Origin of the sequence: Sneathiella sp. (assembly GCF_029233945.1) — a bacterium.
GTDB lineage: Bacteria > Pseudomonadota > Alphaproteobacteria > Sneathiellales > Sneathiellaceae > Sneathiella.
Genome location: NZ_JARGOQ010000027.1, coordinates 1 through 46,288, shown reverse-complemented (window position 1 = coordinate 46,288; position 46,288 = coordinate 1). Strand labels below are relative to the sequence as shown.

Annotated in this window: 38 protein-coding genes; 27 read left to right on the top strand and 11 right to left on the bottom strand. The window is 56.3% G+C overall.

What is annotated here, in order from left to right:
* Positions 1 to 241: 241 nt before the first annotated feature.
* Positions 242 to 607 carry a hypothetical protein gene (locus P1U71_RS10435; RefSeq protein ID WP_301105541.1) on the bottom strand — a complete coding sequence of 122 codons (366 nt, stop codon included), beginning with the start codon at positions 605 to 607 and terminating at the stop codon, positions 242 to 244.
* Positions 608 to 800: 193 nt separating this feature from the next.
* On the opposite strand from P1U71_RS10435, the gene P1U71_RS10430 reads away from it, so the two are divergent.
* The 8 genes from P1U71_RS10430 (at position 801) to phoB (ending at position 9,057) form a co-directional block, all read left to right on the top strand.
* Positions 801 to 1,547, top strand: coding sequence for a Sir2 family NAD-dependent protein deacetylase (locus P1U71_RS10430; protein ID WP_301105540.1), 747 nt, complete (start codon positions 801 to 803; stop codon positions 1,545 to 1,547).
* A 68-nt stretch (positions 1,548 to 1,615) separates the two neighbouring features.
* Positions 1,616 to 2,986 carry an ATP-binding protein gene (locus P1U71_RS10425; RefSeq protein ID WP_301105539.1) on the top strand — a complete coding sequence of 457 codons (1,371 nt, stop codon included), beginning with the start codon at positions 1,616 to 1,618 and terminating at the stop codon, positions 2,984 to 2,986.
* A gap of 138 nt (positions 2,987 to 3,124) precedes the next feature.
* The gene (locus P1U71_RS10420) at positions 3,125 to 4,165 is read left to right on the top strand and encodes a PstS family phosphate ABC transporter substrate-binding protein (RefSeq protein ID WP_301105538.1); all 1,041 of its coding nucleotides are present in this window, start codon (positions 3,125 to 3,127) and stop codon (positions 4,163 to 4,165) included.
* Between the two features lie 87 nt (positions 4,166 to 4,252).
* Positions 4,253 to 5,494 carry a phosphate ABC transporter permease subunit PstC gene (pstC, locus tag P1U71_RS10415; protein WP_301105537.1) on the top strand — a complete coding sequence of 414 codons (1,242 nt, stop codon included), beginning with the start codon at positions 4,253 to 4,255 and terminating at the stop codon, positions 5,492 to 5,494.
* The gene (pstA, locus tag P1U71_RS10410; protein ID WP_301105535.1) at positions 5,487 to 6,794 is read left to right on the top strand and encodes a phosphate ABC transporter permease PstA; all 1,308 of its coding nucleotides are present in this window, start codon (positions 5,487 to 5,489) and stop codon (positions 6,792 to 6,794) included. Before pstC ends, pstA begins: the two co-directional genes overlap by 8 nt.
* Before the next feature lie 6 nt (positions 6,795 to 6,800).
* On the top strand, positions 6,801 to 7,613 hold the full coding sequence (pstB, locus tag P1U71_RS10405) for a phosphate ABC transporter ATP-binding protein PstB (protein ID WP_301105534.1): 813 nt from the start codon (positions 6,801 to 6,803) through the stop codon (positions 7,611 to 7,613).
* 30 nt (positions 7,614 to 7,643) lie between these two features.
* On the top strand, positions 7,644 to 8,360 hold the full coding sequence (gene phoU / locus P1U71_RS10400; protein WP_301105533.1) for a phosphate signaling complex protein PhoU: 717 nt from the start codon (positions 7,644 to 7,646) through the stop codon (positions 8,358 to 8,360).
* A 16-nt stretch (positions 8,361 to 8,376) separates the two neighbouring features.
* Positions 8,377 to 9,057, top strand: a complete 681-nt coding sequence (phoB, locus tag P1U71_RS10395; protein WP_301105532.1) for a phosphate regulon transcriptional regulator PhoB — start codon at positions 8,377 to 8,379, stop codon at positions 9,055 to 9,057.
* 54 nt (positions 9,058 to 9,111) lie between these two features.
* Here phoB and P1U71_RS10390 read toward each other — a convergent pair whose 3' ends face one another.
* On the bottom strand, positions 9,112 to 9,735 hold the full coding sequence (locus tag P1U71_RS10390) for a phospholipid-binding protein MlaC (RefSeq protein WP_301105531.1): 624 nt from the start codon (positions 9,733 to 9,735) through the stop codon (positions 9,112 to 9,114).
* A gap of 68 nt (positions 9,736 to 9,803) precedes the next feature.
* Positions 9,804 to 10,601 (bottom strand): VacJ family lipoprotein, encoded by a 798-nt coding sequence (locus P1U71_RS10385; RefSeq protein WP_301105530.1) that lies wholly within the window; start codon positions 10,599 to 10,601, stop codon positions 9,804 to 9,806.
* A 316-nt stretch (positions 10,602 to 10,917) separates the two neighbouring features.
* On the opposite strand from P1U71_RS10385, the gene P1U71_RS10380 reads away from it, so the two are divergent.
* The 4 genes from P1U71_RS10380 (at position 10,918) to P1U71_RS10365 (ending at position 17,070) form a co-directional block, all read left to right on the top strand.
* Positions 10,918 to 11,877 carry a metalloregulator ArsR/SmtB family transcription factor gene (locus P1U71_RS10380; protein WP_301105529.1) on the top strand — a complete coding sequence of 320 codons (960 nt, stop codon included), beginning with the start codon at positions 10,918 to 10,920 and terminating at the stop codon, positions 11,875 to 11,877.
* Positions 11,874 to 12,803, top strand: coding sequence for a methylenetetrahydrofolate reductase [NAD(P)H] (metF, locus tag P1U71_RS10375; RefSeq protein ID WP_301105528.1), 930 nt, complete (start codon positions 11,874 to 11,876; stop codon positions 12,801 to 12,803). The genes P1U71_RS10380 and metF overlap by 4 nt, the downstream gene beginning before the upstream one ends.
* A 31-nt stretch (positions 12,804 to 12,834) precedes the next feature.
* The gene (gene metH, locus P1U71_RS10370; RefSeq protein ID WP_301105527.1) at positions 12,835 to 16,542 is read left to right on the top strand and encodes a methionine synthase; all 3,708 of its coding nucleotides are present in this window, start codon (positions 12,835 to 12,837) and stop codon (positions 16,540 to 16,542) included.
* Positions 16,543 to 16,614: 72 nt separating this feature from the next.
* Positions 16,615 to 17,070, top strand: coding sequence for a YHS domain-containing (seleno)protein (locus tag P1U71_RS10365; protein ID WP_301105526.1), 456 nt, complete (start codon positions 16,615 to 16,617; stop codon positions 17,068 to 17,070).
* On the opposite strand, the gene P1U71_RS10360 is transcribed toward P1U71_RS10365, so the two are convergent.
* Positions 17,071 to 20,682: a hydantoinase B/oxoprolinase family protein gene (locus tag P1U71_RS10360; protein WP_301105525.1), complete on the bottom strand. Its 3,612-nt coding sequence runs from the start codon at positions 20,680 to 20,682 to the stop codon at positions 17,071 to 17,073.
* 175 nt (positions 20,683 to 20,857) lie between these two features.
* On the opposite strand from P1U71_RS10360, the gene P1U71_RS10355 reads away from it, so the two are divergent.
* On the top strand, positions 20,858 to 22,465 hold the full coding sequence (locus tag P1U71_RS10355; protein ID WP_301105524.1) for an SAM-dependent methyltransferase: 1,608 nt from the start codon (positions 20,858 to 20,860) through the stop codon (positions 22,463 to 22,465).
* Positions 22,466 to 22,557: 92 nt separating this feature from the next.
* Complete coding sequence (rfbA, locus tag P1U71_RS10350) at positions 22,558 to 23,427, top strand: glucose-1-phosphate thymidylyltransferase RfbA (protein ID WP_301105523.1); 870 nt, start codon at positions 22,558 to 22,560, stop codon at positions 23,425 to 23,427.
* Positions 23,428 to 23,430: 3 nt separating this feature from the next.
* Here rfbA and cysN read toward each other — a convergent pair whose 3' ends face one another.
* Positions 23,431 to 25,329, bottom strand: coding sequence for a sulfate adenylyltransferase subunit CysN (gene cysN / locus P1U71_RS10345; RefSeq protein ID WP_301105522.1), 1,899 nt, complete (start codon positions 25,327 to 25,329; stop codon positions 23,431 to 23,433).
* Positions 25,329 to 26,276, bottom strand: a complete 948-nt coding sequence (gene cysD / locus P1U71_RS10340; protein ID WP_301105542.1) for a sulfate adenylyltransferase subunit CysD — start codon at positions 26,274 to 26,276, stop codon at positions 25,329 to 25,331. The genes cysN and cysD overlap by 1 nt, the downstream gene beginning before the upstream one ends.
* 272 nt (positions 26,277 to 26,548) lie before the next feature.
* On the opposite strand from cysD, the gene P1U71_RS10335 reads away from it, so the two are divergent.
* The 9 genes from P1U71_RS10335 (at position 26,549) to P1U71_RS10295 (ending at position 34,164) form a co-directional block, all read left to right on the top strand.
* Entirely contained in the window at positions 26,549 to 27,181 is a 633-nt protein-coding gene (locus P1U71_RS10335; protein WP_301105521.1) for a paraquat-inducible protein A, read from the top strand.
* Positions 27,178 to 27,807, top strand: a complete 630-nt coding sequence (locus P1U71_RS10330; RefSeq protein WP_301105520.1) for a paraquat-inducible protein A — start codon at positions 27,178 to 27,180, stop codon at positions 27,805 to 27,807. The genes P1U71_RS10335 and P1U71_RS10330 overlap by 4 nt, the downstream gene beginning before the upstream one ends.
* A complete protein-coding gene (locus tag P1U71_RS10325) occupies positions 27,804 to 29,513 on the top strand; it encodes an MlaD family protein (protein WP_301105519.1) in 1,710 nt (569 codons plus the stop codon). Before P1U71_RS10330 ends, P1U71_RS10325 begins: the two co-directional genes overlap by 4 nt.
* A gap of 3 nt (positions 29,514 to 29,516) precedes the next feature.
* Positions 29,517 to 30,152, top strand: a complete 636-nt coding sequence (locus tag P1U71_RS10320) for a membrane integrity-associated transporter subunit PqiC (RefSeq protein WP_301105518.1) — start codon at positions 29,517 to 29,519, stop codon at positions 30,150 to 30,152.
* A complete protein-coding gene (locus tag P1U71_RS10315) occupies positions 30,152 to 31,696 on the top strand; it encodes an alkaline phosphatase family protein (RefSeq protein WP_301105517.1) in 1,545 nt (514 codons plus the stop codon). Before P1U71_RS10320 ends, P1U71_RS10315 begins: the two co-directional genes overlap by 1 nt.
* A 14-nt stretch (positions 31,697 to 31,710) precedes the next feature.
* A complete protein-coding gene (locus P1U71_RS10310; protein ID WP_301105516.1) occupies positions 31,711 to 32,361 on the top strand; it encodes a class II aldolase/adducin family protein in 651 nt (216 codons plus the stop codon).
* 1 nt (position 32,362) lies between these two features.
* Positions 32,363 to 32,656: a putative quinol monooxygenase gene (locus P1U71_RS10305; RefSeq protein WP_301105515.1), complete on the top strand. Its 294-nt coding sequence runs from the start codon at positions 32,363 to 32,365 to the stop codon at positions 32,654 to 32,656.
* 92 nt (positions 32,657 to 32,748) lie between these two features.
* Entirely contained in the window at positions 32,749 to 33,210 is a 462-nt protein-coding gene (locus P1U71_RS10300) for a MaoC family dehydratase (RefSeq protein ID WP_367281169.1), read from the top strand.
* A gap of 36 nt (positions 33,211 to 33,246) precedes the next feature.
* On the top strand, positions 33,247 to 34,164 hold the full coding sequence (locus tag P1U71_RS10295; RefSeq protein ID WP_301105513.1) for an SDR family NAD(P)-dependent oxidoreductase: 918 nt from the start codon (positions 33,247 to 33,249) through the stop codon (positions 34,162 to 34,164).
* Here P1U71_RS10295 and hutU read toward each other — a convergent pair.
* From hutU to hutI, 4 genes are read right to left on the bottom strand one after another with little or no spacing between them, the layout of a single operon-like run.
* Positions 34,161 to 35,834 carry a urocanate hydratase gene (hutU, locus tag P1U71_RS10290; protein ID WP_301105512.1) on the bottom strand — a complete coding sequence of 558 codons (1,674 nt, stop codon included), beginning with the start codon at positions 35,832 to 35,834 and terminating at the stop codon, positions 34,161 to 34,163. The two genes, P1U71_RS10295 and hutU, sit on opposite strands and share 4 nt — an antisense overlap.
* Before the next feature lie 11 nt (positions 35,835 to 35,845).
* On the bottom strand, positions 35,846 to 36,655 hold the full coding sequence (gene hutG, locus P1U71_RS10285) for an N-formylglutamate deformylase (protein WP_301105511.1): 810 nt from the start codon (positions 36,653 to 36,655) through the stop codon (positions 35,846 to 35,848).
* 1 nt (position 36,656) lies between these two features.
* Positions 36,657 to 38,204: a histidine ammonia-lyase gene (gene hutH / locus P1U71_RS10280; RefSeq protein WP_301105510.1), complete on the bottom strand. Its 1,548-nt coding sequence runs from the start codon at positions 38,202 to 38,204 to the stop codon at positions 36,657 to 36,659.
* A complete protein-coding gene (hutI, locus tag P1U71_RS10275) occupies positions 38,201 to 39,415 on the bottom strand; it encodes an imidazolonepropionase (protein ID WP_301105509.1) in 1,215 nt (404 codons plus the stop codon). Before hutI ends, hutH begins: the two co-directional genes overlap by 4 nt.
* Positions 39,416 to 39,474: 59 nt before the next feature.
* Between hutI and P1U71_RS10270 the strand changes: the two genes are divergently transcribed.
* On the top strand, positions 39,475 to 40,845 hold the full coding sequence (locus P1U71_RS10270) for a formimidoylglutamate deiminase (RefSeq protein WP_301105508.1): 1,371 nt from the start codon (positions 39,475 to 39,477) through the stop codon (positions 40,843 to 40,845).
* A gap of 13 nt (positions 40,846 to 40,858) precedes the next feature.
* Positions 40,859 to 41,593: a histidine utilization repressor gene (gene hutC, locus P1U71_RS10265; RefSeq protein ID WP_301105507.1), complete on the top strand. Its 735-nt coding sequence runs from the start codon at positions 40,859 to 40,861 to the stop codon at positions 41,591 to 41,593.
* Here hutC and P1U71_RS10260 read toward each other — a convergent pair.
* Positions 41,590 to 43,128 carry a trimethylamine methyltransferase family protein gene (locus P1U71_RS10260; RefSeq protein WP_301105506.1) on the bottom strand — a complete coding sequence of 513 codons (1,539 nt, stop codon included), beginning with the start codon at positions 43,126 to 43,128 and terminating at the stop codon, positions 41,590 to 41,592. The genes hutC and P1U71_RS10260 overlap by 4 nt on opposite strands.
* A 276-nt stretch (positions 43,129 to 43,404) precedes the next feature.
* Between P1U71_RS10260 and P1U71_RS10255 the strand changes: the two genes are divergently transcribed.
* Both P1U71_RS10255 and P1U71_RS10250 read left to right on the top strand, forming a co-directional pair.
* Positions 43,405 to 45,843 carry an FAD-dependent oxidoreductase gene (locus P1U71_RS10255; protein WP_301105505.1) on the top strand — a complete coding sequence of 813 codons (2,439 nt, stop codon included), beginning with the start codon at positions 43,405 to 43,407 and terminating at the stop codon, positions 45,841 to 45,843.
* A 143-nt stretch (positions 45,844 to 45,986) separates the two neighbouring features.
* Positions 45,987 to 46,288, top strand: a 302-nt coding sequence (locus P1U71_RS10250) for a B12-binding domain-containing protein (protein WP_301105504.1), incomplete at its 3' end; no start/stop codon positions are given.

The following is a 46,288-nucleotide window of genomic DNA, read 5'->3' as shown; positions in this document are numbered from 1 at the left end:
GGTCGTGGCGAGAAGTACTGTCCGGAGACGGGCGGCAAGTCGTTTATTTTGCGGCACAGCTAGGCCTCTCTCATAAAAATGTAGAACGAATCTACGCTACAGCCTACGGCCATCTTCCTTAAAAACGGTTAATGGTTAGGGAAAATTGTTGTAAAATTTACGGAAATGCCGCGAAAGGCTGTTTTTCCTTCTTTTTCCGGGATTTCACTCAAATTCTTACCCCCTTGCCGCCTCTGCCCGGCTATAGCCGCCGCCGCTTGATGGGCGTCGCTTGAACTGTTGGGGCAGGGGACGCGCCGTGACGGTTGACATCGACTGGCTGCTGTTGGGTGACGCTGACCGGAGGTCGGTAGGCGGGAGCGGAATGGGCCGCCTGCGGTTGTGACGGATCGACGAAACGATCGAACATGCCGGAGCGGATCTGCTCTGGCAGCACCCCAAACAGGGAAACCGTGTTGGCGAGGCCTATTCCGTTGACGAAATTGGCGATGGCGATGGTGAGCAGGCCGGTGCGCACCGTGCTGGCGTCGATACCCTGCTGGTTACAGCGGGCCAAGGCGTCCGAAAATTCCTTTGCAACGATATTGTTCATGTTTTCCCTGTTCATGCTGAGCTCCTGATGGCAGGCAGCGCGAAAGCGGTGCCGTTTGACATGTACAGATAACGTCTCGCATTCCTGCTTGTGACGAATGATGGGCAAATTTTCTGGAAATTAGGGTGTTGCGCGCTTTATCCTTATAATAGGCGCAGATGCGCAACGCCGATTGAACGGGAGATGCGCGGCGCGCAAGGAGACTGGAATGCAAGCAGAGTTTGATGCCTTTACCGAGCTGATCGAGAATAGCCGGTCAATCGTCATTTTTACCGGGGCAGGGATCAGTACCGAATCCGGTATTCCCGATTTTCGCAGTCCCGGCGGTCTCTGGGAGAAGAACCGGCCGATCGACTTTTCCGAATTCCTGGGGTCGGAAGAGGCTCGGCGCGAGAGCTGGCGGCGTAAATTCGCGATGGAATCGGTCCTGTCGAAAGCCAAGCCAAATAAAGGGCATATGGCGATTTCCTCACTTTACGATAAAGGAAAAATCGGCGCGGTGATCACGCAGAATATAGATGGCCTGCATCAGGCTTCCGGCATTCGCGATGAAGATGTGATCGAAGTGCATGGCAATACAACTTACGCAAAATGCCTCGACTGCGGTTCCCGGATGGAACTCGTTGAAGTGCAGAAAATCTTCTCGGAAGATGAAACTCTGCCGATTTGCGGCAGATGCGGCGGAATTATCAAGACAGCGACTATTTCCTTTGGACAGGCCATGCCGGAGGAAGAAATGCGCCGGGCTTCCGCTGCGGCCCTGACCTGTGATCTGTTGCTGGCGATCGGCTCGTCTCTCGTTGTCTATCCTGCGGCGGATATCCCGCTGATGGCGAAGCAGGGCGGGGCGGGGCTGGTGATCCTCAATCGGGAGCCGACCCCTCTGGACGGTCACGCGGATCTGGTGCTCAACCGGGAAATCGGGGAAACGCTCGCCGCTGTCACAAAACTGTAAAACAACGCTCTCATAAGAAATACGGAACTATCCCCCTGACCCTGATGCGAACGCAATGAGAATAGAGAATGTATAATAGTAATAGCTACTTATGGAAAATGCTGGTGTTCGTTTTCGCCATGGCCGCGCCCGTTTCCATCGTCACATTCTTTTTATATTCGGGTGAAGAGTTCGTTCTTGATGAATATTTACTGATTATTGCCGCCGCAATATTACCCGCCCTGATTCTCTATACCAGACTGGTCCGCGAGATGCAGGCGGTGGCCTTCCGGATGGAGCGGGCGGCGATCATGTCGCCGCTGGAAGGAGATGATGCGACGGGCCTGCGGACTGGCTTGCTCCCCCTGGATAATTTATTGTTGACCATGCAGCAATATCGCCGCGTGCTGCAACATATGCTGCAAGAGGCGCAATCGCGTCAGGATGAGGCGTCGCTTCTGTTCGATATGCTGCCCGATCCGGTGCTGGTGCTCGGCAACCGGCGGCGCATCCGCCGTTCCAACGCGGCGGCGAACAAATTCTTCAATGTCACGGAAATGGAGGGGGATCTCACCCGGTTCTTGCGTCATCCGGCTCTGTTGAAGGCGGTCGATGCCGCCTATGCGGGCAAGGATCCGGACATGCGGATTGAATTCACCATCTCCGATGTGGTGCCGCGCCATGTCGCGGCCTATATTGTTAACCTGAAGGATGAGAGCAGCGAGGGTCTTCGCCTGATTGTGACGTTGCATGATTTGACCGAATCGCGCCGGATGCAGCAGATGCGGGTCGATTTTGTCGCCAATGCCAGCCATGAGCTCCGAACCCCGCTTGCGATCCTGATTGGCGCCCTTGAAACGCTTATCGGGCCGGCGCGGAATGATCTGGAGGCGCATCAGCGGTTTTTCTCCATGATGCAGGCGCAATCGCTGCGGATGTCGCAGCTGATTGACGATCTTCTATCCCTGTCGCAGATCGAGATAAATGAGCACAGCCGCCCCTCAGACCGGGTCGACCTTGGCAAGGTTCTGCAAGGGGTTCACAGCCTGCTCAAGGCAAAATCAACCGAGCTTGGCAAGTCAATCGCCGTACAGATGCCGGAACATGACGTGTTCGTCACCGGGGACTTCGATCAGTTGACCCAGATATTTACCAATCTCGTGGACAACGCCCTGAAATACAGTCGGGAGGAAAGCGAAATCCGCGTTGAGGTGATGGTTGCGGCGCGCGAGGCGCGGATCACTGTCATCGATGAAGGGGAGGGCATCCCCGAGGAGCATCTGTCCCGATTAACGGAGCGATTCTACAGGGTTGACAGCGATCGCAGCCGCAAACTTGGCGGGACAGGTCTGGGCCTTGCCATTGTGAAGCATATTGTGAGTCGCCATCGTGGGCATCTCGAGATTGAATCCATAGTCGGTGAAGGCTCGAAATTCTCCGTCAGATTGCCTCTGGCATAGCCTGTAAGCCGCAGAAATCAGCCGTTTATACGCTGTAACATTACTGTCATGAAACTGTAGTATTTCTGTCGCTGACGCAGCGCATTGTCCGTCCAACGACAGATAATGCTGTCGTATGCAATTAACGGAGAATGAAACGTGCTAAACAAAACTTTCGGTCTGGCGATCGCCGCAACGGTCGCTACTGTTGCCCTCTCGGGGCAGGCCATGGCTCGCGATCAGATCAGAATCGTCGGCTCTTCGACAGTTTTCCCCTTTTCAACGGCAGTTGCTGAAGCTTTCGGCAGCACCGGTAGCTTTAAGACACCGGTTGTTGAAAGCACCGGTTCTGGCGGTGGGTTGAAGCTTTTCTGTGCGGGCGCCGATTTGAATACACCTGATATCACAAACGCTTCGCGCCGCATCAAGAAGTCTGAAGTTGAAACTTGCGCGAAAAACGGCGTTACCGATATTACCGAAGTCAAAATCGGTTATGACGGCATCGTTCTAGCGAATTCCAAGGAAGTCGCGCCGATGAAACTGACCAAGAAGCAGATTTTTGCAGCGCTTGCCAAGCAGGTTCCGATCGACGGAAAACTGGTTGATAATCCATACAAAACCTGGAAAGACATTGATCCGTCCCTTCCGGATACGAAAATCGAAGTTCTCGGCCCGCCCCCGACCAGCGGAACGCGCGACGCGTTTGTTGAGCTGGCCATGGAAGGTGGCGCAAAAGGCTACGATATGCTGACAGCGCTGAGAAAATCAGACAAGAAGGCCTTCACCTCTGTTGCCCATTCCGTTCGTGAAGACGGCGCTTACATCGAAGCCGGTGAGAATGACAACCTGATCGTTCAGAAGCTTGAAGCAAACAAGGATGCTGTCGGTATCTTCGGTTTCAGCTTCCTCGACCAGAACTCCGACAAGTTGCAGGGTGCAACGGTTGGCGGTGTCGAGCCGACTTTCGATAACATCGCAGATGGTCAGTATGGTATTTCCCGCTCTCTCTTCTTCTATGTGAAAGACTCACATGTTGGTGAAGTTCCAGGCATCAAGGAATTCATTGCTGAATTCACCAGTGAAAAAGCCTTCGGCGAATTCGGTTATCTGACCGAAAAGGGTCTGATCCCGCTGACCGAAGCTGAGCGTGTAAAGGTTCGCAAAGAAGCCCTCGATCTGGCGCCTCTGAAGCTTATGTAATCCTGTTCGAAAGAGGCGGGGGATGTTTGTCGCTCGCCTCTTTCCACCCTTCTCCGCGTCCTTTTCACTAAACAAAAAGAAACCGATATGAGCTTTTACCCTCTTTTAATCGTTCTTTTGCTGATGTCTGCGGTTGGATATTGGTTCGGCTCGAAAAAGGCGCTCAGCACCGTTCGCAAATCCTCTAATTTTATTACGCCCCGCCCGCATCAGTTCGGACTATATGTGGTTATCTGGGCTCTGGTGCCGCCCGTTGTTCTTGGCGCGCTCTGGGCCATGCTCCAGGTGACGCCGATCCAGATGGACACAGGCGCCATGCGACAGATCGACCGGGTTGTTTTTCCGGTTATTCTTCTGTTGGCCGCCGGGGCAGGGCTCTATTTCTCGATTTTAAGAATTAATCCGGACCTTCGGGTCCGCAAGACGATTGAAGGCGTGATCTATATTGTTCTGATCCTGGCATCGATTATCTCTATTCTCACGACCCTTGGCATTGTTCTCTCGCTCCTGTTCGAGACGATCCAGTTTTTCGGCAAGGTCCCGATGAGCGAGTTCTTCTTCGGCCTCACCTGGAGCCCGCAGACGGCTCTTCGTGCCGATCAGGTCGGCTCCTCCGGGGCATTCGGATCGGTTCCGCTATTCACGGGCACCTTGCTCATTACCTTCATCGCCATGTGTGTGGCGGTTCCCCTCGGGCTGTTGAGCGCGGTTTACATGACGGAATATGCGTCCAGCAAGTTCCGCTCGGCGGTCAAGCCGATGCTGGAAGTTCTGGCGGGTATCCCGACGGTGGTTTATGGCTTCTTCGCCGCCTTGACGGTCGGCGTTTTCTTCCGCGACCTTGGCGATTCCCTCGGGATCGATGTTGTTTCCGAAAGCGCGCTTGCCGCCGGTGTTGTTATGGGCATGATGATCATCCCCTTCGTGTCTTCCTTGAGTGACGACATCATCATGGCGGTGCCGCAGTCTTTACGCGACGGATCCTACGGTCTTGGCGCGACTAAATCGGAGACTGTCCGTAAAGTGATCCTGCCTGCGGCCCTGCCGGGTATTGTCGGCGCGGTTCTGCTGGCCGTCAGCCGGGCAATCGGCGAAACCATGATTGTGGTGATGGCCGCCGGCTTTGCCGCCAACCTGACCGCCAACCCGCTGGAAGCCGTGACAACGGTGACCGTGCAGATTGTCGGCCTGCTGGTGGGGGATCAGGAATTCGACAGCGCCAAGACGCTTGCCGCCTTTGCCTTGGCCCTGGTGCTGTTTATTGTCACCTTATGCCTGAACGTGATCGCCTTGATCGTGGTTCGCAAATATCGGGAAAAATATGACTGATCAAGCTCAAAAAGAGGGCGGCAACGCCTGGCAATCAGAAGCATTCATCAAGAACCTGACAAAGCGCAAGCGAGCGGAGCGTCGGTTCCGTTTGACGGGCTTGCTGGCGATCATCACGGCGCTGACGCTGCTTGCGATCCTGTTGTTCAGTATTGTGAGCAAAGGGTACACTGCCTTTGTGCAGACCTTTGTTACGCTGGATATCACTTTCTCGGAAGAGGTTATCGATCCGAACGGAACACGGGATCCGATGGAGCTACGCTCGGCGAACTACAGCAAGCTGGTGCAGAATGCCCTGCGCGCGAAATTCCCTGAGGTGACGAGCCGGCGCGACCTCCGACGGTTATTCAGCCTTGTCAGTGGCGATGCGGATACCAAGCTGCGTGAAATGGTCGAAAATAATCCTGAACTGATCGGCAAGACGGAACCTGTTTCGCTCCTCGCTGGCGATGATGTCGACATGGTCAATAAAGGCTATATCGACCGAAACCTGATAGAGGATGATCGACGCGTAAAAGACATGGAACTCTCCTGGCTGGACGTGCTGGAGGCGGACGGCGATATCGAAATTCATTTCAATACGGGCTTCTTCACCAACGGCGACAGCCGGGAGCCGGAGAAGGCGGGTATTGCCGGTGCCATGGTGGGCTCCTTTTATACACTCGTGATTACCATGGTGATTGCCTTCCCCATCGGTGTGATGACGGCGATTTACCTGGAAGAATTTGCGGCCAAGAATAAGCTCACCGACCTGATCGAGGTGAATATCAACAATCTGGCGGCGGTTCCCTCGATCGTCTTCGGTCTTCTCGGGCTGGCGATCTTCCTCAACGTGGCGCATTTGCCAAGATCGGCGCCAATTGTTGGCGGGCTGACGCTGGCCCTGATGACGCTGCCGACGATTATTATTGCCGCCCGCGCGGCCATCCGCGCCGTGCCGGACAGCATCCGTCAGGCTGCCCTCGGCCTTGGGGCGTCAAATCAGCAGGCGGCGTTTCATCATATCCTGCCGTTGTCCATGCCGGGCATCCTGACGGGGACGATTATCGGCCTGTCGCAGGCGCTCGGTGAAACGGCGCCGCTCCTGATGATCGGGATGGTCGCCTTTATTGCAGATATCCCGAGCGGCTTTGGTGATCCGGCAACGGTGATGCCGGTGCAGATTTTCCTCTGGGCAGACAGCCCGGAGCGGGCCTTTGTCGAAAAAACATCCGGCGCGATCATGGTATTGCTCGGGTTTCTTATCTTAATGAACGCTTTTGCGATTTTCCTTCGCAAGAAGTTCGAACGTCGTTGGTAGAAGGAAATGAACGTGCAGATCCAGGCAGATGAAAATGTGGAAGCGCAGCGTAATGCGGACCACGGGGTTATTATCGCGACGCGGGATGTCAATGTGTATTACGGCGATAATCACGCACTTCACGGCGTGTCGCTGGATATCAACAAGCATCAGGTGACCTCTCTGATCGGTCCGTCCGGTTGCGGCAAGTCAACTTACCTGCGCTGCATCAACCGCATGAATGACACGGTGGATGGGTGCCGGGTCACCGGGGAAATTATGCTCGACGGGGTTGATATTTACGGCCCGGAAGTGGACGAGGTTCTCTTGCGGGCGCGTGTCGGCATGGTGTTTCAAAAGCCAAACCCGTTCCCCAAGTCGATCTACGATAACGTCGCCTATGGCCCCCGTATTCACGGTCTTGCCGACAATAAGGATGACCTTGATGAAATCGTGCTGACCAGCCTTGAAAAGGCGGGCCTGATCAAGGAAGTGCAGGATCGTCTGCATTCATCGGGCACCGGTCTTTCCGGCGGGCAGCAACAGCGGCTCTGTATTGCCCGGGCACTGGCCGTGCGGCCGGACATTATCCTGATGGATGAACCCTGTTCCGCGCTCGACCCGATTGCTACGGCAAAGGTGGAGGAACTGATCGATGAGCTTAAAGAAAACTACACCATCATCATCGTGACCCATTCGATGCAGCAGGCGGCGCGTATTTCCCAGCAGACAGCCTTCTTCCACCTTGGGGAGATTGTCGAGACGGGCGATACCGAAAAATTGTTTACCAGCCCGTCCGATGAGCGGACACAGGGCTATATCACCGGCCGGTTCGGTTGATAATGCAGTCAGGAACAGGAGAATTCCAAAATGAGTAGCGGTCATATCGTTAAGTCCTTTGACGAAGAGCTTGAAGATGTTCGCAATACCATCGTCGAGATGGGGGGGCTTGCCGAATCCCAGCTTGAAGCAGCCGTCCGTTCCCTGACCGAACGGAACACCGAACTCGCCCTCAAGACGATTGAGGCGGACAGGGCTGTCGATGATCTGGAACAAGAGGTCGATAACAAGGCGATCCGTCTGCTGGCGCTCAGGAATCCGGTTGCGGATGACCTGCGGCTGGTGATCTCGGCGCTTAAAATTGCGTCCGTTCTGGAGCGGGTTGCTGACTATGCGGCAAATATATCCAAACGCGTGATCGCGCTGAATACATCGCCATCGCTCGCGCCGGTTTCCTCTATCCCACGGATGGGTGATATGGTCCGCCGGATGATTGACGACACATTAAAAGCCTATGCCAATGGCGACCCTGATCTCGCGTATGATGTCTGGAAACGGGATCAGGAGGTGGACCAGCTTTACAACAGCATGTTCCGCGAGCTTCTGACCTTCATGATGGAGGATCCGCGCAGCATCACGAGCTGTACACATTTAATCTTCATGGCAAAGAATATTGAACGGATCGGCGATCACATGACAAATATTGCTGAAATTATAGTCTATCAGGTCACCGGTGAGATGCCGACGGAACCGCGTCCTAAAGGTGACAAAACCAGTGTTACAATGATAGAGAACGAGAATTCCTGAGGTGATTGATTATTAAATGAAGATACTTGTAGTTGAAGACGAGCCGGCCATGGTCGAGCTCTTGCGGTATAATCTTGAGAGCGAGGGATTTGATGTTGCTTCCGCTCATGACGGGGATGAAGCAATGCTTGCGATTGAAGAAGAACAGCCTGATATGCTGCTTCTCGATTGGATGCTGCCAAAGGTATCCGGGATCGAGATTTGCCGTCGCCTTCGCCGGGACCAGAAGCATGGCAACCTGCCGGTTATCATGATCACCGCGCGTGGTGAGGAAGCAGACCGGGTGAGGGGCCTTGATGTCGGCGCCGATGACTATGTCGCAAAACCCTTTTCACCGGCCGAGTTGATGGCCCGCATTCGTGCCGTTCTCCGCCGCCGCAATCCGGAAGTGGGCAACGAGCAACTAAGCGTTGCCGATGTCGTCGTCGATCTGGTTGCCTATAAGGTGAAGAGGGGCGTGCGGGAGCTGCGCCTTGGACCCACGGAATTCAAGCTGCTCCGCTACTTCATGGAGAGGGCAGGGCGTGTCCTCACCCGGGAGCAATTGCTGGACGGTGTCTGGGGCCAGAATGTCTATGTCGAGGATCGGACGGTGGATGTTCATATCCGGCGCCTGCGCAAGGCACTGAACGAAAAAGGTGAGCCTGACCTCATCCGGACCGTGCGCGCCGTGGGTTACTGTTTCGAGAAAGCATAAAAAATGCCGCCCGGCAGCCTGCGGGGCGGCATTGATTTCTTTATAAAAAGATTCTTATGAGCTTGAGGCGGTCTTGATCTGCTCTTCCAGCTTTTTGATCAGGCCGTCAACGCCAGACTGGCTGACCACCGAGGCAAACTCTGACCGGTGGGTTTGTGCCATGCTGATCCCCTCAATAATGACATCGACAATCTTCTCGCCGTCATTGGTTTTGCGAACCCGCCAGTCAAGCTTGATGGGCGGTCCGCTAGGGCGAACGATGACTGAATGAACCAATGATTCCTTGTCATTGAGCGATGTGGCATCCTTGATTTCCAGGTTTTCGCCGGAATAAGATCCGATTTTCTCGGCGTAGCTTGTCACCATGTAATCGCGGAAAACTTTCAGAAACTCGGTTTGCTCTGCACTCGTTGCATCGCGCCAGTACTGGCCGAGGACAAATCGTCCAATGCGCTTCATGTCAAAGCTGGAATCAAGAAATGTTTCGAAGCGATCCTGTTTCTGCTCTTCGCTTAAGGACTTGTCTGCAAGCGTTGCAACCGCCTCATCGCCGATTCCCTTGACCATCGTCAGGGCAGCCTGCTCCTTCGTTTCCGCCGCGAAGGCCGATGGTTGAAACAGGACGGCCATCGCCGTTGCGATGAGCGTTTTCTGGAAAAACTTTCGTCTTGTGAACATCAATACACTCCCGACGGAATCCGTTTCCAAATGGAAAATAAAATTTCGAATGAAAAAAGTAAGTTCAACTAATCTTTCTTAACGGGCTCGTCATCATCATCAAATGACATATTCGGCAATTGTGTCGAATTGCTGGCACCATTAAGAATCATATTGTTCCGATTTTGTCGATACAGGCTTCTGATGGCGGCATAGAAGTCGATCGCGTTCTTCTCGATTTCATCAAGGGCCTCGATCGAGCGGGACCTTTGGTCAATTCCCGTGGCCGCTGCGCGAATGATGCCGACATTATCGATATCGTTTTCCCTGGCGGCGTAATTGATCGGGTCGAGATAATAATCGGCAACACCGCCAACGGCGGCGCGTGTTGTCCTGGGCCCGAGGAGGGGAACAACAAGATACGGCCCTTCCTGGATACCCCATTTCGCAAAGGTCTGGCCCATATCCTCAACCGGCGTGTTCAGCTTGGCCACATCAAACAGCCCGCCCACACCGAGGAAGGTGTTGGTGAAAAATGCGCCCATATTGTCCCCGGCGCCATTCAAGTCGCCCTGAAGAACGTTATTGATCAGGTAGATCGGCTGAGAGAGGTTCGTCAGGAAATTGGTAACGCTGTCGCGCACAGGCTCCGGAACAACACCGCGATACATTTCCGCCACCGGCTTGAGGAACAGCGCATCAAGGGCGTAGTTCACATCAAAGAAATAACGGTTCATCGGCTCAAGCGGATCGTAAACCTCGTTATACATCACCGCGACGGCTTTGCCGTCCTTCTGCTGCGGTGTTGCGCAGCCGCTGACAGCGACGAGAAGGGCAATGGCCGTTAGACTGGCTTTTAGGGAGGATGATTTTGAACGCAAACCCATTTTTATCTTTTCCAACTCAGTACCTGTGGTCCGGAAGTGAGGCCTAAATCTATCCGGGAAGAGTTACCAAAGTCTTTAACCTTATTACTTAACCCTGTTTAACTGATTTTTACAATAAAACAACGGTCTTAGACACGGCAATCCCCGCTATCGTAACTATCATACGGCTAAATCCAAGGCGAGTCGCCGTTTTTTCAGGTTAACAGATTACTTTTATGGTGTGGCGAAAAAGTCGCGCATCGCACCGCAATTTCTCTGTACAAAGATATAAGGATATGTTTATATCATTTAAATTTTTGATTTTGTTGAGGTCGGTGTGGAAAATCTGCTTTTGGGACTACGCGCTGCCGGGGAGGAAACCCGGCTCAGATTGCTGGTCCTCTGCGGCCATTCGGAACTGACGGTCAGTGAACTGACGCAGATTCTCGGGCAAAGCCAGCCCCGTGTCTCGCGCCATCTGAAACTTCTATGCGATGCTGGCCTGCTGGATCGGTATCAGGAGGGGAGCTGGGTCTTTTACCGGCTGTCTGCGAAGCATAACGCCTCACTACTGGCGCGCACCCTTGTCGATCTGGTCCCGGAGGCGGACCCCATCGTGTCCCGCGATCTTGAGCGGCTGGAAACGGTCAAAAAGGCACGGATCATGGCGGCGGAGGAATATTTTCGGGAAAATGCTGCTCGCTGGAATGAGATTCGCTCCCTTCATGTGCCGGAAGAGGCCGTGGAAGATGCCCTGCTGACGCTGACCAAGGGGCACAAGATCACTGATTTTCTCGATATCGGGACGGGCACCGGCCGGATGCTGGAACTGTTCGGTCCCAAGGTCACCCATGCCATCGGCGTTGATACCAGCCGGGAGATGCTCTCCTTCGCCCGCACGGCGATTGAGGATGCGGGTTTGCGCAATTGCCAGGTGCGCCTCGCGGATATGTATAACCTGCCCTTCACGAACCAGTCCCAGGACGCCATCGTCATCCATCAGGTACTGCATTATGCGGAGGATCCGGGCATCGCCATCCGGGAATCAGCGCGGCTTTTGCGGGGCGGCGGCATTCTGGCGATTGTCGATTTTGCGCCGCATTCCCTCGACAGCCTGCGCACGGAGCATGCTCATTGGCATATGGGGTTCGATGAGGACAGCATCCGCACCTATTGCGCCGAGGCTGGGCTGGAGCCGAAGGATTTCACCGTCCTGAAGGGCGATCCGCTCACCGTTAATATCTGGACGGCCGTTCCGGCCGCCGCCATTCAATCCAAAGGAGCCGTTGCGTCATGATCATGTCAGGAATACCGGAACGGAATGATATTTCCGGCGGATTGACGGGGGCGCAGGCGCGAAACCGCGTCGACGTGTCGTTTGAATTCTTCCCGCCGACATCCGACGCCCTCGCCGAGAAGCATTGGCAGGCCCTGATGCGCCTTGCGCCGCTGGGTCCGAAATTTGTCTCCGTCACCTATGGGGCGGGCGGCTCAACGCGGGAGCGGACCCATGCGCTGGTCAGCCGAATCCGTCAGGAAACGACACTGGAGCCTGCCGCTCACCTGACCTGCGTCGGCGCGGAGCAGGGCGAGATCGAGGAAATCGCCGATCGCTACTGGCAGAGCGGCATCCGCCATCTTGTCGCTTTGCGTGGTGATCCGCCGGAAGGGTTTGAGAGCTTCAAGCCGCATCCGGGCGGGTTTGCGGGCTCGGTCGAGCTGATCGAGTTTTTGAAGAAAAAACATGATTTTGAAATTTCCGTCGGCTGCTATCCGGAAATTCATCCCGACGCGAAATCCAGCCTTGCAGATATTGATTATCTGAAGCGCAAGATGGACGCAGGTGCGACCCGGGCGATCACGCAGTTCTTCTTCGATCCGGAAGTCTATCTCCGCTTTGTTGACCGGGCGCGGGCCCATGGCATCACCATTCCGATCGTGCCGGGTATCCTGCCGGTCACCAGCTATTCCAAAATCCGGCAGTTCAGCACGCAATGCGGCACACAGGTGCCCGCGTGGTTGACCCATCTGTTCGAAGATCTGGACGAGGATCCGGCAACCCGCAATCTGGTTGCCGCGATGGTCGCGTCAGAGCAATGCCTTCAACTACAGCGCGCCGGGGTCACGGATTTTCATTTCTATACATTGAACCGGGCGGACTTGGTCTATTCTGTCTGCCATACACTTGGGCTGCGGCCTGAGATAGAGACTGTAACCGTTTAAATTATTTAATTTTTTTGTAAAAGGTCACCCCATGCAGAAGTCACCGGCATTTGCGGAACTTGAGGCTATTCTGGATAAGAGGATCATGGTTCTCGATGGCGCCATGGGCACCATGATCCAGGGGTTCAAGCTGACGGAGGAGGATTACCGGGGCACGGCCTATGCCAATGTCAGCAACGACCTGAAGGGGAATAACGATCTCCTGACCCTTACCAAGCCGGAAGTGATCGAGAAGATCCACGATGACTTCCTGGCGGCGGGGTCGGATATTCTGGAGACCAATACCTTTAACTCAACGTCGATTGCCCAGGCCGATTACAAGCTGGAACGCGCGGTTTATGAACTGAATAAACAAGGCGCGGCGATCGCCCGAAAGGCCGCGGATCGCTGGACGGAGAAGACACCCGAAAAGCCTCGTTTTGTCGCGGGCGTGCTGGGGCCGACCAACCGCACAGCCTCCATCTCGCCGGATGTGAACGATCCGGGCTATCGCAATGTTTCCTTTGATGAATTGGTTGAAGCCTATGACGAGGCATTGCGCGGCCTGATCGACGGCGGGGCACAGATCATCCTGATCGAGACGGTTTTCGACAGCCTGAACTGTAAGGCAGCCATCTATGCGGTGCTGCGCTATTTTGACGAAACGGGGGTTCGTCATCCGGTTATGGTCTCCGGCACGATAACTGATGCCTCGGGCCGGACACTCTCGGGCCAGACGGCGGAGGCTTTCTGGGCCTCCATGGCTCATGTGAGGCCGATCAGTATCGGATTTAATTGTGCGTTGGGCGCCAAGGACTTGCGACCACATGTTCAGTCGGTTTCGAATGTTGCGACGGCGCGGGTCAGTGTGCATCCGAACGCGGGCCTTCCCAATGAACTTGGCGAGTATGACGATACCCCCGCCTATATGGCCGAACAGCTTGGCGAGTTTGCGAAAAGCGGCCTTGTGAATATCGTTGGTGGCTGCTGCGGCACGCGCCCTGAGCATATCGCCGCGATCGCCGAGGCGGTGGCTGATATCGCCCCGCGTAAAATTCCGGCACTGGAACCTGTCTGCCGTCTGAGCGGGCTGGAGCCTCTTTATCTGGACGATGTGGCGGGCTTTATCAATGTGGGGGAACGGACGAATGTCGCCGGTTCCGCCAAGTTCAAGAAACTGGTGATGGACGGGGATTACGACACCGCCCTCGATATCGCGCGAGAGCAGGTGATTAACGGTGCGCAGATCGTCGATGTGAATATGGATGATGCCATGCTGGATGCGAAATCCGCCATGACCACCTTCCTCAACCTGATCGCCTCGGAGCCGGATATCAGCCGCGTGCCGATTATGGTCGACAGTTCAAAATGGGACGTCTTGCAGGCGGGCCTTAAAACCATTCAGGGCAAGGGTGTCGTCAACTCAATTTCATTGAAGGAAGGTGAGACGGAATTTATTGAACATGCGCGGGAAGTGCGCCGCTTTGGCGCGGCGGCTGTGGTCATGGCTTTCGATGAGGACGGTCAGGCGGACAGCAAAGAGCGGATGATCGAGATTTGTACACGCTGTTATAAGATTTTAACGGAAGTCGTTGATTTTCCTCCTGAAGATATCATTTTCGATCCGAATATTTTTCCCATTGCTACGGGCATTGACGAGCATCGTAACTTCTCCCGCGATTATATCGAGGCCACACGCGAGTTAAAGGCGACCCTCCCGCATATCCAGATCAGTGGCGGGGTGAGCAATATGTCTTTTTCCCTGCGTGGAAATAACGCGATGCGCGAAGCGATGCATTCCGTCTTCCTCTATCATGCGATCCAGGCCGGGATGGACATGGGCATTGTCAACGCGGGCCAGCTCGCCGTCTATTCCGATATCCCCGAAGACCTGCGCGACCGGATCGAGGATGTGGTCTTCAACAAGCGCGACGACGGGACGGAACGACTGCTCGAAGTGGCGGAGCAGGCCATCGGCCAGAAGCGAAGCAATGTGGTTGATCTCACCTGGCGTGAGGGGACAGTCGGAGAGCGGCTGACCCATGCGCTGGTGAAGGGCATCTCCGATTATATCATCGACGATACGGAAGAAGCGCGCCAGCAATTCCCGCGCCCCATTCAGGTGATCGAGGGGCCGTTGATGGACGGCATGAATGTGGTTGGCGATCTGTTCGGATCGGGGAAGATGTTCCTGCCGCAGGTGGTGAAAAGCGCGCGCGTGATGAAGCAGGCGGTGGCGCATTTGCTGCCCTTTATCGAGGCGGAGAAAGACAAGAGCGGCGAATCCCAGACCAAGGGCAAGGTGCTGATGGCGACGGTCAAGGGCGATGTGCATGACATCGGCAAGAATATCGTCGGCGTGGTCCTGCAATGCAATAATTTCGAGGTGATCGACCTCGGTGTGATGGTGCCTTATCCAAAAATTCTGGAAACGGCGATTGCAGAGAAGGTTGACATTATTGGTCTTTCCGGGTTGATCACACCGTCGCTTGAGGAAATGGCGACAGTTGCGGCTGAAATGCAGCGTCAGGGGTTTGAGCTGCCGCTGCTGATTGGCGGGGCGACCACCTCGAAGGTACATACGGCCCTGAAAATCGCGCCGCAGTATGATGGACCGACAATTTATGTGACGGACGCTTCGCGTGCGGTTGGTATCGCCACCAAGCTGACCAGCAATGAGAATAACAAAGAGTTAGTGGATAGTATTAAAGTAGAATATGAGCAAGTGCGGGAGAATTATCTCAAAAAATCCCGCCCCGATCAGCAGTTCACGCTTGCCGAGGCGCGCGCCAACGGTGTGCCGATCGACTGGACGGATTATCAGCCGCCTGTCCCGCCTTTTCCGGGCCTGAACGAGTTTCAGGGCATCAATCTGGCCAGCCTGCGCGATTATATCGACTGGTCTCCCTTCTTCCGCACATGGGAGCTTGCGGGGCATTTTCCGAAAATCCTGAAGGACGACGTGGTGGGGGAAACAGCGACCGAGCTTTATAACGATGCGACCGCCATGCTGGACAAGATCATCGCGGAGAAATGGCTGACGGCGAAGGCGATTGTCGGTCTGTTCCCGGCGGCGAGCGACGGGGATGACGTCATCGTCTATACGGATGAGAGCCGGACTGAGGAAAAACATCGGTTCCACTTCCTGCGCCAGCAGATGATGCGTAAAAACGGTCGCGCCAATCATAGTCTTGCGGATTATATCGCACCGGTGGAGAGCGGCTTGAAGGATTATATCGGCTCCTTTGCTGTGACGGCGGGCCTTGGGATTGAAACAAAACTTGAGGAATTCAAGCGAACCCACGATGATTACAGCAGTATTATGCTGAAGGCTTTGGCGGACCGGCTGGCGGAAGCGATGGCTGAGTATATTCATCAGCAAACGCGTAAGGAGCTTTGGGCCTATGCCCGGGACGAAGACCTCGGCAATGAGGAGCTTATCCGCGAGGGTTATCAGGGCATCCGCCCGGCACCGGGTTACCCAGCCTGTCCGGAGCATTCGGAAAAGCGCGGGTTGTTTGACCTGCTGGAGGCGGAAAAGCGGATCGGTATCGAGCTTACCGAGAGTTTCGCCATGATGCCGGCCTCGTCGGTCTCGGGGCTCTATTTCTCCCATCCGGAGGCGCGCTATTTCGGGATCGGCAACGTCGGACGCGATCAGGTGGAAGATTACGCCAAGCGAAAAGACATCTCGCCCGACGCGGCGGAACGGCTGCTTGCCTCCAACCTGGCCTATGAGCGGGTCCGCCGCGCGGGCTAATGACGAATTTTTGATTTCCAAAACGCTGGATAGTACGGCACTAATGGCGGTGTCATCTCTGGGAGACGTCATATGTATCGCCGTATCGCCCTTGTCCTTATTATCCTGCTTTTTATCGGGGCGGGAAAAGCCTTAGCCTTTGAGAATATCAACAAGAGCTTTATCGGCGGGCTTGCCGTCGATGGCTATGACAGCACAGCTTATTTCACGAAGGCCGCGCCCGAAGAAGGAAACGGCGATTTCAGTGTTGAATATAAGGGCGCGACCTGGCGCTTTATGGATGCAAAAAGCCGCGATCTCTTTGCCGCCAACCCTTCGGCTTACGCCCCGCAATATGGCGGCTATTGCTCTAACCAGATGAGCCTCGGCAATCTCGCCGATACGGACCCGGGCGTCTGGCTGATCTTCGATAACAAGCTTTATCTTTTCGGCCATGACGCGGGTCGTGTCCGCTGGGAGAAAACGGGCATCGCCGAACGGATCAAGGATGCCGACCTCAACTGGCAGAAATTCCTCGCAGGGAACTAACTACTTGCCGTAACCGCCGCCGGTCGGTGTCTGGATAACGAAGATATCATTTGCCGCCATTTCTGTTTTATCACGGCCTTCCAAAGGGTCGATGTCGCCGTTCTCCCGAATCACCCACTGGTTGCCGACCTCACCATTTTCTCCGCCGTTAAGACCGAAGGGCGGCACGACGCGGTGGCTGGAAAGCAGCGCCGCCGTCATCGGCTCGTGAAAGCGGATTTTCCGTAACGTTCCGTCGCCGCCCTTATGTTTGCCCTTACCGCCTGAATTTTTGCGGATCTCGAAACTTTCCAGCATCACCGGGAAGCGCCATTCGAGGACTTCCGGGTCGGTCAGGCGGGCGTTGGTCATATGGGTATGGACCGCATCGGTCCCGTCGAAATCCGGGCCCGCGCCGGAACCGCCGCAGATGGTCTCGTAATACTGGTAGGTTTCGTTGCCGAAGGTGAAATTATTCATCGTCCCTTGCGCCGCCGCCATCACGCCGAGCGCGCCAAACAGACAATCGGTGATGCATTGCGAGGTTTCGACATTGCCCGCGACCACGGCCGCCGGATATTCCGGCGCCAGCATGGATTTTTCCGGCACAATAATCTCGAGCGGTTTGAGGCAGCCGGCATTAAGCGGAATATCGCTCTCCACCAGGCAACGGAACACATAAAGCACCGCCGCCGTGGTGACGGCCCGTGGCGCGTTATAGTTGGTCGGATGTTCCCCGCTGGTGCCGGTAAAATCGATGCGGGCCGTGCGGTCCTGCTTGTTGATCGAGATTTGTACCTTGATTTCAAAGCCGTCATCCATGGGATAGGTGAAGCTGCCGTCTTTCAGGACATCGAGCACGCGGCGCACGGATTCCTCCGCATTGTCCTGCACATGGCCCATATAGGCATGGACCACTTCAAGGCTGAAATGATCGACCATCTTGCGCAGTTCCTGAATACCCTTTTCGCAAGCCGCGATCTGCGCCTTTAAATCCGCCATATTCTGGTCTGTGTTGCGGGACGGGTAGGGGCCGGATTTCAGGATCTTGGTAATTTCGTCCTCCAGAAGCCGACCGCCATCGACGAGCAGGATGTTATCGAGGAGAACGCCTTCCTCTTCCACCCGGCGGCTGTCGGGTGGCATGGAACCGGGTGTAAGCCCGCCAATATCCGCATGATGGCCCCGGCTCGCGACGTAGAAGAGGATGTCATCCCCCTCAAGATCGAAAACCGGCGTGATTACCGTAACATCGGGAAGATGGGTGCCACCGTTATAGGGGGCGTTCAGAACGAAGACATCGCCCGCTTTCATGGTTGTGCCATGCTTGGTGATCACCGCCTTGATACTCTCCGACATGGAGCCCAGATGCACCGGCATATGCGGCGCGTTGGCGATCAGGTCACCGTTCAAGTCAAAGACCGCGCAGGAGAAATCGAGCCGCTCCTTGATATTCACCGAATAGGCGGTTTTCTCCAGCACCGTGCCCATCTGCTCGGCGACATTCATAAAGAGATTGTTGAAAATCTCCAGCATGACCGGATCAACTTCCGTGCCGATCGCACGCGCTCGTTTGAGTTCTTCCACGCGGGTGAGGACGAGATAGCCTTTATCGCTCATTTCCGCCTGCCAGCCCGGCTCGATTACATTTGTCCCGGTTTTCTCAACAATGACAGCCGGACCGTCGATCCTTGCCCCAGAGGGCAGGGCATCGCGATCATAGAAAGGGCAGTCCTGCCAGCTATTCCCGATAAAGATTGCCTCAAAGGCGAGAGGGGACGCCGCGCCATCGCCGCTCAATCGGACCGGATCAGCGATCTTGTCGCCGATGCCCACCACCTCAACGGCGGCGGCCTCGACGATCATCGCTTTTTCCGGTGTTGTGAAGCCGAAGCGCTGACGATGCGCGACCTCAAATGCCTTGATCACCTTTTCAAGCGGGCCGTCATCCACGATCATCGTGGTATCGGAGCCCTGATATTTCACATGCAGCTTGCGCTCGACTTCGATGCGGGATTCGCTGACGCCTTGCGCGCGCATGTCCGTTTGTCCCTCCACGGCGAGGGCATCGAGTGTTTTGGCAATTCCGGGCAGCGCCGCGTCTTCCAGCGTGACTTCCATCGCCTTTTCTTTCATCACCCGCAGGTCGGCAAGCCCCATCCCGAAGGCGGAGAGAACCCCGGCGTAAGGGTGCAGCATGATCTTCTTCATGCCAAGGCTGTCGGCCACGAGGCAGGCATGCTGCCCCCCTGCACCACCGAAAGAGGTGAGAACATATTCGGAGACGTCATAGCCGCGCTGGACGGAAATTTTCTTGATCGCATTGGCCATATTCTCGACCGCGATAAAGAGAAAGCCCCGCGCGACTTCCTCCGGGCTGCGATTATCGCCCGTGGCGGCATTGATTTTCGCGGCCAAGGCCTCGAATTTCTCGCGTACTGTCTCCACATCCAATGCCTTGTCCGCATCAGGGCCGAAGACCTTGGGGAAGAAATCCGGGGAAAGCTTGCCGAGCATCACATTGCAGTCGGTGACGGTCAGCGGTCCGCCCTTGCGATAACAGGCTGGGCCGGGATTGGCACCGGCGCTATCGGGGCCGACCTTGTACCGCGCACCATCGAAATGCAGGATCGAGCCGCCACCCGCCGCAACGGTGTGGATCAGCATCATCGGCGCGCGCATGCGCACGCCCGCAACCTCAGTCTCGAAGGTGCGTTCATATTCGCCGCCATAATGGGAGACATCGGTCGAGGTGCCGCCCATGTCGAAGCCGATAACCTTCTCGAACCCGGCCATGGCGCTGGTCTGGACCATGCCGACCACGCCGCCCGCCGGACCGGAGAGAATGGCGTCTTTCCCTTGAAAAAATCTCGCGTCCGTCAGCCCGCCGTTCGATTGCATGAACATCAGGCGCGTATCCCCAAGCTCGGACGCGACCCGGTCGACATAACGCCGCAGGATGGGCGACAGATAGGCATCGACCACCGTGGTGTCCCCCCGGCTGACCAGCTTCATCAGCGGGCTGGTCTCATGGCTGGTGGAGATTTGCGTGAACCCGATCTCTTTCGCGATTTTCGCAACCTGCTGTTCGTGGTCGGGATAGCGATAGCCATGCATGAAGACAATGGCGCAGGCGCGCAGGCCTGTATCATAGGCTTCTTGCAGGCGGCTCCGCGCTTCCTCGATATCCAGCGGGTGGATTATCTCGCCGGTGGCGCCGACACGTTCCTTCACCTCAATCACCTTTTGATAAAGCATTTCCGGCAGCTCGATATTGAGCGCGAAAAGCTTTGGACGGGTCTGATATCCGATCCGGAGGGCGTCACGGAAGCCTTCCGTCGTCACCAGCAGTAGCGGCTCGCCCTTACGTTCCAACAGCGCATTGGTGGCGACCGTCGTGCCCATCTTGACCGCATCGATCTGCGATGCGGGGATATCATCGGTCTTCTCAAGGCCCAGCAGGTCGCGGATGCCCTGCAGCGCCGCATCCTCATATTGCTCCGGGTTTTCGCTCAGCAGCTTGTGGGTGACAATCCCGCCATCGGGCCGCCGCGCGACAAGGTCGGTAAAGGTGCCGCCGCGATCAACCCAGATCTGCCATTCCGTCGTCGCCTCATCCATTTTTTCTGTCATGCTTTCTCTCTGCCGATGCCGTAATGGTGTCTGACCGCGCCGCCGGTTCCTTGAAATCATTATCATCAGCTAAGGTCGCAGGTAAAGCCGTATCGCTGAATGTTTTTTGCCGTTTTCACGAAACGTCCCCGCGACGCGTTTGTGAGATGTGAGAATAACAGGAAAGTGGCTCAAGATGACGGCGAATGAACCTCTCGAAAATTATGTTCCCCTGTCCCGCTCTCCCATTTGGGATCTGGTGCGGAGTTATTACGGCACGCTCGGCGTTGACGCCTGGGGGCCGGGAAGGGTGCCGAATTATGTAACGACAAACCCGTTTATCGGGCGGGCCTATGCCAATGTCATCAGAGGCTTTCTCGATGATTTCGGCCAGAGCGGTGGAGGCCGCGCCCGGCGGGAGCCGCATTACATAATGGAGCTTGGCGCCGGATCAGGCCGCTTTGCCTATGGATTCTTGCGGCATTTTTTCTCCCCGGAAGAGCTGGCCATCGCGAAAAAACGGCATGTCGTCTATGTGATGACGGAGGTGAGCGAGGCCGCCATCGACTTCTGGCGGACGCATCCGCAGTTGAAGCCCTTTGTTGACCAAGGGGTGCTGGATTTCGCCTATCTTGACGTGCTGAAAGATGATCCGGTCCGGCTGTTGATTTCGGGGCGGGAAATCACGCCGGGCAGTCTTTCCCATCCGCTTTCTGTCATCGCGAATTATGTTATCGACAGCCTGCCGCATGATTTCTACAGCGTGAAGGAGAAAAGGCTGTTCGAGAGGCGGGTCTGCCACCGTATCGAAACGGAGAGCGAAAAAATCGAGGATATCATCCGCGAGACGGATTTTGATTACAGGGAACAGCCCGTCAAGGCGGAGCCCTATGAGAATGAAATCTGGAACCGTATTCTTGAAAAATACCGGAGAATGACGGGGGAGATGAATTTTTCCCTGCCTGTCGGCGGCTTTCGGATGATCGACCGCCTCAGTGCACTGACGTCAGGGTCGATGTTCCTGATGACCGGTGATTTCGGGGTGTCGGCACTCTCCGATCTCGCGGATCTTCCGCCGCGTCGGGTGGCCCGTAATGGCACCTTCAGCATGCATGTCAATTATCATGCACTTGGCGAATATGTGAGGAGAGGGAAGGGCCGGTTCCTCTCCCCCGGTCATTCGAAATCATCGCTGGAGATGGCGGGCATCCTGATGAACCCGGGGCGCCGGAAGATCAGGCATCTAAAGTATCAGTTCAACAACCATATCCGCAACTTCGGGCCGGACGAATTTTTCATGATGAAAAAAATCGCCGAGGAAAATTTCGACAACCACAGCCTGTCCCAGATTCTTGCGCTGATACGTGTCAGCTATGGCGATATCAAGATTTTCCGGGGCTGTGCTACTGCGCTCAAAAAAAACCTGCCGAAGGTAAGTGAGTATGAGAGACGATCGGTTGTCGAGGCCCTTAAATCAGTCGATGAAGCTTTTTTCAGATGCGATTCAACCGTTGATCCCGCCATCCCGATTATCCAGCTCATGTTGGAGGCGGGTGCGCCGACGGAGGCAATGGAAATTCTGGAGCGGAACCGGCCATTTCTTGACGCCTCCGCAGACGGCACGATGCTCGTTGCGACGATCCTTTATAAGGCCGACCGTGCGGAGGAGGCCCTTGAACCATTGAAAGACCTGTTGAGGCGCGAGCCGGACCATCGCGGGGCCCAACTTCTCTATGGCCGGATCGCAGATGAGATGGAGGCGCGCAGTACGCCATGCCGCAGGGTCACGTCGGTCGTCGATTGATCGGGAGGGGGGGTAAGAAAATTTAAACTCTATGGCGTTAATGATATGCTATTCCTAGCGTATTCATTTTAACTGACATTGAGACAGGATCCATGGCGCATAAAGGCATTATTCTCGCGGGCGGCACAGGCAGCCGGTTGCATCCCCTGACATTGGGCGTCAGCAAGCAGCTGATGCCAATCTACGACAAGCCGATGATCTATTACCCGCTGGCGACCCTGATGCTGGCGAATATCCGGGATATCCTGATCATCACCACACCGGAAGAACAGGATGTGTTCATACGCGTGCTGGGCGATGGCGCGCGTTGGGGGCTTAATATTTCCTATGCCGCGCAGCCGTCACCGGATGGGCTGGCTCAGGCGTTTATTATCGGCGCGGATCATATTGGCGACGATCACTCGGCGCTTATCCTTGGTGATAATATTTTCTATGCCAACCGTTTCAGCCAGCTCTTGCAGAATGCCAAGGCGCGGGAAACGGGCGCGACCATCTTCGGCTATCATGTTTCGGACCCGACGGCCTATGGCGTTGCTGAATTCGATGACACCGGTAAAGTCATCGGGGTGGAGGAAAAGCCCAAGAAACCAAAATCCAACTTTGCCATCACCGGGCTCTATTTCTATGACAACCAGGTGATTGATTTTGCCAGGCACTTAAAGCCAAGCGCGCGCGGGGAGCTGGAAATCACCGATCTCAACCGTCTTTATCTCGACCAAGAAGAACTCAGTATGGAATTGCTGGGACGCGGGAGTGCCTGGCTCGATACCGGAACCCATGACAATCTGCTGGAAGCTTCCCATTTCGTGCAGACAATCGAAAAGCGGCAAGGGCTTAAAATTGCCTGCCCGGAAGAAATCGCCTATCAGAAGAAATTCATCACGGCGGATGAACTCGCCGCCCTCGCCGAACCGCTCAGGAAGAGCGGCTATGGCGAGTATCTGCTCGATCTCATAAAATAATGCCTAGATAAAGCCGCGCTCCTTAAGCGTGGCAACGATCTGGTCGGCGGAGTCTTCAGGGCTCTGCCTACTACCATCGATGACAATTTCCGCATTCTCCGGCCGTTCATAATCCGAAGAGATGCCGGTGAAATTCTTGATTTCGCCTGCTCGCGCCTTCTTATAGAGGCCTTTTATGTCGCGCGCTTCGCAAATCTCAAGCGGGGTATCGACGAAGACTTCCAGAAATTCGCCGTCTTCCAGCAGGCCGCGCGCCATCTGCCGCTCGCTTCGGAAGGGGGAGATAAAGGAGACCAGCGTGATCAAGCCCGCATCCACCATCAGCTTTGACGTCTCGCCGACGCGGCGAATATTCTCCACCCGGTCCGCATCGGTAAAGCCGAGATCCTTGTTGAGGCCATGACGCACATTATCGCCATCCAGCAGATAGGTATGCTTGTTGAGGGCATGGAGCTTTTTCTCAACGAGGTTGGCGATTGTTGACTTGCCGGAGCCCGAAAGCCCGGTAAACCAGAGGACAGAGGCTTTCTGCCCTTTCTGTTGGGCGCGGGCCTCTTTATGGATATCCACCGACTGCCAATGAATATTCTCCGCCCGGCGCAGCGCGAAATCGATCATCCCGGCGGCCACCGTCGCATTGGTAAAGCGGTCAATCAGGATGAAAGAGCCGGTTGCCGGGCTGTCCGTATAGGGATCGAAGGAAATGGACTTGTCCAAGGACAGGTTACAGACACCAATTTCATTCAATTTCAGTGTATTGGAGGCCATTTGCTCCATGGTGTTAACATTGACCGTGTATTTGAGGCTGCTGATTCGCGCCGCGGTCGTGCCCGTGCCGAGCTTCAGAAGATAGGTCCGGCTTGGCAGCATCGGATCGCTGGTCATCCAGACGATCTTCGCCTCAAACTGGTCAGCGGTTGTGGGGCGATCCTTTGTCGCACAGAGAATATCGCCGCGGCTGACATCAATTTCATCCTCAAGGGTCAGGGTGACGGCCTGACCGGCGATGGCCTCTTCAAGATCGCCATCGAAAGTCACAATACGCGCAACCTTGCTGCTCTGGCCCGATGCGGGCTCGACGATGACATCGCCGACGCGGATTGTACCGCTCGCGATGGTGCCGGAAAAGCCCCGGAAATCAAGGTTCGGGCGGTTAACCCATTGCACCGGCATCCGGAAGGGACGCGATAAATCCTCTGCGCCGATCTCGACGCTTTCCAAATGCGCTAACACACTGGGGCCGCTGTACCAGGGCATAGCCTCGCTCGCGCCGATCATGTTATCGCCCTTCAGGGCCGAGACGGGGATCGGGATAATCTCCTCAAAATCGAGTTGCTCCGCGAATTTGGTGTAATCGCTGCAGATTTTCTCGAAGACCTCCTCGCTATAGTTCACCAGATCCATCTTGTTGACGGCCAGCACAACTTTCTTGATGCCAAGGAGGGAGACAAGATAGCTGTGCCGCATGGTCTGGATCAGGACGCCTTTTCGCGCGTCGATCAGGATGACGGCCAGATCGGCAGTAGAGGCGCCGGTCACCATATTGCGGGTATATTGCTCATGACCCGGGGTATCGGCGACGATGAATTTGCGCTTGTCGGTGGCGAAGAAGCGATAGGCGACATCGATGGTGATGCCCTGTTCACGCTCCGCCTGCAACCCATCCAGCAGGAGGGCGTAGTCGATCTCACCATTTTGCGTGCCGACCCGCTTGCTTTCGGCGGTGAGCGCGGCGAGTTGATCCTCAAAGAGCAGTTTCGAATCCCAGAGCAGTCGGCCGATAAAGGTGCTCTTGCCGTCGTCCACACTGCCGCAGGTGATGAAGCGGAGGAGGTTTTTCTGTTCCTGTGTCTTGAGATAGGCGTCGATTTCCGCCGTGACCGTATCGGTTCTCTGGTCCATCAGAAATACCCTTCCTGCTTTTTCTTCTCCATCGATCCGGCCTGGTCCTTGTCGATCAGCCGACCCTGCCGCTCCGAGGTGCGGGCGACGAGCATTTCCTGAATGATCTCGGGCAGGGTGGCGGCAGTTGATTCAATCGCGCCAGTCAGCGGATAACAACCAAGGGTGCGAAAGCGGACCGATTTCATCATCGGCGTTTCGCCCTCGTTCAAGGGCATGCGGTCATCATCGACCATGATCAGCATCCCCTCGCGCTCGACCACCGGGCGCTCCGCCGCGAAATAGAGCGGCACGATGGGAATATCCTCCATATAGATATATTGCCAGATATCCAGCTCCGTCCAGTTGGAGAGGGGGAAGGCGCGGATGCTCTCGCCTTTTCGGACCCGGCCGTTATAGAGGTTCCAGAGCTCCGGCCGCTGGTTTTTCGGGTCCCAGTGGTGCGCCTCGTTGCGAAAAGAGAAAACCCGTTCCTTTGCGCGGCTTGCTTCCTCATCCCGCCGCGCACCGCCAAAGGCCGCATCGAATTTATAGTGATCGAGCGCCTGTTTCAGCGCCTCCGTCTTCATGATATCGGTATGAAGCGCCGAGCCATGGGAAAAAGGGCCAACGCCCTGCTTGACCCCGTCGGGATTGATATGCACCAGCAGTTCAAGCTCGTAATCCTTCACGATGGTATCGCGAAAATGGATCATCTCGCGGAATTTCCAGGTGGTATCCACATGCAGAAGCGGAAAGGGAATGGGTGAGGGATGGAAGGCTTTGCGCGCGAGATGGAGCAGGACCGCCGAATCCTTGCCGATGGAATAGAGCATGACCGGCCTCTCGAATTCCGCGACGACCTCCCGGAAGATATGAATGCTTTCCGCTTCCAGCTGACGTAGATGGGTCAAACGCGATGTGCTCATAATGTCTGTCTCTGTTTCCTGTCTCGGGTGCCGATGCACCGCTTTGCGCACGGGCTTACATAATATCGAGAGTTGCCACAAGAAGAAACAACCCAATTTAACGGTAAAAATATGTGAAATATTTCATTTTGCATAAAAGTTCCGTGTAAATGCGAACATAAGAACTCTTCTGCACTGTTGCAATAGGGTAAAACATGGTCGCTGCCTTGTCACCACGATTGGCGGAGCAGGAAATACGCAAAGGAAATCAATTGAATGCAGCGCCTTTGCCCTTTATTGTCGGGGGCGCAATTGACTGATGAAAGTTCCGTATGGAGATTGACAAGGATTTCAGCTACACCGAGGCCCTGGTTGCCTGCCCGGAATGCGATCTCATTCATTCGGTCCCAAAGATCAGGGAGGGGGAGCAGGGCCGCTGCATCCGCTGCGGTGCGTTGCTGTTCGTTCGTCATAAAAACAGCCTCAACCGCTCGCTTGCTTTTGCCCTGACCGGGCTGATGTTTTTTATCCTCGCGAATATGTTCCCGCTGCTCACTTTCCAGTTGGAGGGACAGTCGGAATCGAACCGGCTGATCGATGGCGCAATTGCCTTTTGGAACGCCGGTTATTGGGAGCTTGGCATTGTCGTCTTTATCTCCAGCGTGGTTGCGCCGCTTGCGGTCTTGCTCGTGCTGATCACGCTGCTGCTGCCGATGCAGTTGAACCGCTTCCCCTTCAGCCCGCAATTCCAGATCCGGCTGCTGACCCATCTGAAACCCTGGGCAATGTCGGAGATATTCATTCTTGGCATCATCGTCGCCTTCGTGAAGCTGCAGGATTTTGCCGATGTCAGTGTCGGGCTGTCACTTATTGCCTTCGTCCTGATGGTGGTGGCAACGGTCATGGCCTATCTCACGCTCGATGAAAGCGCGCTCTGGTCCCGGTTGAAGGAGATCCGCACATGACTGCGCCGGTAACTGCAAAATCGACCGGCGCCGTTTCCTGCCATGTCTGCGGGCTGCTGGTGTCCGGTCGCTATATCGCGGAACATTCCGCCGACTGCCCGCGCTGTGACGCGGTGCTCCATAGCCGCAAGATCAACAGCCTGAGCCGTACCTGGGCCCTGCTGATCGCGGCGGCGGTCCTGTATATCCCGGCCAATGTCTATCCCGTGCTGACGCTTGTCTCGTTCGGTCAGTCGACAACCAACACGATTATGGGCGGGGTGATCGAACTGGCGCAATCTGGGCAGTTGGTGATTGCGGTAATTGTCTTTGTCGCCAGCGTTTTCGTGCCGATCTTCAAAATTGTTGCTTTACTTTTTCTGGTAGTTTCGGTGCAATTGCGGCTGAAAATACAACGACGCAAGCGGGCGCTGCTCTATCGCTTCACTGAATTTATCGGCCGCTGGTCGATGATTGACATCTTTATGATTTCAATCCTGATCGGGCTGGTGAAGCTGCAGGCGCTGGCGACGGTAACGGCGGGGCCCGGCGCCATTGCCTTTGCTGCGGTGGTGATTATTACAATGTTCGCGGCCATGGCCTTTGATCCGCGTTTGATTTGGGATGACGAGGGGGAACGACAATGATGGATGAGAGCGGGCAAAAAACGCCGGATGCAAAAGTGCGCCGTGGCTACGCAAGCCTGATGAGCATCTGGATTGTGCCGGCGATTGCGCTTGCCGTGGCGGCTTATCTTATTTTTCAGGCGCTGGCGGAACGGGGCTCGGAAATCTCCATCACCTTTGACAATGCGGAAGGCATGGTGCCGGGCAAGACACAGCTGAAATACAAGGATGTGAACATCGGAACGCTAAGCCGGATCGATATCCTCGATGATGACAAGGGCGTATCGATGGTTATTGATACAACACGCGAGGCAGATAAATACCTGACCGATACGGCCCGCTTCTGGATTGTCGCCCCGGCCATCGGTTTCCAGGGCATTACCGGCCTTCAAACCCTGCTTTCTGGCTCTTTTATCGAGATCGATCCGGGCAAGGGCGGCAAAAAAGAGACGGAATTTACGGGCCTGAAGACGCCGCCGGTCATCACCTCCAACGACAAGGGGACGGAGTTTCTTCTTTCCACGGAGAAGCTGAGCAATATCAATCGCGGCACACCAGTGATCTATAAGGGGCTGCAGGTCGGTAGTGTTCTGGGCTATCGCCTGGCCGAGGACAGGAAGGCCATTGATGTTTATGCCTTCGTGCAGGATCCTTATGATGGCCTCGTGCTGGAGGGGACGAATTTCTGGAACTCGGGCGGGATCAATGTCTCCGTTTCCACATCGGGCATCGAACTCGGGGCGAATTCCCTGCAGGCCCTTGTCGCCGGCGCGATTGAGTTTGCTACGCCGGAAATCTACCAGAGCACCTTCAAGGCGGAAGCTCGCCATCAGTTCAAGCTCTACGATAATCAACAGGCAAAGGACGATGCCCGCTTTACCGAGAAGGTCGTCTATGTCCTCTATTTCGATGGTTCGGTCAGCGGCCTCACCGTTGGTGCGAATGTCGAATTCAAGGGAATCAAGATTGGCAGTGTTCGCGATATCAGCCTGGAAATTGATGAAGCGAACCAGAAATATTATATCCCGGTTCTGATCGATATCGAGCCACAGCGAATCAAGCTGACGGATGATGGGAAGAAAATCCGCTCGGTTCTGGAAACGCGGGAATTGCGCCAGAAAATTATCAAGGATTTGATTCAGCGCGGCCTGAAGGCGAAACTCAAAAACTCGAACTTCCTGACCGGGCAGTTGATCGTCGATCTTGATCTCGTGCCGGATAAACAGGCGATTTATGTCACCTCCAGCGGGCGCTACCCTGAAATCCCCACTGTCCCGGCGGATCTGGAGGAAATTACCACCTCGGTTGCGCAGCTGATGGCAAAACTCGACAAGCTGCCTATTGAGCGACTTGGCAATAGCCTGACCGGCACGGTGGAGGGGCTGGAGAAATTCATCAAGTCCGGTGAATTGCAGAAAACCATCACGGAATACCGCAAGCTGGCGGTCTCTATCCAGGTGGTGGCGCAGAATATCGATACCGAGACCTTGCCCAACATCGGAAAAACGATCGACGGGGTGCGGGAGGCCATTGCCAAGATCGATGCAACACTGGCCTCGGCGGAGACAATGTTCAGTTCCGTCAACGGGCTGATTGCCGATGGCTCTCCGTTCAAATATGATCTGATGAATATGTTGCAGGAACTGGCGGCGGCCAGCCGGGCCGTGCGCAGCCTTGCGGATTTCCTGGAGCGGAACCCGAGTTCCCTGATCAGTGGAAAGAGATAAAATATGACCTTGCCTAGTCTGCGCCCCCTCGGGCGAAACCTCGCGATCCTTCTGCTATTTGCCCTGCCGCTGTCGGCCTGTGGCGGCCTGCCGGGGTCGGCGCCGACCAATTTCTATATCCTGCAGACCGCTTCCCAGCTGGAGACGACAGGAACGCCGGTCACCCTGGCGGAAGGGACAACGGTCGGCATCGGGCCGGTGCAGATCCCGGGCTATGCGGACCGGCCGCAGATTGTTACCTTCGGCAGCGGGGCCGCGATCAATGTCTCCGACTTCGATCACTGGGCGGAACCGTTGAGCGATGCCATCAAGCGGGTGCTGACCAGCAATGTCGCGACCCTGATCGGGGAAGAGAAGGTTTTCTCTTACCCGGCGGATTTCAGGCCCGACAAGCAGTCCCTGCAGGTCGCCGTCAATGTCATCGATATCACCGAGACTGGCGCGGGTGTTGCGCGTCTTTCCGTGCGCTGGCAGGTGAAAGCGCTTTATGACAACAAGGTCTTGTCCCGTCAGGCGAAGATTTACGAGGCACCGGCAACCGTCGGTGATTACAACAGCTACGCCAAGGCGGTGAGCCAGCTGCTCGCGGAATTCTCGCAGGATATTGCCTCCTCTCTTAACGGATTGAACCTGTCCTGATGTCGCCAACGAACGTCCTCTTCGTCACTCTCGATCAGTGGCGCGCTGATCATCTCGCGGCGACCGGCAACCCGACCGTCAAGACGCCCAATCTCGATGCGCTGGTGGGCGATGGCGTTACTTTCCTCAATCACTATACCTGCATCGCGCCTTGCGGTCCGTCGCGGACGACCTTCCTCACGGGCATGTACCCCAGTAATCACCGCTCCATCCGGAACGGCACGCCGCTGAACCATAGTCTCACCAATATCGCGCTGGAAGTCCGGAAAGGGGGGTATGATCCGACCCTCTGGGGCTATACGGACACGACGCCGGACCCGCGCGTCCTTGGGGAGGATCACGCGGCCTTCCTCACTTTCGAGGGGGTGATGCCGGGCTTTACGGTCGGACAGCAGCTCGCCGAAAACTCGATCCCCTGGCTGGAGTATCTTGCCGCCAAGGGCTACGAGATTCCAGGGCCGGATTACGCGATTTATTACCCCGACCCGAATTATGCTCTGCCGCCCGGCCGTCATCCGCTGTCCGCGCCGAGCCGGTTCAAGGCGGAAGACAGCGAAACCCATTGGCTCGCCGATGAGCTGATCGCGGCATTGAAGGCGGAGACCTCATCGCCCTTCTTCCATCACCTGACGTTCCTGCGGCCGCATCCGCCCTTTATCTCGCCGCCGGAATATCATGAGATGTATGATCCGGCGGAGATGGCGAAACCGGTGCAAGTGGCGACGCGCGACGAAATGCGGGCCCTGCATCCTGCCATCGCCCTGTTGTATGAAGCGATCCCGCAGAACGCTTTCTTCATGGAGGGGGAAGGGCGTGCCGTCGATCTTGATAATGACGCGGTCGCGCAAATTCGTGCGACCTATCAGGCCCTGATCACGGAGGCCGATCATAACCTTGGCCGCATCATCGCGACGCTGAAAAAGCAGGGCCGCTATGATGAGACGATGATTGTTGTGACTTCCGATCATGGGGAGCAGCTCGGCGATCATTATCTTTGGGGAAAAATTGGCTTTTACGATGAAAGCTTCCATATCCCGCTGATCATCAAGCCGCCGAAAGGCTGGAATGTTTCCACTGGAAGGCAGATTAGCGAGTTCACCGAATCCGTCGACCTGATGCCAACCATGCTGGACGGTCTCAATCTACCGATCCCGCGCCAATGCGACGGCCATTCGCTGATGCCATTCCTGCGCGGCGAGACGCCGGCGAACTGGCGCAAGGCAGTGCACTGGCTCTATGATTTTCGCGATCCGGTCACCGGGATGCCGGAAAAGCTGCTTAATCTCTCCTCATCGGAGTGCAATCTTCTCGTCCATCGGGATGCGGAGTTTAAATATGTGCATTTCGCGGCCCTGCCACCGCTCCTGTTCGATATGAAAAACGATCCGGATGAGACACGAAATCTTGCGGAAGAGCCGGATTATCAGGGCGTCGTGCTTGATTGTGTGCAGGAACTCTTGTCCTGGCGCATGCGTTATGAATATGGGGAACTGGTGAATTTAAGCGCATCTGACAACGGCCTTGTCGGTCATCGGCTTTACTGATCGGCAGAGGTGACATGGGAAATCTCGCGGAACGGAAGGAACTGATTGCCACAGTACGGAAGATGAACGTGCTTGGGATCAATCATGGCACCTCCGGCAACGCCAGCGTCCGCATTAAGGGCGGCTATCTGATCACGCCATCCGGCATGGCCTATGACGACCTGGAACCGGACGATATTGTCGAGATGTCATGTGAGGGCGAGGCGGCAGGAAAGCGCAAGCCCTCCAGTGAATGGCGGTTCCATCAGGACCTTCTGAACGCCCGACCGGATTTCGGCGCGGTAGTGCATACCCATGGCAAGGGAGTGATGACGCTCGCCTGTCAGCGGATGGAACTGCCGCCCTTTCATTATATGATCGCGGTGGCGGGCGGAAACACGATCCGCTGCGCTGACTACGCGACCTTCGGCACGCAGGCGCTTTCTGACAATGCGCTGAAAGCAATTGAGGGGCGCAAGGCCTGCCTGCTTGCCAATCACGGGTTGCTGGCGGCGGATGTTAGTCTCAGCCGCGCCCTTTCGCTCGCCGTCGAGGTGGAAACACTCTGTGACACTTATTGGCGCATTCTCCAGATCGGGGAGCCCACCCTGCTTAGCGATGCGGAGATGGAGGAAGTGAAAGAGCAATTCGGCAAAGGCTATGGCATGCCACAGGGAGGGACGTAAAATGGCGAGCAGATTTGCCGTGACGGCGCGATTTGATGTTCTGCCGGGGAAAGAGGCGGTCTTTATGACGGAAATGAAGAAACAGGCGGAAAATTCCCTGAGCCTTGAGCCGGACTGTCATTATTTTGATATCTGCGTCGATGCGGATAACCCTTGCCGTATCATTCTCTATGAGCTTTATAAGGACGCCGCCGCGTTCGAGACCCATCTTGCCTCCCGTCATTTTGCGGAATTTATCGAGACGGTGACGCCGATGATCTCGGGCAAGATGATCGAGCGCTGGAACCGTCAGTAAATACTTTCGCTGATCAATAGGGGCTTTCGCGGGAGCGGAAAATTCGCTAGAAAAATTATCTGAAACTGATTTGGAGGACAATAATAATGACAATGACACTATCCAAAACCGATTTCCTGAATTCAATCGGCACTGTGTATGGACCGGGGGAGTGGTTCAAGGTCGATCAGGAACGCATCAATAAATTTGCTGAGGCAACCGATGATTTCCAGTTTATTCATGTGGACCCGGAACGCGCCGCCAAGGAAACGCCGTTCGGCTCGACCATTGCCCACGGCTTCCTGAGCCTTTCGTTGCTCGCCGGGCTGGTGCCGCAAATCCAGCCGAAGATCGAGAATGTCCGCATGGGCATCAACTACGGCATCGACAAGCTGCGCTTCCTGCAGCCGGTTAAAGTGGATAGCGAACTCCGCGCCACAGCCAAGATACTCAGCATTGATGAAAAGCGCCCCGGCCAGTATCTCACCAAAACCGAGGTGACGATTGAAATCAAGGGCGAAGACAAGCCTGCCCTGATCGTTGAGTGGCTCGGCATGTCCTTCGTCGATGAGTAATAGAACCAAGTAAAATCAATAGATTGAGGAGAGAAAATGAGCATTCGGTTTGATGACAGGGTGGCGATTGTCACCGGCGCCGGAAACGGGCTTGGCAAGAGCCATGCGTTGCAGCTCGCGGCACGCGGTGCGAAAGTGGTCGTCAATGATCTCGGCGGCGCCGTTGATGGCAGCGGCGGATCATCCGATGCGGCAAAGGCTGTCGTTGCCGAGATTGAGGCGGCAGGCGGGGAGGCGATTGCCAACGGTGCCAATGTCACGGATATGGCGCAGGTTGAGGCGATGGTAGCTCAAGCTATGGAGAAATGGGGCCGTGTCGATATCCTTGTGAATAACGCCGGAGTGCTGCGGGACAAATCCTTCTCCAATGTCGGGCTGGATGACTTCTCCTTCGTGCTCAATGTGCATCTGATGGGCTCGGTCAATTGTTCCAAAGCCGTCTGGGGGATCATGCGCGAGCAAGGTTATGGTCGTATTGCCATGACAACATCGTCCAGCGGCCTCTATGGCAACTTCGGCCAGACCAACTATGGCGCGGCGAAAATGGGCGTCATCGGCCTGATGAACACGCTGGTCATCGAAGGCGCGAAATATGGCATCAAGGTGAATGCGCTATCGCCTTGCGCGGCGACCCGCATGACCGAGGATATTATCCCGGAAAACCTGCTGGAATTGCTGACGCCGGAAGCTGTGACCCCGGCACTTCTCTACATCGTCTCCGACGATAGCCCGAACCGCACGATCATCACGGCGGGCGCGGGCACCTATGCTTGCAGTATCGTTTATGAGACGGGCGGTAAATGGCTGCCTGAGGAAGACCGGACACCGGAGAAGATCGCCGAAAACTGGGCGGAAATCGCTGACCGGGGGACGCAGATTGAATATACCAGCGGCAATGACCAGACGACCAATATGCTGACCAAGGCCGCGAACGGCCTCGGCATCAAGATCTAGGCGCCTTTCAGGAACGGCAGATTGAGGTCATTCTCTTTCGCGCACTCTATGGCCTCCTCATAACCGGCGTCGGCGTGGCGCATCACGCCCGTCGCCGGATCATTGAACAGGACGCGGGCGATCCGCTCGTCCGCCTCGACGGTGCCGTCGCAGACAATCACCATCCCCGCATGTTGTGAAAAGCCCATGCCGACCCCGCCGCCGTGATGCAGGCTGACCCAGGTCGCCCCGCTCGCGGTATTCAGCAGTGCGTTGAGAAGCGGCCAGTCGGAGACGGCGTCTGACCCGTCCTTCATGCCCTCTGTCTCCCGATTGGGACTGGCGACGGAACCGCTATCGAGATGATCGCGGCCGATAACGATGGGGGCGGAAAGCTCACCCGTTCGCACCATCTCGTTGAACGCAAGGCCGAGACGGTGGCGCTGCCCCAAACCAACCCAGCAGATGCGGGACGGCAGCCCCTGAAACTTGATGCGTTCCTTCGCCATGTCGAGCCAGTTATGAAGATGGGGATCATCCGAGATCAGTTCCTTCACCTTGGCGTCGGTCTTGAAGATGTCCTCAGGATCGCCGGAAAGCGCGGCCCAGCGGAACGGGCCGATGCCCCGGCAGAAGAGGGGCCGGATATAGGCGGGCACGAAACCCGGAAAATTGAACGCGCTATCGACGCCTTCCTCAAGCGCGACCTGACGGATATTGTTGCCATAATCGACAGTCGGGATGCCGCGCGCCTGGAATTCCAGCATGGCCTGCACCTGCACGGCCATGGATTTCCGCGCCGCAATTTCGACGGATTTAGGATCGCTCTCGCGCATCTGCTCCCATTGATCGAGGGTCCAGCCCTGCGGCAGATATCCATTCACCGGATCATGGGCGGAAGTCTGGTCGGTCACCAGATCAGGCAGTATGTCGCCCTCCAGAATTTCCGGGAAGATATCGGCGGCATTGCCGAGAAGACCAACGGAAACCGGCTTTCCGCGCTCACCTGCGTCGCGGATAATAGCGAGCGCCTCGGAGAGCGTATCCGCCTTTTCGTCGAGATAGCCCGAACGCAGGCGGAAATCGATACTGCTTGGACGGCATTCCACGGCAAGCATGGAGGCGCCGGCCATGGTCGCAGCCAGCGGCTGTGCGCCGCCCATCCCGCCAAGGCCACCGGTCAGGATCCATTTGCCGGACATGTCACCGCCGAAATGCTGGCGTCCGGCTTCGGCGAAAGTCTCATAGGTGCCCTGCACGATGCCCTGACTGCCGATATAGATCCAGGAGCCCGCCGTCATCTGGCCATACATCATCAGGCCCTTCTTATCGAGCTCGTTAAAATGGTCCCAGTTGGCCCAATGCGGCACCAGATTGGAATTGGCGATGAGGACGCGCGGCGCATTCTCATGGGTCTTGAAGATGCCGACCGCCTTGCCGGACTGGACAAGCAGCGTCTCGTCCGCGTTAAGATCGCGTAAAGACCGCTGGATCTGGTCGAAACACTCCCAGTTACGCGCGGCGCGCCCGATCCCGCCATAGACCACCAGTTCCGCCGGATTTTCCGCGACATCCGGGTCGAGATTATTCATCAGCATGCGAAGCGGCGCTTCGGTTAGCCAGCTTTTGCAGGAAAGTTCCGGGCCCGTCGGGGCCTTGATCACACGGCTGTTGTCTCGTCTGTTCGTCATGGGCTCAATCCTTATGTGGCTAGACGTTTTCGCCCGTAGTCGAGCAGGGTTTCAAGTATCTGTTTCAGCGTGGGTTGAAGCGCCGTCGCTTTCTCTGGCAGATAGGAAAACGGTGCTTTCTCGCTCATGTAGTCTTCCTGCGCGAGTTCCATTTGCAGCGCCTGAATATTGTTCGCCGGGTCGCCGTAATGGCGGGTGATAAATCCGCCCTTGAACCTGCCATTGAGGGCGTGGCTGTAGGGGGAAGTGCTCGCGATCTTTTCAACGGCTTCCGTGAGGCTCGCATCAGCAGAAATTCCGTCCCCCGTCCCGATATTAAGAGTCGGCAGGCGACCCTCAAAAAAGCGCGGCAGGACAGAGCGGATGGAGTGGCAGTCATAGAGCAGCACATAGCCATGCTGTGCCTTGATCCGCTCAATCTCCTCCGCCAGCACATCATGATAGGGCTGCCAGAAAACACCGCGTCGCGTCTCGATTTCCTCAATGTCCGGCTCCAACCCGTCGAGATATAGCTTCGCGTTGTCAAATAACGTGGTCGGACAAAGTTCGGTGACATTCTGACCCGGATAAAGCGATACCCCGTCCGGATCGCGGTTAAGGTCGATTACATAGCGGGAAAAGTGCGCGGTCACGACGGTGGCATCCAACTCTTCGGCCATCTGTTGATAGAGGCGGTCGATATGCCAGTCCGTGTCGGGTTTGGCCTTTGCTGCGTCTGTCAGGCGGCGTTCAATGGAGACCGGGATTTCCTGTCCGGCATGCGGCTGGCTGAGGAGGAGGGGGGAAGTCCCTCGCATTAAAGTAAAAACTTCACCTTCCATCCTAACTCTCCAATGTATCGGGAAGAAAATCGGCGAACTCCGCCGCGAGCCTGCCGCTTATCACCAGTTTTTTCGCCGCCTCAATATCCGGGGCGAAGAAGCGGTCTTCCTCATAAGGGTCAGCGATTTTACGGATTTCTGCATGCAGCTTTTCCAGCGGGGCGGAGGTTTTAAGGGGGCTGCGCAATTCTATGCCCTGCGTCGCCGCCAGCAATTCTATTCCGACGATGGCCGCCGTGTTTTCCGCCATGCGTAAAGTCCGCCGCGCGCCATGGGTCGCCATACTGACATGATCTTCCTGATTGGCGGAGGTCGGGATACTGTCAACGGAGGCGGGATAGGCCTGCTGCTTGTTTTCACTCGCAAGCGATGCGGCGGTCACATGGGCGATCATGAAGCCCGAATTTATCCCGGCACTGGTGACCAGAAAGGCGGGCAGGCCGCTGATGGACGTATCGACCAGCATGGCGATGCGACGTTCCGACATGGAGCCGATCTCGGCAATGGCGAGCGCGAGATTATCCGCCGCGAGCGCCACCGGTTCCGCATGGAAATTCCCGCCGGAGATGACTTCGCCGGTCTCAACAAAGACAAGCGGATTATCGGAGACGGAATTCGCCTCAATAATCAGCACGCCCGCCGCATGGCGCATCTGATCGAGGCAGGCGCCCATCACCTGCGGCTGGCAGCGCAAACAATAAGGGTCCTGCACCTTTTCGCACTCCTCATGGGATTTACGAATTTCACTTCCCTCGATCAGGGCGCGGTAACTCGCCGCCATTTCCATCTGCCCGATCTGGCCGCGTGCCGCATGAATACGGGTATCGAAGGGGGCGTCGGTCCCTTGCGCCGCATCGAGGGAGAGACTGCCCGCAAGGGTCGCGGCGGCGAGCAATTTTTCTGTCTCGAACAGACCCGCAAGGGCAAGGGCAGTGGAAACCTGTGTGCCATTCAGGAGCGCGAGACCTTCCTTCGGGCCGAGGGTGAGCGGCGGGATCATCAAGGCCTTCAAGGTGGCGTCCGCAGGCACGATTTCGCCGTTGAAACGGACATCGCCGATGCCCATCAGGGCCGCTGTCATATGGGCGAGCGGGGCGAGGTCGCCGGACGCACCAACCGAGCCTTTTGCCGGGATACAAGGGTAAATTTCATGATCGAGAAAGGTCATCAGGGCCTCGATCACCGTCATGCGGACCCCGGAAAAACCGCGCGCGAGGCTGGCGGCCTTCATCGTCATGATCAGTCGGACGATATTGTCATTCAGGAGCGGACCCACCCCGGTCGAATGGGAGAGAACGAGATTTTTCTGCAATGCCTCCAGCTTGTCCTGCGGGATAATTTCCTGCGCGAGACGGCCAAAGCCGGTATTGATTCCATAAACCGTGCGGTTTTCATCGACGATTTTCTTGACCGCGGCGGCGGCCGGTTCCACCGCATCGCGGCAGGCGGGGTCGAGGGAGAGGCTACGCCCGCCCTCGTAAATCAGGCGCAGTTCATCGAGGGTGAGATGCCCCGGGGAAAGAATCAGGTTCATTGGATCGGTGTTCATGATTGACCTCCAAAATACCGCGAATGAAGCGGGTTAGAGCCGATTGCCTGTGTAAGTTCTGAAGGATGCTCGATGTCCCAAATGGCAAGATCGGCCTGCTTGCCGACCTCCAGCGTGCCGATCCGATCCGCAAGGCCGAGTGCCTTGGCGGCATTGCGGGTAAACCCGGCGAGGGCCTCCTCCGGTGTCAGGCGGAAAAGGACTGCGGCCATATTCATCATAAGCTGCGGGTTTGTCGTCGGCGACGAGCCGGGATTGCAATCGGTCGCGAGCGCCATGGGAACGTTATATTCGCGAAAAAGATCGATCGGCGGCTTCTGGGTTTCGCGTAAATAATAGAAAGCGCCGGGCAGGATGACCGCGACAGTGCCCGCTTTCGCCATTTCCTTCACGCCCTTTTCATCGATATATTCCAGATGATCGGCGGAAAGTGCCTTGAAATGAGCGGCAAGTTCGGCCCCGCGCTGATTGCTGAGTTGCTCCGCATGGAGCTTGATGGGGATATTCAGCTTGTCAGCGGCCTTGAATAGCTGCCGCACCTGATCTTCGGAGAAGGCGATTTTTTCGCAGAAGGCATCGATGGCGTCGACAAGGCCGAGCGCGTGGATAGTGGGCAGCATCTCATGAATGACTTTCGCCATATAGCCATCGCTGTCGCCCGCAAATTCCGGCGGGATGCTATGTGCGCCAAGGAAAGTTTTCCGCACCCGGACGGGGTTGATTTCGCCCAGATGCTTGGCCACCTCCAGCATTTTGACCTCATCCTCCAGATCGAGGCCGTAGCCGGACTTGATTTCCACCGTCGTTACCCCCGCATTGATCAGGGCCTGCAGGCGGGGTTGGCTCTCGGCGGCAAGATCGGCCTCACTCGCCTCTCTTGTTGCCTTGACGGTGGAGAGAATGCCGCCGCCCTTTGCGGCAATTTCCTCATAGGTCGCACCGTTCAGGCTCATCTCGAACTCCTGCGCCCGGTTGCCCGCATAGACAAGATGGGTATGGCAGTCGATTAGGCCGGGCGTGATCCAGCGGCCTTCGAGATCGACGATCTCCGTGGCCTCCGGCGCGTCGTTATTCGGGCGGCCGATCCAGCTGATCTTATCCCCGGTCACGGCGAGGGCGTCGGCATCTATCGCGCCGTAGGGTTCGATCCCGGCCGTCATGGTGGCAAGATGTGCGTTGATGAAAAGTCTGTCGCAAGCCGCTGTCGCCATTTCTCCCATGCCCTCATTTTAAATTTGTATATACAAATTATTATGATAAGATTTCCTGCATGATCAAGCATTATTTTGACGAAATACTCTTGGCTAACGGTTGGCGGCGGAATCAGTTCCTTGATATTTCCGACAGCGGGGAAATTCTGGCGATTGGTGACGGGACCGCAAAAGAAGCGGAGGTGGTGCATCACGGGTTTGCCGTGCCGGGCTTGGCAAATGTTCACTCTCACGCCTTCCAACGCGCAATGGCGGGCCTTGCGGAAGCGGCGGGCCCGTCGGCGGACAGCTTCTGGAGCTGGCGTCAGGTCATGTATGGTTTTTTGAGCACGATCACGCCGGAGCAACTGGGATATATCGCGGCGCAGCTTTATCTCGAAATGTTGAAGGCGGGCTTTACCTCGGTCGGGGAGTTTCATTATCTCCATCATGACAGGGATGGCGCGGCCTATGCCGACCCCATGGAAATGAGCGACCGGATCCTGTCGGCGGCGGCGCAAACGGGTATCGGTCTTACCTTGCTGCCGGTGCTGTACCGCTATGGCGGTTTCGGAGGAGAGGCACCGCAGGATCATCAAAGGCGTTTCATCATGGAAGGAGATAAGTTTCTCGACCTTGTTGAGCGCCTGCAGGAGAGATGTAATGCGGATGCCTCATGCGTAGTCGGCGTAGCGCCGCATTCGCTTCGGGCGGTGGACCCGATGCTCTTGAAGGAACTTCTCGCGGGAATTCCTGCGGATATGCCCTGTCATATCCATATCGCCGAGCAGCAAAAGGAAGTGGCTGATTGCGTCGAGTGGTCGGGCCTGCGCCCCGTTGACTGGCTGTTTGAAAATGTCCCGGTTGATGAGCGCTGGTGTCTTGTTCATGCGACCCATATTACGGAATCGGAGAGGCGAGCTATTGCAAGCTCGGGCGCAGTCGCGGGGCTGTGTCCGATCACAGAAGCGAACCTTGGTGACGGAATTTTCCCGGCAGACGAATTTCTGAAGGAAGGCGGACGGATTGCTCTCGGATCGGACAGCAATATCTATGTCTCCCTCGCCGAAGAGGTGCGGATTCTGGAATATGGTCAGCGCCTGACGAAAGAATCGCGGAATGTTCTCGGGGATGAAATAAACTCGACCGGGATGCGGATATTCTCTAGCGCGCTTGAAGGCGGGCATCAGGCGCTCGGTCGTCCCGGGAAGCCGGGGCTGCAGGTAGGGGGCTACGCCAATTTTGTTATTCTCGATGAGGATCATCCGGCGCTCCTCGGTAAATCAGCCCGAAAAAGTCTCGATAGCTGGCTGTTCGCGGGTGATAACAGCGTGGTAAAAGACGTTGCGGTCAACGGCAAACTGGTGATCAGGGACCGCCGTCATGCGGAGGAGGAGGCCATCACCCACCGCTTCCGCCGGGTGATGAAGGAACTGGCCGCTGGCTATTAGACTTGGAAAGATAATGAACAGTATAAGTAACCTCAGAATAAAGACATCCGGTCCGCTTTATCAGCAGATCAAAGACCTGATCCTTCGCAAGATCGGCAGCGGGGAATGGCGCGCGGGCGACCGTATCCCGACCGAACATGCGTTGGTGGCGGAACTGGATGCCTCCCGCATGACGATCAACCGGGCGCTCCGTGAACTGACGCAGGAGGGCACTCTCGCGCGGCGGCAGGGCTCGGGCACCTTTGTTGCGCCGAGCAAGCTCGAATCGGGCCTGCTGGAAATCCGCAATATCGCGGCGGAAATCGCAGATCGTGGCGGGGAGCATAGCGCGGAACTTCTAAGTCTTGAGGAAATTGCCGCGCCGGGCGCCCTCAAAGAGCTGATGCCAGGTCAAGGGGAGCGTCTCTATCACTGCCTGATGCTGCATTTTGAAAATGGCGTGCCGGTGGAGCTCGAGGAACGCTACGTCAATCCATCACTCGTCCCCGATTTTATCGCGCAGGATTTCTCAACCGAGACGCCGAGCGGCTTCCTGATCCGGACCATGCCCTACAGCCGCGCCGACCATCGCATCAGCGCCGATATTCCGACAGAGGAGCAGAAACGCCTTCTGAACCTGAAAGAGAATGAGCCCATCCTTACGCTGGAGCGGCATACCTACGCCGGGGATGAAATGATCACCACGGTCCGGCTTTATCATCCGGGCAGTCGGTTCGCGTTCGGCGGCGCCTTTACCGCCGACCGCTAGACGTTGGAATCCGCGAAAGAATTTTTCCGCGTTGTCATGAATTCCTGAAGCGCCTCGTCAATCGCGGGATCGAGCGCCGGTGCCTGATAATCGGCCAGCATCTGTTTCCAGATGGCATTGGCGCGCGTTGCAGTGTCTTTTGAGCCATCCGCCTGCCATTGCTCAACCGAGTTGTTATCGGCGGTACGGGAGCGGTAAAAGGCATCCTCGAAATTCGCTTGCGTATGCGCGCAGCCGAGGAAATGACCGCCGGGACCAACTTCCCGCACGGCGTCCATCGCCTGGCCATTCTCACTGACGTCGATGCCGCGCGCCAGCACTTCCATCATCGCGCATTGATCGATATCCATCACGAATTTTTCGTAAGACGAACAGAGCCCGCCCTCGAGCCAGCCCGCCGCATGGAGCGAGAAGTTAACCCCCGACAGCAGCGTCATCAGCAGAGTCTGCGCGCTTTCAGAAGCGGCCTGTGCATCCGGCAGCTTGGAGGCTGTGAAGGAACCGCCGGAGCGGAACGGGAGGTTCAAGCGCCGTGCAAGCTGTGCGGCGCCATTGAGGACGAGGGAGCTTTCCGGTGTGCCGAAGGTGGGTGCGCCGGACTGCATGGAGATGGAACTCACAAAAGTGCCGAAGATAACCGGCGTGCCGGGTTTGATAATCTGCGTGAGGGCGCAGCCCGCCATAGCCTCGGCGAGGAGTTGCGAGAGGGTGCCCGCGCCCGAAACCGGGCTCATCGCGCCGGAGAGGATAAAGGGAGAGACGACGCAGGCCTGATTATTCGCCGCATAGGTTTTGAGCGCGCCGAGCATGGTCGAATCAAATGTCATGGGGGAATTGGCGTTGATCAGGTTGAGCATCACGCAGTTGTTCTGAACAAATTCCTCGCCAAAGACGAGGGAGGCCATATCGACGCTGTCCTGCGCCCGTTCCGGCGCGGTGACGGACCCCATAAAGGGTTTGTCGGAATATTTGATGTGGCTGTAGACCATATCGAAATGCCGCTTGTTGACGGGCAGGTCGACCGGCTCGCACACCGTGCCGCCGGAATGATGCATGGCGGGCGCCATATAGGCGAGCTTCACGAAATTCTCGAAATCCTTGATCGTGCCGTAGCGGCGGCCCTTGTCGAGGTCATGCACGAAAGGCGGGCCATAGACGGGCGCGAGCACCGTATTGTTACCGCCGATCTGCACATTATTCGCAGGGTTTCGCGCATATTGGGTAAACTCTGCCGGGGCGGTCTGCAACAGCTGGCGGCAGAGGCCCTTCGGGAAATGCACCCGCTCCCCCTGTACGTCGGCGCCGACCGACTTCCAGAGATCGAGCGATTCCGGATCGTCGCGGAAATCAAGGCCGATTTCCTCTAATATTGTCTCCGCATTCGCCTCGATAATCTCGAGTGCCTCGTCGCTCACCAGATTGGTGACAGGAATATTGCGACTGATATAGGGGATATGGCGGCTTTGGTTGCTTGCCCTTGCTTCACGGCGGGCGTCGCGCCCCCGGCGACCACTGCGGCCTTGTGCTGCACTCATGATTTCCTCCAGCTTTCTTCACCAGATAGAAGCGCTTATCTGAGTGTTATTAAATCCGATTATGTCGAACCGACTAGCCAATGTGCGTCCTTTTTTCAAAATTCTCTGGCGAATTTAGAACAGTTTAACCGTGCCGGCTTGCGCGCTGTCGGCATGGCGGGAAAGGAACAGGGAGCGTCGGAGACCTGTTAGCGATTTGAAGGCGCAATCGCCACGGTGGTTTGAGCAAAATTCTATGCCTCTCGGGCATGATTGAGGGCAAAGGGGACGGACAAGATGAAATCACATGCACGGGTTGTCGTTATCGGGGGAGGCGTTGTCGGGGTTAGCACGGCCTATCATCTGACAAAAAAAGGCTGGTCGGATGTTGTCCTCTTGGAGCGGACGGAGCTTACCGCCGGATCGACCTGGCATGCGGCGGGCCTGCTTCCGCTCTTTAATATGAGCTATGCCGTCGGGCAGATCCATAAATACAGCGTTGATCTTTATAAAAGGCTGGAGGCCGAGACAGGCCAGAACGTCAGCTTCCATGTGACCGGCAATCTCCGCCTTGCGACCAACAAGGAACGCATGGATGAGTATCTTAAATATTGCGGCACGGCGAATACCATCGGTGTGCCCTATGAGATCATCACGCCCAGCCAAGTGAAGGAACTCTGGCCGCTTTCCGATATCGACGGCCTTGTCGGCGCGCTCTATCATCCCGATGATGGCCATATCGCGCCCGTGGATGTGACCAATGCCATGGCAATCGGCGCACGGAACGGCGGCGCGGAGATTAACCGCCATACGGAAGTTCTCTCGATAGAGCAGCAGAAAAACGGCGAATGGCTGATCCGCACCAACAAGGGCGACATCACCGCCGAGCATGTGGTGAGCTGTACCGGTAACTATGCCCGCCAGACACTTTCGATGGTTGGCCTCGATATCCCGGTCATTCCGGTGGAGCATCAGTATATCGTCACCGACGAGGTGCCGGAACTGGTGGAGCGGAAAAAGGCGGGTCTGCCCGAAATGGCGGTCCTGCGTGAGAGCGATGCCTCCTATTACCTCCGCGAGGAACGGCAAGGCTATATTCTCGGACCCTATGAGAAGGGCGCGCCCGCCTGCTTTGTCGATGGCGTGCCGGAAACCTTCGGACAGGATCTGTTCCCCGGTGATCTGGACCGTCTGATGCCGCATGTGGAGGCGGCGATCAAGCGCGTGCCGACCTTCGCCGATGCGGGTATCAAGGATATTGTCAATGGTCCCATTGCCTATACGCCGGACGGCAGCCCGATGATTGGCCCGGCCTGGGGCCTCAAGAATTTCTGGATGAATGAGGGGCATAGCTTCGGTGTGACGGCGGCGGGCGGCTCTGGCTGGCAGCTTGCCGAATGGATCACCGAGGGCGAGCCCGGCATCGATATGATGGATGTCGATCCGCGCCGTTTTGGCGCCTATGCGACGAAACCCTATACCAAGATCAAGAATGAGGAATGCTATGAGCATGTCTTCGTCATCCATTACCCGGATGAGGAACGCGGTGCGGGCCGTCCGCTGAAAATGTCACCCTGCCATGACCGCATGGCGACGCGCGGCGCAGTTTTCGGCCAGCGCTACGGTTGGGAGCGGCCCAACTGGTTTGCCCCGGAAGGGGTGGAGCCGAAAGACAAGTGGAGTTTCCGCCGCTCCAATTATTTCGAGCATGTCGGCAATGAAGTCATAAACATGCGGACCAATGCCGGGCTGATCGATATCACCAGCTTCTCCAAATTCGAAGTGACAGGACCGGGGGCGGAAGCCTATCTCGACCGGCTCGTCTGCCGTAAGCTGCCGAAGGGAGTCGGGCGGATCAATTTGTCTCATGCGCTGAATAAGCGGGGCGGTATTCGTTCCGAATTCACCATCATGCGGGATGGGCCGGAGGCATTTTATCTTGTGAGTTCCGGCGCGGCGGAGCGCTTTGATCATGATTATCTGTTGAAGAACCTCCCCGATGATGGCTCGGTGCGTCTTGATAATGTCACCACGGCGCATGGCGTATTGGTGCTGGCGGGTCCGAAATCGCGGGATATCCTTCGCAAGATTACCGATGCGGATCTCTCCAACAATGGCTTTAAATGGCTGACGGGTCAGCATATCACGGTGGGCCTTGCCCCTTGCCGGGCGCTGCGCGTGAATTTCGTCGGCGATCTCGGGTGGGAGTTGCATCACCCGATCGAGTACCAGAACCATATCTATGATGCGATTGTGAAGGCGGGCGAGGAATTCGGCCTTGGTATGTGCGGTATGCGCGCCATGGACAGCCTCCGCATGGAGAAGAATTACCGTATGTGGGGACAGGACCTCACCCGCGAATATTCAGTGTTCGAGGCCGGGCTGGATCGTTTCGTGCATCTCGATAAGGGCGATTTCATCGGTCGGGACGCACTCATAAAGCAGAAGGAGGAGGGCGTACCGCAAGCCTTTGTCTGCCTTGAGGTGGACGGGATCAAGGATGCCGACCCCCTCGGGAATGAGCCGCTCTATGATCTGGACGGCAATATCGTCGGTCGGGCAACGGCGGGGGCCTATGGCCATTGGGTCAAAAAGAGCCTCGCGCAAGGCTATATCAAGACCGGAATGGAAGCGATCGGCACCAAGCTGGAGATCGAAATTCTGGGGGAGCGCTATCCCGCGACCGTCATAGAAGAATCGATCTTTGATCCTGAAAATGAACGGCTGAGGTCCTGAAAACCCTTGGCCTTGTCCTAAATTCGACAAAAGTGTCGCAGGAAAATTATTCCATGTCTGCGCGGGAATAGTTTTTCTGCCCGCAATAAATGACACTTTTACGACATAGCTTCGTTCAATTTTATTAGTCGGTGGAGCATTCGATGGAAGATGATGATATTGACCTCTCGGCCCTGGATGACGGGGAACTCGTCGAGCAGATGCATGATGATCTTTATGACGGGTTGGCGGATGAAATCTGTGAAGGGGTGAATATCCTCCTGAGCCGCGGCTGGGAACCCTACAAGGTTCTGACCGAGGCACTGGTTGAAGGGATGCGTATTGTCGGTATTGATTTCCGCGATGGCATTCTTTTCGTGCCGGAAGTATTGCTCGCCGCCAATTCGATGAAGTCGGGGATGGCAATCCTGAAACCGCTCCTCGCCGAAACGGGTGCGCCAAAGGC

What these genes read in the sequence shown, in the direction of transcription:
- P1U71_RS10330 (WP_301105520.1), top strand. Translation starts at nt 27,178, where the DNA reads ATGACTGCGCCGGTAACTGCAAAATCGACCGGCGCCGTTTCCTGCCAT.
- P1U71_RS10365 (WP_301105526.1), top strand. Translation starts at nt 16,615, where the DNA reads ATGTATCGCCGTATCGCCCTTGTCCTTATTATCCTGCTTTTTATCGGG.
- P1U71_RS10390 (WP_301105531.1), bottom strand. Translation starts at nt 9,735, where the DNA reads ATGTTCACAAGACGAAAGTTTTTCCAGAAAACGCTCATCGCAACGGCG.
- P1U71_RS10335 (WP_301105521.1), top strand. Translation starts at nt 26,549, where the DNA reads ATGGAGATTGACAAGGATTTCAGCTACACCGAGGCCCTGGTTGCCTGC.
- hutU (WP_301105512.1), bottom strand. Translation starts at nt 35,834, where the DNA reads ATGACGAACAGACGAGACAACAGCCGTGTGATCAAGGCCCCGACGGGC.
- hutH (WP_301105510.1), bottom strand. Translation starts at nt 38,204, where the DNA reads ATGAACACCGATCCAATGAACCTGATTCTTTCCCCGGGGCATCTCACC.
- P1U71_RS10255 (WP_301105505.1), top strand. Translation starts at nt 43,405, where the DNA reads ATGAAATCACATGCACGGGTTGTCGTTATCGGGGGAGGCGTTGTCGGG.
- P1U71_RS10360 (WP_301105525.1), bottom strand. Translation starts at nt 20,682, where the DNA reads ATGACAGAAAAAATGGATGAGGCGACGACGGAATGGCAGATCTGGGTT.
- P1U71_RS10435 (WP_301105541.1), bottom strand. Translation starts at nt 607, where the DNA reads ATGAACAGGGAAAACATGAACAATATCGTTGCAAAGGAATTTTCGGAC.
- P1U71_RS10320 (WP_301105518.1), top strand. Translation starts at nt 29,517, where the DNA reads ATGACCTTGCCTAGTCTGCGCCCCCTCGGGCGAAACCTCGCGATCCTT.
- P1U71_RS10310 (WP_301105516.1), top strand. Translation starts at nt 31,711, where the DNA reads ATGGGAAATCTCGCGGAACGGAAGGAACTGATTGCCACAGTACGGAAG.
- rfbA (WP_301105523.1), top strand. Translation starts at nt 22,558, where the DNA reads ATGGCGCATAAAGGCATTATTCTCGCGGGCGGCACAGGCAGCCGGTTG.
- P1U71_RS10430 (WP_301105540.1), top strand. Translation starts at nt 801, where the DNA reads ATGCAAGCAGAGTTTGATGCCTTTACCGAGCTGATCGAGAATAGCCGG.
- hutI (WP_301105509.1), bottom strand. Translation starts at nt 39,415, where the DNA reads ATGGCGACAGCGGCTTGCGACAGACTTTTCATCAACGCACATCTTGCC.
- hutG (WP_301105511.1), bottom strand. Translation starts at nt 36,655, where the DNA reads ATGGAAGGTGAAGTTTTTACTTTAATGCGAGGGACTTCCCCCCTCCTC.
- P1U71_RS10300 (WP_367281169.1), top strand. Translation starts at nt 32,749, where the DNA reads ATGACACTATCCAAAACCGATTTCCTGAATTCAATCGGCACTGTGTAT.
- metH (WP_301105527.1), top strand. Translation starts at nt 12,835, where the DNA reads ATGCAGAAGTCACCGGCATTTGCGGAACTTGAGGCTATTCTGGATAAG.
- pstA (WP_301105535.1), top strand. Translation starts at nt 5,487, where the DNA reads ATGACTGATCAAGCTCAAAAAGAGGGCGGCAACGCCTGGCAATCAGAA.
- pstB (WP_301105534.1), top strand. Translation starts at nt 6,801, where the DNA reads ATGAACGTGCAGATCCAGGCAGATGAAAATGTGGAAGCGCAGCGTAAT.
- P1U71_RS10325 (WP_301105519.1), top strand. Translation starts at nt 27,804, where the DNA reads ATGATGGATGAGAGCGGGCAAAAAACGCCGGATGCAAAAGTGCGCCGT.
- P1U71_RS10315 (WP_301105517.1), top strand. Translation starts at nt 30,152, where the DNA reads ATGTCGCCAACGAACGTCCTCTTCGTCACTCTCGATCAGTGGCGCGCT.
- P1U71_RS10425 (WP_301105539.1), top strand. Translation starts at nt 1,616, where the DNA reads ATGTATAATAGTAATAGCTACTTATGGAAAATGCTGGTGTTCGTTTTC.
- hutC (WP_301105507.1), top strand. Translation starts at nt 40,859, where the DNA reads ATGAACAGTATAAGTAACCTCAGAATAAAGACATCCGGTCCGCTTTAT.
- P1U71_RS10260 (WP_301105506.1), bottom strand. Translation starts at nt 43,128, where the DNA reads ATGAGTGCAGCACAAGGCCGCAGTGGTCGCCGGGGGCGCGACGCCCGC.
- phoU (WP_301105533.1), top strand. Translation starts at nt 7,644, where the DNA reads ATGAGTAGCGGTCATATCGTTAAGTCCTTTGACGAAGAGCTTGAAGAT.
- pstC (WP_301105537.1), top strand. Translation starts at nt 4,253, where the DNA reads ATGAGCTTTTACCCTCTTTTAATCGTTCTTTTGCTGATGTCTGCGGTT.
- P1U71_RS10385 (WP_301105530.1), bottom strand. Translation starts at nt 10,601, where the DNA reads ATGGGTTTGCGTTCAAAATCATCCTCCCTAAAAGCCAGTCTAACGGCC.
- P1U71_RS10270 (WP_301105508.1), top strand. Translation starts at nt 39,475, where the DNA reads ATGATCAAGCATTATTTTGACGAAATACTCTTGGCTAACGGTTGGCGG.
- P1U71_RS10355 (WP_301105524.1), top strand. Translation starts at nt 20,858, where the DNA reads ATGACGGCGAATGAACCTCTCGAAAATTATGTTCCCCTGTCCCGCTCT.
- P1U71_RS10305 (WP_301105515.1), top strand. Translation starts at nt 32,363, where the DNA reads ATGGCGAGCAGATTTGCCGTGACGGCGCGATTTGATGTTCTGCCGGGG.
- metF (WP_301105528.1), top strand. Translation starts at nt 11,874, where the DNA reads ATGATCATGTCAGGAATACCGGAACGGAATGATATTTCCGGCGGATTG.
- P1U71_RS10295 (WP_301105513.1), top strand. Translation starts at nt 33,247, where the DNA reads ATGAGCATTCGGTTTGATGACAGGGTGGCGATTGTCACCGGCGCCGGA.
- cysN (WP_301105522.1), bottom strand. Translation starts at nt 25,329, where the DNA reads ATGGACCAGAGAACCGATACGGTCACGGCGGAAATCGACGCCTATCTC.
- phoB (WP_301105532.1), top strand. Translation starts at nt 8,377, where the DNA reads ATGAAGATACTTGTAGTTGAAGACGAGCCGGCCATGGTCGAGCTCTTG.